The following is a 57,671-nucleotide window of genomic DNA, read 5'->3' as shown; positions in this document are numbered from 1 at the left end:
GACGAGACCGATTTGCATTGGAAAAGTGTGGCCGAATTCAAATCCGTATTCTTTTACAAATCCTTCATAACCGTCGCCTTTCCGTTTCAGCCAAGAGTTGTCGACACCAAGTCTCAAATCATTAACCAATGGTTTCAAATCAGATACTTTTTGAAGATGGTGTTTTTCAGCAAAATCTTTAGAAACGGTAAATGCATAGGAGTTAGCAAATCCATAGGAATCAAACCATGTTTGATTAAAGCGTTTTTGAAATTCCTTTTGAACAATTTTTAATGCTTCTTTAGGATCTTTCACCGGTTCCATTCCTAAAGCTCCCGGTAAGTCTGTTCCGGTATAGCGAACAGAGGAAATGTCCACATCTCCATTTTCCATTGCTTGGTGGAGAACAATGGAAGAGCCTAAATTATTGACGATATCAACTTTTAAATTGGTATAATGTTCAATCATATATTTTTCCATATAGCCTAATATTTGTGATTCTGTCGTTACCATTGATCCGATTTTGATTGTTTTATTAGAAGATGCACTTAAGCCTGGCAAGGAGCATCCGCTAATAAGCAATGAAAATGACAGAACAAGGATCATCATCCATTTGCTTTTTTTCATAACTAGCTCCTTCCTAGACAGCTTCATTTACTTGGCGAATCCCTTTAGGAGTAGCCCATTTTTCCAGTTTTCCTAATAGAAAATCGACTACTAATGCTAAAATCGTAACAGGGACTGCACCAGCGATAATATATTGTGTTTGATATAAGTTAAGTCCGCTGAAAATATAATCTCCCAGTCCTCCTGCTCCGATAAAAGAGGCAAGGGTGGCCCAACCAATTAAGTAAACCGTAGAGAGACGGATTCCTGCCATGATAACTGGTATGGCGAGTGGAATCTCTACATAACGGACCCGTTCCCATCCAGTCATACCCATCCCGCGTCCTGCTTCGAGCAGATTCTGTTCTATTCCTTTTACACCAGTGTAGGTGTTTCTTAGGATGGGTAGGACTGAATAGAAAAATAGAGCAATGACGGCAGGCTTCACTCCAACCCCAAGCAGGGGAATGAAAAAGGCTAATATAGCAAGACTCGGAAAGGTTTGGATAACGCCTGCGATGCCCATGACAATTCCGGCCACTCTCGGCACTCGCGTTAACGCAATCCCGAGGGGAACGGCAACGATAATACCGAGTATGACTGCAATAATAGATATATAGAAATGCTGCCATGTCTTAAATAATAATTCGGTCCAATTGCTATTTAAAAACTGTAGTAAACTATCCATCTGGATTCCTCCTATCCTACATGTTTTTCTTGAAGTTCCTCTTCTGAATCACCCCAAATGGAATCATAAACAATATCAACTAGACTTGCTCTAGTGACAATTCCTACTAAACGCTGTAACTCATCCACAACAGGGACATATTTCATTCCTCTTTTCAATATTTGACGAATAGATTCTCGTACGAGAGAGTCTTTTTGAACCGCAAACACTTCTGTCGCAAGAATATCTCCAACACTTACAGATTTTCTTCGATTTTGATCAATCATTTCTACGTCGATATATCCTTTTAAAATTTGGTACTGATCCACCACTAAAAGGGAATCTACTCGTTGTTCCTTCATGATTTGAATAGCTTCTGATAAGGTTTTATCTTCTGTAATGGTGATTGGTTTAGGATTCATCACTTGTTCAACCGTTTGAATATTAGGTCTTGCCTGCAGCAATCGTTCTTTTCCAATGAATTCTTCAACAAAAGAATCAGCTGGTTCTCGTAAAATTTCATCTGGTGTGCCGATTTGTACCAATTGTCCGTCCCGCATAATGACAATGCGGTCAGCAAGCTTCAATGCTTCATCCATATCATGGGTAACAAACACAATCGTTTTTCCTAATGTTTTTTGCAGTTTTTTGAATTCGTCTTGTAAGGAATCACGTGTAATGGGATCCAAAGCACCAAACGGTTCGTCCATTAGGATCAATGGCTGGTCGGCAGCTAAGGCACGCAATACCCCAATCCGCTGTTGCTGACCGCCGCTTAATTCATGTGGATAACGATCTAAATAATCTTCTGTCATGTTGACGAGTTTCAGTAGCTCTTTGGCCCGGTCCCGGCGTTTTTCTTCCGGCCATTTTAATAGTTTTGGAATGAGTGAAATGTTTTGTTGAATCGTCATGTGGGGGAATAAACCGATTTGTTGAATAACGTAGCCGATTTCCCGTCTTAATTGGACAGGATCTTTTTCTAAAATATTTTTTCCATTAATATAAATACTGCCGCTTGTAGGTTCAATCAGTCGGTTAATCATTTTCATGGTCGTGGTTTTCCCGCAGCCGCTTGGACCAATAAATACAATAAATTCACCGGGCAGAAACTCCATGTTCAAATCCTTAACCGCGGTTTTTCCTCCTTTATACACCTTAGTTACATGATCAAATTTCAGCAAATTAAAGCACCTCCGTAAATCCTATATTTATGGCTATTACTATTTTAGTATATTGTAAAGTTTGTGAAATAAAAAGTTTATAAAATGTACATATTTCATGATTATCATACGAATATAGATTGTATAATGTTCTAATATTGTAATTACCCAACTTTTCTAAAAAATACTCCTGAATACTGCCGTATATCAGATTTTATTTTTATATGGATGTATGTTACAGTGACGTAGTATAATTGGTAGTCGAAAGGAGATTGCTACCGGTGGATGAAAAGCCCTTAGAAATCATTAATCAAGTGAAAGACCAATATATAGAAAAAATTGCTGATAATATGCGTGCATATGGAGTCTCTTCAACAGTAGGGAGAGTGCTTGGGATTATATATATGAACCGCAAACCGATGACACTGGACGAGCTTTCAGCGGAAACTGGCATGAGCAAGACACGAATGAGCCAGGTTGTACGCGAAATGGTCGAAATTAATATTGCGGAAAAAGTCTTCGAAAAAGGGGTTCGCAAAGATATCTACGATGTCGAAGATGATTATTACGAAACCTTTATTACTATTTTTACGTCCAATTGGAGAAAAACCATTAATCGAAATAAAATGTTTGAAAAGAAAGTATTCCGAGAATTAACGGATCTAAAGGAAAATGAGGAACTATCACCTGAACTTGAGGAAAAAGTAAATGAATTGCTAGTCGAAATGAAAAAGTGGGCCGATTATTATAATTGGTTGACTCGCCTAGTTGAGTTTTTTGAAAGCAATGAAATATTTAAACATGTTCCAAAAACATGAGTAATCACTGAATCAAATAAGGAACCCTTCCTGATTAATCATTTGGAAGGGTTATTTTGTTCCATGGGATATCAATACTAGTTGATCTTTAAGATAATCTTGCCAATATTCCGGTTGTCTTCCATATATTGATGCGCTTTTTGCACCATGTCCAGAGGGAATGCCTCATCGATTACAGGCATTATTTCTTTTCGTTCGATATATGGCGCTACCGTTTCCATAAATTCTTTTGTTAAAAGTGCTTTATACTCATCGCTTCTAGGGGTTAGTAAGGTTCCAGTAATTTGAACGCATTTTGACATAAGGCTGAATAAGTTCATCTTTTCTACTTCACTGCCACCTAAGATTCCGATAAGTACCCAACGACCTTCTTTTTTGATGCTCGCTAAATTTTTTTCCCAATAATCGGCACCAATAAAGTCTAAAATTAAATCTGCACCATGACCGTTTGTCGCTTTTAGAACCTCTTCTTCAAATGACTGTTCCTTGTAATTTATTAGTACATCAGCGCCAATCTCTCTGCAAAAGTCAAGCTTTCTTTTTGAGCCAGCAGTAACAATAACTTTGGCATTACTAAGTTTTTTTGCTAATTGAATCGCAGCGGTACCGACGCCGCTTGCACCTGCATGAATTAACACAGTTTCTTGTTCCTGCAATTTTCCAATCCAATACAGTGTTTGATAGGCAGTTAGGAACACCTCAGGAATACCTGTTGCTTCTTCAAACGATAGTGAGTCAGGAATTTTCATCGCACGATCAGCGGGCATGACGGCATATTCAGCATATCCGCCGCCATTAACAAGGCCCATTACTCTGTCACCGATTGAGAAAGTTTCATTTCCATTCGTTTCTACAACAGTGCCAGCAATTTCAACCCCTAAGATTGGATTGAGAGCATAACCAGCTTTTCCCTCACGAGTGACAATATCTGTTCGGTTGATTGCAGCAGTCTGTACTTTTATCAGTAATTCTCCTTTTTTCGGTTTTGGAGTGGGCATTTCAACTATTTCAAGTTGTTCTGGACCTCCTGGTTTTTTTACGATAACAGCCTTCATTTTGAACACTTCCTACTATGAATTATTGTTAAATCACCATTTAATAGGATAACCATGACCAATTAATTTAGTGTTTGGTGAAATTTTATTTTGGTTTTAAGGTCTGCCATTTATCCTAAAGGAACATTTCCCGAGAATCAAATAATATGCAATTGCTTTTTAAAAAGGCTCTTTTCATATACTTTGTTATTTTTGTAAATGAAATTCTGAGTAACAACCTCATTTAGATTAAAAATAACAAAAGATGCCCCGAAACTTAGGATTTATAACCAATGACGACAAGTAACAATTAGTACGAAAACAGCCTTTAAAAAAGGAAATTACATAAAAATGTCTAAATATAAATTATTAGAAACATGGTGATGTGATTCGGGATGTAAAAGTGAGAATTGGTAAATTTGCAGAAATAAATAATGTAAGTATTGATACGATTAGGCATTATATGGATCTTGGTCTGATCGTTCCGGAAAAAAGAGGGGGGCAATATTTTTTTGAGGAGCGCCGTCAAAATGATTTAGAGTTCATTTTCGAATTGAAGGGGAGGGGATTCAGTTTAAACGAGACTAAAATGATTTTTCTTTATCAAACTTTTGCTAAATTTACGGATTATGAAAAAGATACATACTATCAATCTCTATTTATCGAGAAATATGAGAAAATCGAACAGGAAATAAAGTCTTTAATCGAAATAAAGGAGAAGCTGAGGACAAAATTGGATTATTTAACAGCTAAATGGCTGATTCCGCAACATTGTTCGTCGTTTGTTATAAATCCTACGTAGGATTGGTTTCGGGGCAACTTTTCTTACCAAATTTATTCACTTTTTAAACAAATAACATATAAAAGCAACAAAGTTTAAGAAAAGAGCTTTGGTAAAAGGTAGGGTTTGCACTATCTTTTTTATTTTTGCCTAAATTATTCTTTGAAATTACCTATTGATGTCGGGTTCACACGACTTCTTATACTTATAAAAAAGTATAGTGAGGTGCAGAAAATGGATGCAATAAGTTTGAAAATGAACGATGAAAGATATCCAATAGCGAAAAAGAATTTATTACTCTTTTCTACAGGGAAAACTATTTCGATATTTGGTAATGTCATTTTTAATTTTGCTCTAGGGTTATATGTTTTAAAGCTAACAGGATCAGCATTAAGCTGTTCCATGACCCTAATAATTTCACAAAGGTTGGAAATCAACTTTGAGACTGGAAAAATGAGTGTTTAAATTGTTGTAAATTATGGTGTAAGAAGACACTAAAATTCTTCTATCTACTATTTCGATTTTTGTCGGTTTCAAGCCGTTTTTAACAAATTTCATATAAAGAATGGCAGGTAGCTCGCCATTCTTTATATGAATGATTAACCTTAACTATTCCTATTGGCCGATTTCCCTAACGCATCGATAACGTGAGCAGTACAAATCACACCATTTAAGAAGTTTTTGATTTTAATATTTTCGTTAGGGGAGTGGTTTCCCTGATCAAAGTTCGCATACGGAACAATAACAGAGGGAAGTTCCAGTAGTTTTGTCCATACATAATTCGGCAATGACCCACCCATGCCTGGTTGAATGAGAGGTTCAGTTTCATAGGCCTGTTGAACCGCATGGACGACTGTTTGAACTACTTTCAATTCCGCATTGGTTCGCGAAGGCTGCATCGATCCTAAATAGGTAACCTTCACATCCGGAGCATGCTCCGACACATGAGATTTAATTTTATTAAAAATATCCATTGGATCTTGATCTACAACAAGACGAATATCTAATTTTACGCGGGCTGTTGAGGGAATAATCGTTTTTACTCCTTCCCCTGTGTATCCACTTTCGATTCCGCAAATATTAAAAGTAGGTTCCATGATTAACTTTTGATAATAGGTTTCACCGTTCATATGTAATTGCGGATACCCAATTTTTTCTCCTACGCTTTTGGCATCAAAAGGAATTTTCTTTAATAATTCTGTTTCATAGTCGGATAAGGGAAGAATGTTATCGTAGAATCCTTCAATCAATACGTTTCCTTCTTTATCTCTCATCGTCTGCAGAAGGTCTATCAATTTCCAGACAGGGTTCGGAACAATATTTCCTTTATTACCCGAATGGTTATCGCGATCAGCACCTTTTGCTTCCAACTCGATTGCCAGCATTCCTCGAACGCCCAATAAAACGATAGGTGATCCGCTTTCATGTAAGGAACCATCGGAAGTGTATACTAAATCTGCTTTCAATAATTCTTTATGTTTTTCTACGAAAGAAGCTAAATGAATGCTGCCGATTTCTTCTTCTCCTTCAAACACAAATTTTAGATTAATAGGTAATTCTCCAATTGTTTCTAAATATGTTTTCACACCAAGAAGTTGTGCGAGTAGCTGTCCTTTATTGTCACCAGCACCTCGTGCATAGATTCTTCCATCCCGAATCTCTGGTTCAAATGGATTAGATACCCATTTTTCGAGCGGTTCTGGGGGCTGCACATCATAATGACCATAGATTAAGAGGGTAAAGGTATTTTCCGGATTGATGAGTTCCCCATATACAACTGGATGACCATCTGTATCAATGAGCTTCGTTGTGATCCCGATTTCATTCATCATTTCCATAACAAGCTTCGCACATTCTTCTACGCCGTCATTTTGTGCACTAATGCTTTTTTGACGTAAAAGGCTATATAGTTGATCTAAAAATGCAAGCTGATTAGAATTAGAAGCTACAAAATCTTTTACTTTTTCCATGCTCATGTTAAGAACTCCCTTTCAAATGTTGTGATCAGTATTTTTATTATATACAAAATATTCAGTATATGTATAATAATGGACATGATGATTGGGAAAATAGGGGGATACTCGATTAGGGAATATTTATATTTTCTGATTTATATAAAAAATCCGCCAGTATTATGATATATAAATAGTATAACCTACTAAATGGAGGGGAAAAGGAGAGGGGAGTTAGTGGCAACTTCAGAACTGTGTAGAACGCTAATTGTAGATGATGAATTATTAATCCGGCAAGGGATTAAGCATTATATCGATTGGGAAAAAGAAGGATTTCAAATTGTCGGGGAAGCTTCGAATGGGCAAGAAGCGTTGGAACTAATTGAAAAAGTGGCCCCGCACATCGTGATGACGGATATTATGATGCCTATTATGGATGGTGAGGAATTAACGAGAATAGTAAAAGAAAAATACCCTCAAATGGAAATCATCATTCTTAGCAGCTTTAGCGAATATGATTATGTTCGGTCTACCTTTCAAAATGGAGTGGTGGATTATATTTTGAAGCCAAAGCTTGATGCAGAAGGGCTCTTAACAGTGTTAAGAACTGCTGCGAAACGAATACCGCAGTTTCAAGATACAGTAAAACAAATAAACGAAAACCTTTCAATAGAACAAAAGCTAGGAAGGTTGGTTTGTGGATATGACGTTTGTTTGGAAGAAGAGGAAATGGTTAAAGAGTTTCCATATAGTCACTTTTATTTATTAGGTGCTGCATTAAAGAATTCTCGATCCAATAATATTCATTTAGTAAAAAAGGAATTAGAAAATGAATTCAATAAAAGCTTTAGCTCTGGTACATATTATCAACTAAGTACGGATCAGTCTTGCATTCTCTTTGTTCTTAATATAAAGCCATGCAGTGATCATAGAGTGATAGAATTTGCCCAATCTTTAGCTAGATTAATGGGGGAAGCAAAATTTGCTGTTAGTAATGTATTTGAGGATATTTATCAAATAGAAGAAATATACAAAGAATTATTAAAACTATTTCAATATCATTTTTATATAGTTGGGAAGTCCGTGTTAACGGAAAAAACCCTCCCTGAACTTCCAAGTCAACGTGATCCATTTAATCTGGAATGGTTTACCAATGAATTCAAACACAGGAAATTTGAATCAGCATTTTCCTATTTAACATCTTATGCTTCTGCATTATCCAAGTGTTATACAATGGATATTTTTGAATATAAGTCATTTTTGGGAAACAGTATCTTTAATATTATTATCCTGCTCGGCAATATGGATTTAGATGTGAAGGAACTTGATAAGGAGAAGTATACTTATTTTAAATGGATCGAGGAAGCGTCTTCCGCTGAAGACACATTACAGATTTTAAACCGCTTTATCAAATTGGCTAATCATTGTATAACAGCAGCGCATAATCAACCAGATAATTTTAATATAAAAAAGATGTTGGAATATATAAAGAATCATTACAATGAGCCGCTTTCCTTAACAGAAGTGGCAAAACAATTTCATTTTAGCCCATCCTATCTTTCCAGTTATTTTTCCTTACATAATAAAGAAGGGTTTAATGAATATTTGAATCGAATTCGCATAGAAGAAGCATCTAAACTGCTCATTCAGAATGCGGCCAGCATATCGCAAATTAGTGCAATGGTAGGGTACTCCGATCATAGTTATTTTTGTAAGGTCTTTAAAAAAGTGCAAGGCATGTCTCCCAGTCAATACAAACGAAAAAAGATGATCGATAAGAGATGGAAGAGATGAGAGTTATTCCTAACCGATTTAAACACAGCGGGTTATTTATCAATATGTTTCTTATTACCGTCATTATCATAATTATTGTATCCGTCACGATTGCTTGGACCACTGTAAGAATGGCAGAGAAATTTTTCTTTGGGAAATTCAGCATCATGAATGCAACGGTGATGAGCCAGGTCATCGATAGCTTTGAAACATTTAATTATTCTATTGTCCAAGCATCTAACAGCATTCTCGCGAGCGGCACGATTAAGTCTGTGCTGAGCGAAAAACAAACAAATAAGCAAAAAATGTCTTCCTTTTATAACATGGGGCAGCAAATGAAGCGGATACAATCTAACTTCGTACCTTATGACATGGATATTGTGGTTATGGGGATCAATGGGGTTAGTTTTTCGACGTATCAAAACTATTGGCCAATATCTGATCATGTACTTGAGAACAGTTCACTTCGGAAAAATACATTAGACCAACCAAAAAAGCTGATGTATCAATTCAATCGTCTCGAAAGTTCTTCCTCAACAACGAAAACTAAACAGTACATTGTTGCAACAAGAGCGTTAATGGATCGGATTACAGATAAAATTTATGGTTCTATGTATTTTGCCATATCAGAAAAAGAGATTAGGAAGTTTTATTCCAGTTATACAAGCCCAGGGAATAATGTCTATCTAGTAGATAAGTCTGGGTACATCGCTTCAAGTAATCAGACGAAATTAATTGGAAATAAGTCAAATGATTTGTTGACCTATGCAGCAAAGTTAAAAAACACTCCCCGTGAGTATATTGTCGGAAAGTTTATGGGGAAGGACCAAATTATCTTAATGAATTATCTTCCTTCCTTTGATATGTACCTATTTAATATTATTGATAAACAAACAGCGTTTGGCGATTTAATCGATACGAGGGAAATCACACTGATTACAATAGGGATTGTCCTGCTGGCTTTACTCATTGTATTTTTTGCATCAAGAAAGTTAACCAATTCCCTATCCAATTTAGTGAAGCAAATCAGCAACGTCTCCAAAAACAATTTCGATCAATATGTAGCGGTTACCGGTACATATGAAACGATGCAAATAGGAAATGCTTTCAATTCTATGCTGGATGAATTGCATGAATATGTGGACCAATTAATCCTTTCGCAAAAACAACAGCGACATGCAGAGCTTGCCGCTTTGCAACAACAAATAAACCCGCATTTTCTGTACAATACTTTAGCTTCGATTAAATTTTTGGTGAGGCAGGGCGGAAAAGAAGATTCGGAAGCCATTATTAATGCTTTAATTTCCTTATTACAAAATACGATTGGAAATGTAAACGAAACGATCACGATTGAACAGGAATTAGAGAATCTAAGAAACTATGTGTTAATAAATCAAATGCGCTACGGGAATCGAATAAAAGTTCATTATTTCGTAGGACCTGATTGTATGAATCTACCAATACCAAAACTAATTTTACAGCCATTTATCGAAAATTCCTTTTTTCATGGATTTAATCGAAAGCAGGAAGGGACCATTAATGTTTTGATTTGGCGTGAAGGCGACAATCTTAAATGTGAAGTGACGGATAATGGAGATGGAATGAATCAGATAGACATGAAGCTCCCAAAAACAAAGCGAAAACAGCAGCTGTTCTCCGGAATAGGGGTTCGGAATGTTCATGAACGGATACAGCTAATCTACGGGGAAGCATATGGTGTTACGATTACGAGTGAGCCTGATGTGGGTACGAAGGTCCTTATTATTATGCCGGCACAACCATCATAAAAAAATACCAAAATCTAAAAATAGTTCAAACTTTAAATGTAAACGGATTCAAACGGATAAAATATTACCATTTTTCAAGAAAATCCTCCTAACCATTTTTTATATTCAGATGTTACCATAATTCTTACAAGAAGATAACGCTTTCATAAATCATAATGGGGGAATGGAAATGAAAAAAGTACTTGCACTCTTTTTGGTATGTATGCTGATGTTGACTGCATGTTCTTCCGGATCCAGCCAAAAATCATCTGGCGAAGGAAAAAACACTAAGGAAATTACTGTTTGGGCATGGGATCCTAACTTTAATATTAAAGCGATGAATATCGCAAAAGAAGTATATAGTAAAGTGGATCCGAAGCTAAAGATAAAAGTAGTAGAGATGGCACAAGATGATATCGTTCAAAAACTGAATACCACCCTTAGCTCTGGAACAACAAAAGGACTTCCTAATATTGTCTTGATTGAAGACTATCGTTCGCAAGGTTTCTTAAAATCCTATCCAGATATGTTTCAGGATTTAACAGGTTCTTATAAGACAGATGATTTTGCTTCCTATAAGATAGCTGCCAATACTTTAGATGGAAAAAATTACGGTGTGCCCTTTGATACTGGCGTAACAGGTTTATATGTACGGACTGACTATTTACAAAAAGCGGGATACTCTGTAAATGACTTGCAAAATATGGATTGGGACAAATACATTGAAATCGGAAAGAAAATCAAAGAAGCTACAGGAAAACAAATGCTGACACAGGATCCAAAAGATCTTGGCCTTATTCGAATGATGATTCAGTCAAGTGGCTCATGGTATGTGAAGAGAGACGGACAAACACCTGATATCGTTGATAATGCCGCCTTAAAGGAAGCATTTCAAACGTATAAGAAAATCATTGATGCGGATATTGTGAAACCAACCTCGGATTGGAGCCAGTTTGTTGCTGGTTTTAATAGTGGATCTGTTGCCAGTGTTCCAACAGGTAATTGGATTACTCCTTCTATAAAAGCCGAAAGCTCTCAATCTGGTAAATGGGCAGTCGTACCTTTTCCGAAACTTTCTGGAACCGCTAATTCTGTTAATGCCTCAAACTTAGGCGGAAGCTCATGGTATGTACTAAATGTACCCGGGAAAGAAAAAGCAGCCGATTTCTTAGCGAAGACCTTTGGATCCAATGTCGACTTCTACCAAACATTAGTGAAGGAAATAGGTGCAATCGGAACGTATAAGCCTGCAGCTGATAGTGAAGCTTATAAAGCAAGTGATGACTTCTTTGGTGGACAAAATATCATTTCCGATTTCGCAAGCTGGACGGAGAAAATTCCTCAAGTAAACTACGGGTTGCACACTTATGAAATTGAGGATATTCTTGCTGCCGCAATGCAGGATTATTTAAAAGGAAAAGCCCTGGATAAAGTGCTTCAGGATGCACAAAAACAAGCAGAGGAGCAAATTAAATAGGGATTCTTTTAACATCCAAGCAAGGCAATTTTCATTTTAGAGAATTCGCCTTGGAATCTGTAAGCTTCCTCCGAAAATAGTGATGAAGGGAGCTAAGGTTTCCAAGGCTTTTTGTATAGGAGTGGAAAATATGATACCGGCTAAAGCTAATCAGAATATATATTTAGCAAAAAATTCGAGCAGAAAACTTCGGACGAAAAAAGCGATCATTGGATGGTCTTTCATTACAGTATCAACCATATTAATCTGTCTCTTTTATTTCTATCCAATGATTCAAGCACTTATCATGTCTTTTCATACAGGAAATGGAATGAACCAAACTTTTGTGGGGATCGATAATTATGTTCGTTTATTTAAAGATCCTGTGTTTCTTACGACCGTGAAGAATACGGTGATCTATTTAATTATTCAAGTTCCGCTAATGATCATTCTAGCTTTGTTTCTATCGGTTTTACTTAGTAATAAGAAATTAAAGCTAAAAGGGGTATATCGTACAGCGATATTTTTACCTTGTGTGACTTCCCTTGTTGCCTATTCGGTGATTTTTAAATATTTGTTTGGTCAGGATGGCATTATTAATTTATTTCTCTTAAAACTATCAATCATTTCCGAACCAATACCGTGGTTAACCGATCCATTTTTGGCGAAGATTGCAATCATTATTGCGATTACCTGGAGATGGACGGGGTATAATATGATTTTCTTTTTATCGGCCCTTCAAAATGTGGATGAATCCGTTTATGAAGCGGCAAGAATCGATGGAGCTTCATCCGTGCAACAGTTTTTTAAGATTACCATTCCAATGCTTAAGCCGATTATTTTATTTACTTCTATTACATCCACTATCGGTACACTTCAATTATTCGATGAAGTGATGAATATTACAAAGGGCGGACCGGGAAATGCTACGATGACGATTTCACAATACATTTATAATCTATCTTTTAAATATACGCCTGATTTTGGATATGCGGCAACAGTCTCTTATTCTATTGTGATATTAATTATATTCTTTTCCCTTATCCAATTTAAAGTGGCAGGTGATAAAAATGAATAAAGGGAAATATATTTTCAACTATATTATTTTAACAATCGCTTCCATTATCTCCATCTTTCCGTTTATATGGATGATTGTTAGCGCTACAAATAAGTCCGTAGATGTAACAAAAGGAAGATTCCTTCCTGGTAGTCAGTTGCTGCAAAATTTCCACCACTTACTAGAAAGGGCAGAGCTAGGGACCGCCTTAATGAATTCAGCCAAAATTTCGATTATCACTACAGTACTTGCCTTACTGATTGCCTCTTTAGCGGGATATGGATTTGAAATTTTTAAAAGTAAAATGAAGGATTTGGTGTTTAATATTTTGCTGCTTTCCATGATGATCCCATTTGCGGCTTTGATGGTTCCTCTATTCAAAATGTTTGGATCCATTTCACAAACTGCACCAATGATTGGAATCGATACGCATACAGCAGTCATTTTGCCAACGATTACGACTGCTTTCCTGATTTTCTTTTTTCGGCAAAGTACGAAGATGTTTCCTAAGGATATTCTGGAAGCGGGCAGAATGGATGGATTAACGGAATTTGGAGTATTTTTTCGAATTTATATTCCAACGATGAAAACGAGTTATGCGGCAGCAGCCATCATTACTTTTATGTCTTCTTGGAACAGTTATTTATGGCCACTGGTTATTCTGCAATCTCCTGAGAATCAAACGATTCCGTTATTAATTTCCAACCTGGGGTCCAGTTATTCTCCTGACTATGGAATGATTATGACTGCAATCGTTATTGCAACCCTCCCAGCAGCCTTGATCTTTTTTATCATGCAAAAGCATTTCGTGGCAGGAATGATGGGATCGGTTAAATAAAATTTTATACAAAGAGGTGTAATGATTATGATGACAAAACCAGATATAAACTGGCTTTCAGATGTAAATGTATTTGCTGTTAATCGTCTTAAAGCGCATTCAGACCATTCTTACTATGAGTCGCTGGAGGAAGCGAAAAATGCTAATCCAATGCCAATGCGTTGTGGGTTAAATGGAAATTGGAAGTTCTATTATTCCAACAATCCGGAAACTCGACCGGAAAAATTTTACCAATTAGATTTTAATTGTACGAGTTGGGGCGATATTCAAGTTCCCGGACATATCCAGTTGCAGGGCTATGGCAACCCTCAATATGTAAATACGATGTATCCTTGGGATGGACTTCAGTCTATTCGGCCGCCGGAAGTACCAACGGATTTTAATCCGGTTGGAAGTTATGTGAGGTATTTTGATGTACCGGAAAATATGCAGGATCGACCTGTTTTTATTTCATTTCAGGGAGTAGAATCGGCTTTTTTCGTTTGGGTGAATGGGGAATTTGTTGGTTACAGCGAGGATTCCTTTACACCAGCGGAATTTGATTTAACACCATATCTGAGAGATTACGAGAATAAATTGGCTGTAGAGGTTTATCAACGAAGCACCGGAAGCTGGCTGGAAGACCAGGATTTTTGGCGGTTTTCTGGAATTTTCCGAGATGTTTACCTTTATACAATTCCTGAAATCCATGTATCAGATATCCGGGTCGAGACCGATTTGAATTCGACTTTTACGAAAGGAACCCTCTCATTAGATTTAGCATTATTCACTTCAGGTCATCTTGGTAAAATAGTTGGCGAATTATACGATGCTGCTGGAACTCTAATAGCAACAACAACTGAAAAGGAAGGTGCTAATGGAAAACGATCCCTTACCTGTTCAGTAGAGTCACCAAAGCTGTGGAGTGCAGAAAATCCTTATTTATATAAACTCTATATTCAAGTTTTTAATAAGGATGGCAGATTAGTAGAGGTTGTCCCTCAATCAATAGGGTTTCGGAAATTCGAGATCGTGGATAAGGTAATGAAACTAAATGGAGAACGGATTGTGTTCAAAGGCGTAAATCGGCACGAATTCCATTGTCGAAGAGGGCGCGCCATTACAAAAGAAGATATGTTATGGGATATAAAAACGATGAAGCAGCATAATATTAACGCCGTTCGGACCTCCCATTACCCTAATCAAAGCGAATGGTACGAGTTATGTGACCGATACGGAATATATGTTATCGATGAAATGAACTTAGAAACGCATGGTTCATGGCAAAAGATGGGGGCGGTTGATCCTTCTTGGAACATACCTGGAAACAAGCCAGAATGGCAAGATATTGTGTTGGACCGAGCGATTTCTATGTATGAACGGGACAAGAATCATCCTTCCATATTGATATGGTCCTGTGGGAATGAATCATATGCAGGTGAGGTAATTTTAAATGTTTCTCGTTATTTTAAATCTGTTGATTCATCACGTCTCGTCCATTATGAAGGGGTGTTTCATAACCGTGATTATGATGATACAAGCGATATGGAAAGCCGTATGTATGCAAAACCTGCCGATATTGAAAAGTATTTAGCTGAAAACCCTAATAAGCCTTATATAAGCTGTGAATACATGCATGCAATGGGAAACTCCCTTGGAGGAATGAAAAAATATACAGATCTCGAGCGAAAATACCCAATGTATCAGGGTGGATTTATCTGGGATTTTATCGATCAGGCGCTCGTGAAAAAAGACCGTTATGGGAAAGAGTACTTAGCGTATGGCGGCGATTTCGATGATCGTCCTACCGATTACGGTTTTTGCACCAATGGTATTGTATATGCTAATCGAAAGCTATCACCTAAGATGCAGGAAGTAAAATATTTATATCAAAACCTGAAATTACTCCCGGATCGCACTGGCATTACAATACGGAATGATAATCTATTTTCAGATACATCGGATTATGATCTCGAAATTATTCTTTATCATGAAGGAGAGGAATTGTTCCGAGATTATCTTCAAGTGAATATAGCACCTTTGAGTGAGGGAAGGGCAGAGATTAAGTTGCCAGCTCATATTTTTAGTGAAAAAGGCGAATATTGTATTCATGCCTCCTTTACATTAAAGGAAGATACTCTTTGGGCCGAAGCAGGGTATGAAATAGCGTTTGGGCAGTATGTTTTTAAAGGAAAAGGGGAAGAGGAAACACATATTCCACAAGGGAAACTTAAGGTGGTCCACGGTGATGTGAATTTCGGGATTCATGGAAAAGATTTTTCTATTCTTTTTTCAAAACAGGCAGGGAGTCTTGTATCCTTAAATTATTTTGGCAAAGAAATGCTCTCTACACCGATTGCCCCATTATTCTGGCGAGCAACCACCGACAATGATCGAGGTTTTTCCCAAGGATATCATTCAGGGCTTTGGTATGCTGCTAGCTTGGCTCGGAAATGTGAAAAGATTGAAGTGAAAGAAGAACAGGATGTTATTCGCATAGCATTTACTTATAAGTTTTCTATTCATCAGAAAATAGAAGTAAAACATATCTATACTGTGTACCCAGACGGGAGTATTTCTATAAAATCCATTTATAATGGGGCAGACAATCTTCCACAGCTGCCTATATTCGCACTAACATTTAAAGTTCCCGCTGATTATCATCTGCTGGAATGGTATGCAATGGGTCCGGAGGAAAACTATTTGGACCGAAATAATGGGGCAAGGTTATGCATATTTAAAAACAATGTTTCAACTAACTTGTCCGATTATGTCATGCCGCAGGAATCAGGCAATAGAACAGGAGTTAGGCGGGTAAGTTTGCAAAATAGTGATGGATTTGGGATTAAGATAGTAGCAGTTTCTGAACCATTAGAATGTAATTTTTCTCCATATACCGCGTTTGAACTCGAAAATGCGATGCATCATTATGAATTGCCAAATATACACTATACGGTTGTAACAGTTGGAATGCAAATGGGTGTTGGGGGAGATGACAGCTGGGGAGCGCCCGTTCATGATGAATACCTTATTCATTCGAATCAGAAATTGGAATTTGACTTTATCATTAAACCGATTCATTCCAATTCCAATTGATTCTAGCAAAGTCGTGTTTACACACAAAAAATTCAAAGGACGAATGAAGAAAGGGTTTACCATATCGAATCTTCCTACTATTAATATTTATAAAATGATTACAACTTCTAATAAATATATTGTTGAATTTTGATCCTTATTATAGACTTATGAGGTCAAAAAATTATCCTTGTATAATATCAGTTGAATGGTCTGATAGTTTCTACCCGGCAGCCATAATTGTCGGACTACAGGGAAGTATGAATAAACTTAGAAATAAACATGCAGACTATTTCCTTAGATACGGTTTATTAGATACTGTATCAGGTTAATAGGGTTTCCGCGTTCTATTATTCATACTTCAGTCTGTGGCTGGGGGAATAGAGGTACAGGGAATCCTATGTAAGGAGTTGTTAGCATGTTTTTTTTATTGAATATAGTAGGGATCCTAGTCGTTTTTGGTTTGGTATTCCTTTGTTCGCCTAATAAGAAAAGGATAAAATGGCGGTCCATTCTTAGTTTAATCGTAGTGGAACTCCTTATAACGTGGTTTATGCTTGGAACCCAAATTGGGATATGGGTGATAAATAAAATTGCATCGTTTTTTACTTTTCTCATATCCTGTGCAAATCAGGGAATTTCCTTTGCCTTCCCATCCGTAATGGCGAATCCTACGGTTGATTTTTTCTTTAGTGCCTTAATGCCAATTATTTTTATCATTACCTTCTTTGATATCCTAAGTTACTTCGGTATTTTAACATGGATTATTGATAAAGTCGGCTGGGTCATTTCAAAAGTTTCAGGGTTACCTAAGCTTGAAAGCTTCTTTTCCTTGCAAATGATGTTCCTCGGAAATACGGAGGCATTGGCCGTTATCCGCCAGCAACTTTCCGTATTGAAGGAAAACCGTCTGCTTACATTTGGAATTATGAGCATGAGCAGTATTAGCGGCTCTATTATAGGAGCATATCTAAGCATGGTTCCGGGAGAGTATGTATTTGCTGCAATTCCATTAAACTGTTTAAACGCCTTATTGTTTGCAAGTGTTTTAAATCCCATTGAAGTTACCAAAGAAGAAGATGTAGTCTACGTTCCATCCAAAAAGGAACGAAAAGATTTCTTCTCTACGATTTCGAATAGTATGCTTGTCGGTATAAAAATGGTTATTGTCATTTTGGCTATGGTTGTCGGTTATGTTGCTTTAACAGCCTGTTTAAATGGAATTTTAGGATTTTTTATACACGGACTAACGGTCCAAAAGATTTTCTCCATTATTTTTAGTCCTTTTGCCTTTCTTCTTGGATTGTCCGGCCATGATGCCCTGTACGTTGCTCGTCTAATGGGAATCAAGCTTGCTACCAATGAATTTGTCGCGATGATGGATTTAAAAAATCAAATACATTCGCTGCCGCCTCATACGGTAGCCGTTGCGACAACCTTTTTAACTTCTTTTGCCAATTTCAGTACGGTTGGCATGATTTATGGGGCTATTAGCTCTATCATAGGCGATGAGAAGTCCAGAATCATTGGGAAAAATGTTTGGAAGCTTTTAGTGAGCGGTATTGCTGTTTCACTCTTGAGTGCAATGTTTGTTGGATTGTTTGTTTGGTAATTCACAAAAATGCGCAATTTTGTTCAGAAACCCCCTCGAGTCATTTATGTGTATGTCTTCAAAAAGAAAGAGGAACCATATAGAAGATGCGTTTGCTTTACAACCTAAATTTTAAAAACGGGGGTTTCTATGAGTAAAGATCATTTGAATGAAAAGGAAAAGATGAATGAGGGTTTAAGTGATCATTCGAAGGAAGTATTGGAAATAAGCTCAACTGGATACGGTTTGGAATCTGTTCAAGAAGAAACTGATTCCAAACGAATGAAAAATAATCCATCCTCTTGCGGCGGGTTATAGAATACAGACTAACCCAGTTACTACTGAATTACTCATTGGCACAGAACTTATCTGTGCCATTTTTATTTTAGCCGCTGTTGTTGGTATCTTTTTTCTTTGTCCAGGAAAGAAAAAGTGTTTTATGATGTAAATTACTATTGACTTTATGTATAGTATATTTTACATTATGTAATAAATACTTTACTTTGTGTAAATGGAATGTGCAAAAAAAGGGGGGGAGAGTATGACATATCAAGAAAAGAAAAGCGTTGTATCTATTATCAGTGCAATTGTCATTTTTGGTGTGTTTTGCTTGTTTATGTATCCAAGGCATCCGCAAGGGGGACTGGAGTCGATGGAAACCTTTCGATATTGGGGAACCTTTGTGCTCATCTTGACTTTGATTTCAATAGTCGCGCATATCATTATTAGTATCATTTTTAACATTATTTTTCGAATGACGACTGGAGAAAAGGAGCCAAAATTTGCGGATGAACTCGATAAGTTAATTGACTTAAAGGCAGCTCGAAATTCTTTTGTGGTGTTTATCCTTGGTTTTCTTCTTGCAATGGGATCGCTTATTGTCTTTCAACCGTCACAGCTGATGTTCATTATCCTCATTACTTCAGGATTTATTTCCGATGTGACCGGTTCCATTACGAAACTTTATCACTATAGGAGAGGAGTTTAATATGGGAAAAATTCTTGTCGGCAATCACATACGAAAATTACGCTTTCATCACGATGAAATGACTCAGCAGCAATTGGCTGACAAGGTAGGCGTCACGAGACAAACCATCGTAGCTCTTGAAAAGGGAAACTATTCTCCATCTTTAGAATTGGCTTTTAGAATAGCACGCGCCTTTAACTTACCATTGGAAGAGGTTTTCTTTTATGAAGACGATATTAAGTGATTAGGGAAATAATTGTTTAAGATTTACTGTTTTTGAATTTATTTATATAAGGGGAGAGTAAAATGAATTCAAACAAAAAAGCTGCAAAAATGGTGGGGATATTTTTTATATTGGCTGCCGTAACGGCGATCATCGGTCTCAAATTATACGATCCTATCTTAAACGGTCACGATTATCTCATTAAAGGTTCCGAACACGCAAATTTGGTGATAATTGGGGCTATTATGGAGTTAATTCTTGTCGCATCTGCCATTGGCACCTCAACTACCATGTTTCCATTTTTAAGAAAGTATAATGAAACGATAGCTCTATGGCATGTTTTCTTCCGATTTCTTGAAGCGGTTATTATTACGGTTGGAGTAATTAGCGTTCTATCCCTATTAACCTTAAGCAAGGAATTTGTTGCAACAGGAACGACTAATATCGCCGCTTTTCAAGCATCAGGAACATTATTAAAAGCAGTTCATGATTGGACATTTTTGCTTGGCCCCAATTTCATGCTCGGGATAAACACTATGATGTACAGTTATATCTTTTATAATTCCAAGCTTGTTCCAAGATTTATACCAATCATAGGCATGACAGGGGCAATTCTGGTTTTTGTTGCTGCGATATTAGAAATGTTTGGTGTCTTTTCACAAATTTCTATTTGGGGTGGAATCATGTCTCTGCCAGTAGCAGCAAATGAAATGATCTTAGCTGTTTGGCTTATCGTGAGAGGATTCAATGAATCTGCACTTGCTTCTTTATCTTTAAAAAGGAAAGCAGTTTACTAGAAAAAACCTATTTTAAATGAAACCTATTTTTAGTCCACAAACGAAATAGTCTTTGCTACTGATAATTAGATCAGTAGTTTTTTTACATAACGGAGTGTACTATTATTTCGGATATTTAGCTATAGTCAATGAACCACGTAAAGATAAAAATGAAAAAATTCCTTCGTGGAAACAAAATGATCACAAAAGACGTATGGTTAAATAGTTTTATAATCAAAACACTTTATATTCGTATTCTTGAACTATTCATCTAAAAAATTTTCAACAAATTAGGGTTTAAAAATAGTATAATATTTCGTATTCCTAAATTACGTAATTATATATTCTTTCTTATTCATTCAAAAAGGATGTGAGTTTTGTTTGGCTAGTTTAAGTGGTTCGATTCTGAGACAGCCATCTTTCGCAAATTATTGGGTTTCACGAATTTTAACTTCTATATCATTTCAGATGTTGTCTGTTGCGATAGGATGGCAGATGTATGCGTTAACCCATGATGCTTTCAGTCTAGGGTTAGTGGGTCTTGCCCAGTTTGTACCGATGGTGCTTTTGACATTAGTGGTAGGGCAGGTTGCAGACCGCTTTGATCGCAGAAGAATTGTGAACGTGTGTCAAATTATTGAGGCTCTTACTGCTGGATTGCTTTTATATGGAAGTGTCGCCGGCTGGTTATCCAAAGAGAATATTTTGGTGGCGGCAGCCATTCTTGGAGCATGTCGTTCTTTTGAAGGGCCGGCTTCTTCAGCGTTACTGCCTCAACTTGTACCAAAGAAAATTTTGCAACAAGCAATAGCATGGACTACTTCAGCGGGACAAACGGCGCAAATAGTTGGTCCATCTCTTGGCGGGGTGCTTTATGCATTGGGCCCGGCATCCGTTTACATAACCGTTACCATAGCGTTATTGGTTTCTACTATTCTTACATTCTTTATACGCTTAGAAAGGACATTCCAGAGGTCATCGGAACCTGTCACCTTGCGTTCGATGCTGATGGGACTAGTGTTTGTTTATCGTCACAAGGTTATTTTAGGTACGATTTCACTGGATCTTTTTGCCGTATTACTTGGTGGTGCAACAGCGCTATTACCGATATTTGCCCAAGATATTTTACACACAGGTCCTTTAGGGCTTGGGTTAATGCGGACTGCTCCAGCCGTTGGGGCATTAATCATGTCGATGGTACTGGCATATTATCCTCTTAAAAAAGCATTTGGGCCTATTCTTTTTGGAGCATTGGGAGTTTTCGGACTGGCCACCATGTTATTTGCTTTATCAACGAATCTAATTATTTCTTTAGTAGCTTTATTAATTATCGGAGCTTCTGATGTGGTAAGTGTTGTGATTCGATCCTCTCTCGTTCAACTACAAACTCCGGATGAGATGAGAGGACGGGTGAATGCGGTCAATTCTTTATTTATCGGTACTTCGAACCAGCTTGGCGAGTTTGAATCGGGTACATTGGCTGGACTTATTGGTACTGTGCCTGCCGCGTTCATTGGTGGAGTAGGTACGATTGTAGTTGCAGGCCTATGGATGCTATTATTTCCATCGCTTAGGCGTATACGATCTTTATCGGAAAGTTAACATATCGACCAATTTTTGCTATACTATTTTTGAAAAACGTACTGATTCATTAGTAGTATTTTTGTTCGAAAGGAAATCTCTTTATGGTTAAAGATAAAAGCATCGAAGTAACGGGAATCATTGAAAAAAAAGAAGAAAAAGGTTCTGCAGTGTTGAAAATCAATGATACTCCCATCGCAAAGGTTTTTGAAACGCTAAATGACCAATATGTTTCTATAAAGATTTTTGTACATCAATCGGAAAGTAAGCAATTAATTCGAACTTATGAAGGACATGCCGAAATTTATTACTTTGAAGGAAAGCAATTATTTTTTAGCGGAACAAAGTATGTAAATGATTTTTTTATTGATGATGAGGATGTCATTGAAACATTGGAAGAATTCATTAATAGGCATGTAACGATAACCATTGACATATTAGACTCAAACATAAAAATAAAGAAAAAAACACTTCCTCCATCGTATTTAGTATGATGCAGGAAGTGTTTTTATTTTGTTATTATTGTTCCGCCAACCAAATGACATAAAACCCACGCTAATACATTTTCGGAAAACAAAAAGCCGATTTTCCTAAGCTAAGGAATTTTGGAATGTATATATTATCTTCGAAGTGTTCGTAACAATTCTAAAGTAGTTGCTTGCTTAAATTAATACTTATACTCTCTAAGGAAGTCGATATGTTCCCAATCAAGGGGTGAAATATGATGTAAAAGTTCTTTCCGCAACACACCTTTCTATTTTTTATATTTTATTCCTTCTGCTTAGCGAATAAAATATACGTTTTGTCGGCAGTTGTATCCCATATAAAAAGTCGGTTCTGTAGCGTACGGGAATCCGACTTTTTTTTGTTGAAATTATCCTTTGCGTACAAAATTTCCGAAATGTTGGCGATATCCCTTGGATAAATTTTCGAACTAGATTGGTATAAAAGTTCACGGAATAATCTAACTTCCATGAAAGTGCTTATATTGTAAACAACTGGTATAAAAAAAGTGAAATTTATATGAATAGGTATAAAAAAGATTGAATATGTATTAATTGGTATTAAAAACACAGAAATTATTGAGTTTGGAAGAAGGGGACAACATGTTAAAAAAGGAACAGATTGCTGCAATGAGTGTGCAGTATGTCCAGTACTCATTGGACTATACGATTGACTCTTTTGCTTAAATGCGGAGTTAAAAACATTGAATTTTGGGGTGCTGAGCCCCATTATTTCAGATTAAATTATCTTACAAGATATGAGGCTAGCAATAAGCTTAGAAAGATCAGCAAGCAATTGGAGGAAAGTGGAATAAAGGTTGTCATGTACACCCCGGAAACTCTTGCATATCCTTACAGCTTTTCTAGCCCGGAGGAGAGTGTAAGAAATCGGACGGTTGAATTCTTTGATATGGCTTGTAATGATGCATTGGAGTTAGGATGTCATCGGATTTTTATGAATACAGGTTGTGGACTTCGAGATGTTGAACGAAATATTAGCTGGAATTATACAGTGGAAAGTTATCAAAGAATTTGTGATATAGCAAAACGCTATGGTGTGGAATTAGTGCTGGAACAGTTACAACCATATGAAAGTAACCTCGTAACGTCTTTGAAGGATGTAAAGAATATGCTTCGCGATGTCCAGCGTGAAAATCTCAAAGTCTGTTTGGACGTAGTGGCAATGGAAGTAGCTGGTGATACGATACATGACTTTTTTAGTCAATTAGGAAATAACATCGTACATATTCATCTATCTGATGAAAACCATGAAATCTTAGGTAGTGGCAATTATTCTATTAATGGGTATTTAGACTACCTTTCAAATGTTGAATATAATCAATATGTTTCATTGGAAATTAATGATTCCATCTACTGGAAGGATCCCCACACTTCTCTGAAACAATCTGTGGACTATCTTAATGATAAATATTTCTGTGGAGGTGTAGCGAAAAAATGAAAAGTGTTGCGGTAATTGGTGATAATTGCGTGGACTTCTACTCACATTTAAATCGCTACTATCTCACAGGTAATATCGTCGATACTGGAATGAACCTTGCGCAACTTGGAGTCCCTACATCCATTCTTACTACTGTTGCTGATGATGAATATGGCAAGGAAATGCTTCAATGCTTTAAAGAGCAAGGTCTCAATATCTCTCATGTAAAGGTTGCCCATGGGGATACTGCCATAACCTATATGCAACTGATTGAGAAAGAGAGAATTCATGGGGATTATTTAGAAGGTGTTCTGGAGGATATGGTTTTTGATTCAGAGGATGTTCATTTTGCCGCTTCTCATAACGTTGTTCACTCCGCTTATTGGGGGAAGGCAGAAGGTGTTTTACAAGACATAAAAAAGGCTAATCCGGAATGTTTCATTAGTTTTGATTTTGCTGATCGGCTTGAGAGCCATTTGGTTAAGGAATTAGATGGTATTGTGGATATTGGTTTTTTCTCCTATCGAGAGAAAGATGAAAAAATAATGGATTTTTTAAAGGAACGAATGAAGAATGGAATGAAAGTTGCTGTAGCTACTTTCGGTGAAAATGGTTCTCTAGCTTTAAGCGAGAATCAAGTGTATGAAGCCGGAATTGTAAAGACTGAGGTGGTAAATACGGTAGGTGCTGGAGATAGTTTTATTGCAGGCTTCCTCTCGTGTTACATAAAAAGCGGAAATATTGAAAGATCATTGCAAGAGGGAGCGAAATTAGCAGCATATATTATATCCATTTTCGAACCTTGGGAGAACAAGAGATAGGCAGAATATGAATAGGGAGAATTATTATGTTATCTATTGATAAAAACAGTGTTGATTTTCTCATTACAGATACTATGGTAGATGAGGTAAAGTTTTTGTTAAATGAAAAGGTAAGTGAGATTGACCATATTGTTCAGGAAATGAAATCTCGTGAGATTAATAGAGTCTATTTTGTCGCATGCGGATCACCGTTATGCGCATGTCAAACGGCTCAAATTCTTTTTGATAGGTATTCAAAAATTATCTCTAAGTCCTACAGTGGCTATGATTTTTTAGATCAAACTCCGTATACCATTGATAAGCATACGCTTGTAATTGGGGTAAGTGATTCAGGAACGACGGAAGAAGTTTATCAGAGTATTGACCTCGCAAGACAAAAGGGCGCGATGACTTTAGGAATCTCGAAGGATGGGAAGGGTGTGCCTCTTATTGATCATTCTGAGTATGCAATTGGTTATCAAGGACACGCGATTTGGCAAATGCATCTCTATTTAACCTATCTTATTACGTGCAAATACATTCAGAAAGTAGAAGGTGAAAAAAAGGAGCTTACTGAGATTTTGAAACAGCTTCATGAGTTGCCGGATATTTTAAAAAAATTGGTTCAAAATCAGGAAGAACATGCTAAGGAATTAGGTATTAAGGCAAGTAAGCACGCATTTCTGTACACGGTTTCAGCCGGAAATCTACTACCTTTATCCTATAAAGAAGGTATTATCACCATGCTGGAATTTACGAGAACCCATGGATGTCAACTAAATGCTGCTGAATTTCGTCATGGACCTTTAGAAATGGTGGAGGAAGGCGTACCATACGTATTTTTGTTGGGAAATGATGAATCGAGGCATACGGTAGAACGCGCCTTAAATTTTGTAAAGAGATTCACTAAAGATGTGATTGTCTTTGATGTAAATGATTTAGGAGTGGATGTTCATCCAATGATTACTCCGCTAGTTTTATTCGTTCCTTTAGAGTACTTCTACTATTATCTGTCCATTGCAAAGGATCATCATCCAGACGACAGAAGATATTATGGTGGAAAGGTGAAATATTAAAAGGGGGGAAAAGCAATGGAGTTTGGAATGTTTACTTCCGGTTATCAAAGAAATCCAATTGAGAATGTTTTTGCAGATGCCAAGCGCTTTGGTTATGATTACGTAGAGTTATGGGGTGGTAGACCTCACGCCTACCCTTTTGACTTAAAGCAATACGGTGCCTGTGAAATAAAGAACCTAATGGAAAAGTATGAGATGCCAGTAAGAATCTTCACCCCTGAAATGAATGCCTACCCATATAATATGATGTGCGGCACAGAGCAAATGAGGGTTGATTCGGTGGAGTATACAAAAGCTGCTATGGATGTGGCCAAGGACATTGGAGCGGAATATACGTTAATTTCAGCAGGGCATGCAGGGTATCAAGCCACTCAAAGGGAAATTGATGAAAAACTAGATAAGAGTTTAAGAGAATTGATCGACCATGCGGAAAAAATTGATCATAAAATTATTTATGAGCCATTAACGACCTTTGAATCCAATGTGACAACGAATGCAAACCAAATGAAAGAAGTATTAGATCGGAATCATTCCCCCTATTTAGTGGGAATGGTGGACATTGTGGTTCCTTATATTCAAGGAGAGAGTATCATGGCTTACTTTGATAAACTTCAAGACAAGATGGTGCATATGCACATCATTGATAGTGATGGCCATAGTGAAAACCATATCGTTCCAGGGGAAGGAAACCTGCCTCTTTCGGAATTAATGCATGAACTTCAAAGTGTAGGGTACGACAAGACCATAACAATAGAGCTGGTAACTAATTATCTCAATGAACCAAGATTCTATGCAAAAAGAGCGCTCCATAATCTGAAGAGAATGCTAGATTAGGGGGAAGGCCATGTTTATTGATATACACGTTCATCCCAATTTTTATGAAGGAATTGATCGGGGAAAGGATATTTTTGCTTTGAGACAAGAGGGCCTCAATATTCACAAGAATTCTATCGCAACGATTCAACATGTGAAAAATCAGATGAAATGTGCAGGACTAGATAAGCTCTGTCTGCTTGCACAGGATGAATCCTCTATTTATGGTCAGCCTTTAGTGTCTAATCAGGAAGTGGCAGATTTAATCAATCAAGCACCAGAATTATTTTTTGGATTTGCCAGTGTAGATCCTTTAACCGACAAATGGGAAGAAGAACTATACTTTGCATTTCGAGAATTGAAATTAAATGGATTAAGCCTAAATCTTTCAAAATTAAAGATTTACCCAACAGATCCTTCACTAAGAAAATTATATGAAATTTGTCTGGAGGAAAACAAACCAATCCTCTTCCATAGCGGATGCAGCTATGAAAAGAATACCATCAGCAAATATTCACACCCATTGGAGTTTGAGGAAATAGCCGCTAACTATTCAAAGCTTCGTATAGGCCTTGAACATTTTGGTTGGCCATGGGTGAAAGATACAGCCATGTTACTGTTAAAGTATCAAAATGTGTATGCAGATACAGCTGCACTATTTTTTGACAGTGCATCAGAGTTTTATCAATCTCTTTTTACAAAGGAGCTTGAACTGACCTGGGTAGAAAGAAGTTTAAGACATCAGATTATGTTTGGGAGTGATAATCCCCGTTTTGAGCAGATCCGAATGGCCCACGCATTAGAAAAACTTGGTTTATCAGAGGAAACTTTAAAACTTATTAAAGGGGAGAATGCCATGGCATTCATGGGGATGACACATGACTAAACAAGTTTTCCGTAAAACCATTTGGACAGATAAGTATTTGCAGATGGTTAATATAACAAAGCAAATTGAAGAGGTGGTACAGTCAAGTGGAGTGCAAAATGGCTTCATTACTGTTCAGTCCATGCACACGACTGCCGGAATTACCGTCAATGAAGGGCTTGAATGTTTGGAACAGGATATTCATGAGTTCTTAAATAAACTAGTACCTGAAAACGCTTCCTATCATCACGCTAGGCTTTTGCCCGACTACGGATCGACTGCTGGCAATGCAACTGGCCATCTCAAGGCGATGCTCGTCGGAAACCATTGTCATTTTCTGATTCAAAATGGAAAGCTGGAAAAGGGATCTGCACAGGATGTCTATTTATACGAGTTCGACGGTCCATCGAAACGAACATATTGTATTATCCTAGAGGAGTTTTTGGAAGGGGACTTATAAAACTTATCTAGTGGAGGGAGTCATATTGCCGAAGAAAAAAACCTTTAATCCCAAAAATGAAATAGTCGAAATGGTGGAAGCGTTTATGGAAGAAAATCAATTAAAAGAACATGAAAAACTTCCTTCTGAAAGATTCTTATGTGAAAAATGGAATATTAACAGAACGACTCTCCGAAGTGCTTTAGCGAGACTTATAAAAGAGGGGAAAGTTTATTCGGTTTCTGGAATTGGTTATTTTGTTGCAGAGAAGAAGCTTATTAGAAACCTTCAGGATTTGCGGCCATTAATGGAGATTGCGAAAGAACAAGGGAAGGGGCTAAAAACCGAGGTCTTAAGCAGTCAGGTAGTGAAAGCAGATAAAAGTATTGCAAGAAATTTAGAAATTGAAATGGGTGATGAAGTAATGGAGTTAATTCGTCTCCGTCACCTTAAAGGAATTCCTGCTCTACTTGAGTATAGTTATATTAATCTATCGGTAGCAAAAGGTATTGATGATTACGATTTCAACACCCATTCACTCTATGACATGTTAGAAACAGTCTTTCATATTAAACCTTCTGCTGGTACACAAAGAGTGTCCATTAGTTATGCAACAAAAAATGAATCCCAGTTGCTACAAATTCCAGAAGAAACGCCCGTTTTCTTTTTGAAAGGTATTACGTATAACGAGGGACAGAAAGCCCCTTTTGAGTACTTTAAATCGATTATTCGTTCTGATCATGTGACGTTTTTCTCAACGTTGAGAAGAAAGGAAGAACAGGGATGAAATTGGTTTCAGTTGGGGATAATGGTTCAATTTTTAGGAAAAAACTGTGCAGGCATACTCAGGCGGTAATGCTGTTAACGCAGCTGTATATTTCCGGAGGCTAGCTACGGGGATCATGAAAGTGAGTGTATTATATGTATAAATTTAAGCAGCAGTATCCTATTTATGTACAATTGCGTGATATTTTGAGAGATCAAATAGAAAATGGTGTGTATTTGCCTGGAACAGCAATCCCATCTGAAAAAGAACTGAGTGAGAAATATGGTGTCAACCGACTGACTGTTCGAACAGCAATTGAACAGTTGATGAAGGAAGGGGTTGTCAAACCAATTCAAGGTAAGGGTGTTTATGTGATGGGAGAGCGAATGAACAGAGATCTTGACACACTGTCTGGTTTTTCTCGCACCATTCTTGAAAAAAATAGTAAACCCAGGATTCATGTTCTTAATAAAAAACTTCGAAACGCAGGGTTAAAATTCAGTAAAATTTTTGAAATGGACGAAGAGGATGAAATTCATTACATCAAAAGGGTGTGTTTTGCTGATGAGGAACCAATGTCCATTGATGAAATCTTTGTTCCCAAAGTGATTTTGCCTAATTTGAATGAGCTTAATGTATCTGATTTTTCCATTTACGATCTCTATGATTTCTACCATATAAATGTAACAAATGCTCATCAAACTCTTGATATTGTCACATTGGATCAAAATGAATCCAGACTGCTTAACATCGATACTTCACAGGCTGTATATTTGTTTACAAGCATTACTTATGCAGATGAGAAGATTCCAATTGAATATGCAAAAACTTATGTCCGTGCGGATCTCTGTCAATTTACTGTTAAGTTTAGTAACTAAAAGAATGTCGTATATGTTTTTATGAAATGAAAACTTAGACCTTTCTGAAAGCGATTACAATAGCGGGTTATTCGAGTAACGAAAACATTGGGGAAAAGGGACAAAAATACTCTTTGATGTCAGAAATTTGGCAATATTTCTCTCTAAGGGGGTGAGACCATCTAGAAAAACTCTTATTTGAGGGTTGGAAAAAATGTTTATTTGAAAGCTATTCCATAACACATTGTTGGGATTGACCGTGTGGTTGTCGAGACTCTAGTTTAACTTAAGGAGGAGTTCTTAATGAAGGTTGCTGTTTTAGGTTCGGGACTGATGGGCAAAGAGGTAGCACGGGATTTAGTGAATAGCCCAAATGTTCAAGAAGTGGTCTTGGCGGATGTTGATCTAGACAAGGCTGAAAGCGTATGCAGTCACCTAGATAGTAATAAATTAAAAGCTGCCTATGTAAATGCTTCAGACGGGGAGCAATTGGGTGATTTTATGAAGGGGTTTGATGTAGTTGTCAATGCCTTATACCTGACCTTCAGTGAATTTGTGGCAAAGAACGCAATAAGGGTTGGAGTCAATATTGTTGACTTAGGATGTTCAAATATTGAAAGAACCCTTTCCCTTGATGAGGAAGCAAAAAGGGCAGGCATTACCTACATATCCGAGCTTGGTGTTGCACCGGGTATGGTAAATATCTTGGCTGGATATGGAGCCAGTAAATTGGATACGGTAGAATCGATTGAACTTTTTGTCGGAGGTATACCACTTAAACCTGAACCGCCTTTTGAATATAATGAGGTTTTCACCATGCGAGGGGTTTTCCAGGAATACACTAAGCCATCAACCATAATACGTGATGGGAAGGTAGTACAGGTTCCCTCTTTATCAGGTATTGAAAAAGTGCATTTTGAAAAATTTGGTCCACTTGAAGCCTTTTACACTCCTGGGACGTCTACCTTGCCATTAACCTTTCCAGATGTAAAACATCTGAGTTATAAAACGATTCGGTATCCGGGGCATGCTGAGAAGTTTCAACTATTAGTGGATCTAAACTTAACACGTGAGGATTATGAAATTGAATATAAAGGCCAGAAAATAAATCCATCGGAAGTACTATTAAAGGTATTAGAACCAATCGTTGATCTTCGCGACAAAGAGGATGTCTGTTTATTGAGAGTACGCGTAGGGGGTGTATTAAACAATAACGATGCGGTAGCTGAATACGAAATGGTCACCTATTTTGACAGAAAAAATAAAGTCACGGCAATGGCACGTTCAACAGCTTACAGTATCTCGGTTGTCGCACAAATGATTGGAAATGGCTTAATTGATAAACCAGGTGTTTTTGCACCAGAACAAATCGTTCCAGGGGATGTTTTTATGAAAGAAATGGAAAAACGCGGGGTTGTCATTAAAGAGAAAGAACCTGAAATTACTAATAATCTTGTAAAAAACTAATTTAAAACATACACAGCTTCATCTAAATACTGGACATAAGACTGCTGGGAATTATTCATTTACGGGCATGATCACTTAAGAAGTTAATCGTGTCCGTAATACGAAATGGATTAAAATACGCGTTTAAAAATTAAATTAATAGGTGAGGGGAAATGCGTAATGGTAAAACCAGCTCAGTCACTTCCATCAGAAGAAACATCTTCCACAGGGCAGCTTAAGAAAGGACTTAAGTCACGTCATATGGTGATGATCTCCATTGGCGGGGCAATTGGAACAGGCTTATTTCTGGCAAGTGGTGCAACGATTCATACGGCAGGTCCGGGTGGAGCACTCTTGGCGTATCTTATTATAGGTGCCATGATCTATTTCGTTATGACATCATTAGGAGAACTGGCAGCATTTATGCCAACGAGTGGTTCTTATAGTACGTATGCAACACGCTTTGTGGACCCTTCTCTAGGCTTCGGTTTGGGGTGGATCGCTTGGTATGGTGCAGCAATAACCTTGCCAGCAGAGCTTTCCGCGGCAACACTTATTATGAAATTTTGGTTTCCACACAGCCCATCAATATTGTGGAGTGCATTATTTCTTTTACTTATCTTTTTAATCAATTATCTTTCTGTTAAAGGTTTCGGCGAAAGCGAGTATTGGTTTTCCATCATTAAGGTAGGGACAGTTATTATTTTCATTGTTATCGGTCTTCTAATGATTTTAGGCATAATGGGTGGTGAAGCGGTAGGTTTTAAAAATTTTACAGTCGGTGATGCACCGTTTCATGGGGGCTTTCTGGCAATTTTCGGTGTTTTTGTGGTGGCTGCCTATTCTTTTCAAGGAACAGAAATAGTAGGAAACTCTGCAGGGGAGAGTGAGAACCCAAGAAGAGATGTTCCAAAAGCGATTCGAAGTATATTTTGGCGAATTCTATTATTCTACGTACTTGCAATCGCAGTAATTGGCTTACTTATTCCATATACCAGTGATCGATTACTTAGTGAAGACGTCTTGGTAAGTCCGTTTACTCTTGTTTTCGAAAAGGCTGGTTTGGCCATTGCGGCATCAGTTATGAATGCAGTTATACTAACTTCCGTTTTATCCGCTGGAAATTCATTTCTTTATGTTGGTACTCGTATGCTCTTTGCATTAGCGAAATTAAAGCAAGCACCTAGATTTTTAGCGAAAGTGGATCGACGTGGTGTACCGATTTGGTCACTTCTTGTCACGACCCTTTTTGGCGTATTGGTATTTTTCTCGTCAACATTTGGAGATGGGAAGGTTTATTACTGGTTGCTAAATGCATCTGCCATTTCAGGATTCATCGTCTGGATTTTTATTGGAGTTTGCCATTATCGCTTTCGGAAAGCATATATCGCAAAGGGCTATTCACTCGACGCATTACCTTACCGGGCAAGATGGTTTCCCTTGGGCCCGATATATACCATCGTTATATGTGCTATAGTCGTTTTGGGACAAAATTATGAGTCCATTCTTTCTGGACATATTGATTGGGTGGGCATGCTGGCTACGTATCTTAGTGTTCCGTTATTTCTTCTAGCTTGGTTTATTTATAAATTTGTGAAGAAAACAAAGTTCATTCCACTTGATAAAATAGAATTAGAAGAAAAGTAAACACGAAACCACTTAGGTTCTATTGTACCATCTTCTCTCGGGAAGGATGTAGAGCACAGCATAGCTTTTGATGTAACCTCCTGGGAGAAGAGATTAATCATTCACCGTTGTTAAAACATGGAGGAATACGGATTGAGACAGTTTAAATGGTCATTGTATACGACATATTTTCTTTGTGGTCACGCCCTTGTTGTATTTGGATCGGTTATGCCGCAAATAATAGAACACTATCACCTATCATATACAGAAGGCGGCTTTTTTGTTTTCCTTGGAACTGGTGGTTTCTTGCTTGGGGTTGTCTTTTCATCATTTCTGACAAAACATTATGCTTATAAAAAAGTAATCTCTGTAGCCTCCGTTTTTCTTGCGATTGTACAATGTCTGATGGTGCTCGTTCCACCAATTGGTGTAGTCTATTTATTGAACCTTCTTAATGGAGTTTTGCTTTCCATTCTACAAATCATCGTAGCTACTATTATAATGGATGTATTTGTCGGTAAACGAGCAGTGATGATGAGTCGTACAGAGGTTTCATTTGGACTAGGGGCATTGTGTATGCCCATTATTTCTAGTATTCTAATAGCCATAGCCGAATGGAGGTATTCATTTCTTGTACCTAGTATTCTAGGTATTTTAGTGGCGTCTATTTGGCAAAGTGTTTCCGTTCCTTTGATAGATAGAGAGCGAATAGAGTACCTTGAAGCGCAGAATGCCCCACCACGAATCATGACTAGTCAGTTGAAATGGATCTTATTGTGTCTATTTTTATTAATGATTTTCATCTACGATGGCATTGAAACCAGTCTAAACAATTTTCTTCCATCCATTTTTATAAACTACTCTAAAGTAGGTGTATCTTATGCCACATTAAGTGTTAGTATATTTTGGCTGGCAATGGTGATTGGCAGAGCTTTAACAGGGTGGATAGTGAAGAAAGTGACATATCATCGTTTTCTATTATGGAGCATTGTTGGAACGATTTGTTTTTTTGGCTGCTTTACCTTATGGAGAAGTATCATTATTTGTTACGCAATCCTATTTTTAATAGGTCTGACCATGTCTGGTATCTATTCCGTTACCATGGTTTTTGCCAATCATACCTTTCCAGGAATGACAGGCTTTGTAACAAGTTTGGTAACAGGATTTGCTGGTATTGGCAGTGCAGTGTTCCCAGCCTTCTTCGGGTATACAATGGATCACACCAATACTTTTGCATCGTTATGGATTTTAACAAGCTATGCTTGTTTGTTTTTATTATTATTGTTGGTCTTGATATCTTTGCTATTTCGCAAGAAGGAGTCGAAGTGGAAAGAGTTACAGCTACAGAATAATAGCGAATAATTTTTCACTTTTACCAGGAGGTAATTATAGAATGGAAACCATGATGACGAATGTTTATGAGCAGGAACAAACATGTTTGAGGATGTTAAACCAATTCGAACAAGAATTACATGATTTCAAAAATTTCATTAAATCAAGGAAGCCAAAAAATTGGCTTATATTGGCTACAGGTTCTAGTGCAAATGCAATTATAAGCGCAAAATATTACATAGAAAAGATCGCAGGTGTATTTATAGAAATAAAAGAACCATTTAACTTTACGCATTATGAAAAAGTAAATGACTATACAGATTTTGTGCTGGCAGTGTCACAAAGTGGAAAAAGTCATTCAACGATCGAAGCTTTAAAAAAAATTCAGTCTAGTAGTGAAATACCAACTGCAGTCTTAACATCTCGTTTGGATAGTCCAATTACCGATTATGCCGACATGGTCATTGATATTGGATGCGGCATTGAAAAAGTAGGTTTTGTAACAAAAGGATTCACTGCTACCATGTTAAAGTCGATGTTAATGGGTGTAATCGCTGGACGGAAGCTTCATCATATAAATGAAAAAACGACCGAGTTGGAAATTAAAAAGTTTTATGAGATAGTCAATCGAATCCCATCAATTATTAAAAAGACGGAGGATTTTTACAAAAGACACGCCCAAGAGATTCATTCTATTCCGCGTTTTGCAGCAATTGGATACGGGCCTGCCGTAGGAACAGCAAAAGAATGTGAAACAAAATTTACTGAAACCATAAGGGTACCTACACATGGATTTGAGTTAGAAGCATTTATGCATGGCCCTTATCTGGAAATAAATGAAAACTATGGTCTGTTTTTTATTCAAACCGAAAGCATTCTTTCCAAAAGGGCTAAAAAACTTAAAGATTATTTTTCTCGTTATACAGATCATTGTTTTACTATTGAATGTGGGAACAACGAAGAAGAAGAGAAAACACTTTCCCTTGGAACAGATATCGATGAACTCCTTTGCCCACTTGTCATGTCTATTCCATTTCAAATATTAGCCTACAGAATTGCCGCTGGAAGAGGGATTGATTTAAATACGCCCATTTTCCATGACTTTGATCAATTTTTAAAATGTAAAGTTTAAGGTAATTGTGGCAGTAGTTTTGTGTCTGCTTTTACACTACCAAAAACTGTCTTAACATGGTTGTTACCTCAAAATGTTGGTGGTACTCCTTTTTTAAATAAATAGTAAAAGAGTGATTGAGATGATAAGTGGACAAATCATTGATGTACCTGGAATTAAAGTAGGGAATATGCAAGATATGGAGGCATTGACGGGCTGTACGGTAATTTTAACAGAAAAAGGTGCAACTGGGGGTGTAGATGTTCGCGGATCTGCACCAGGAACTAGGGAAACGGATTTATTAAGTCCGATTAATTTAGTCGATAAGGTTCACGGTATTGTGTTGAGCGGGGGGAGTGCCTTCGGTTTAGATACAGCTTCTGGAGTCATGCAATACTTAGAAGAAAGAAATATCGGACATGATACCGGTGTGGCAAAGGTGCCCATTGTGCCAGCTGCTATTCTTTTTGATTTAGCAAACGGAAATCCAAAGATAAGACCAGATAAAAAGATGGGATATGAGGCAGCAAAAATTGCTAGCAGTAAACCATTTCCAACAGGGAATATTGGAGCAGGCTGCGGTGCTACTGTCGGAAAATTCCTTGGTTTTGAACATTGCATGAAAGGCGGACTGGGAACTGCATCGATTCGTTTGAACGAGGAAATCGTTATTGGGGCAGTGGTAGCTGTGAACCCTTTAGGGGAAATCCGCGATCCTTCCAACGGGAAAATAGTAGCAGGTGCATATAGTCGTGAGAAGAATCAGGTTGTAGATTTTATGGATTTTCTCCAACAAAATAAAGAAATGATGATCAAAGCTGGTACAAATACAACCATCGGTGTGATTGCCGTAAATGCAGCACTAACGAAGGCGGAAGCGACGAAGATTTCACAAATGGCTCAGGACGGTTATGCGAGGACGATTTATCCAGCACACACTATGCATGACGGTGATACGATTTTCACTTTAGCTACTGGAAACAAAAAGGTTTCGATTGATTTGCTTGGACCAATGGCCGCAAAAGTAATGGAAAATGCGATATTAAACGCAATTTATAGTACAGAAAGTATTGCTGGGATTCCGGCGCATCGAGAAATTTTTCGAGCATAAACCCTCCAAATGAATAATTGTGTACAAAAAGAAAATTTTTTATGTACATTTTGTGAATTGTTTGTTACAATTTAGAAAACGATGACAGTTTCTTATTGCAACAAAGGGAAAAGGGAGAGGTTATTATGGTTAAAGCGATGATCGGTTTTTACATTATGGTGATTCTTTATTCGGTCTTTGGAACCGCTTATAGTGTAGCAACAGGACATTTTGAGCTTGTAACTCTAAACTTATTTGTTGGTTTAATCGGTGCCGGATTACTTGCACTTGTAAATATGGAAAGAAAAAAATTAAAAAGTACAAATTAGCCGGAAAAAGGAATGTGGATACGTTCCTTTTTTTTGATGTTTCTTCAATAGTTAAGGGGGCCAAATCACATATGATCTGGTCTTTTATTACATTTGGATGCTTAATATGAGTTTGGAGGACTTCAGTACCGTTATATGTGACAAAATAGGTTATTTTCAAATATTTGCGGACAGAGGTTCCGTTATACGGTATAAAAACAGTGAATCCCAAGTGTTTTTTCGTAATTAACGGATCCTGTGTCCGCTAAGCCTATAAATTAGGGGCATTTGTTCAAAATAACGGAATCTGTGTCCGTTTATGACATACGATGATATTTTTTATTTATACAACGATGGCTCGAAATTTTGATTTTTGTCCTATTGAAAGTCATATTATAAATAAGGAATACGATACATTCAGGAGTGGTTATTTACATGAATTCCAACATGCTAGATACTTGTACCAATTTTATTCGAGATGCAAGGAAGATAGTGGTTTTAACAGGAGCAGGGATTAGTACAGAATCTGGAATCAAGGATTTTCGTTCCAGGACCGGAATTTACTCTTTGGCACCTGAATACATTCTTTCCCTTGACTATTTTTATCAGCATCCAATAGAGTTTTATCAATTTGCGGTAGAAAATCTCTATCATCCGAATGCTCTTCCTAATAAAGGGCATGAAATTCTGGCTAAGTGGGAACACGAAGGAAAAATTGCCACGATTATTACTCAGAATATTGATGGCCTCCATCAAAAAGCAGGGAGCAAAAATGTCATTGAATTTCATGGGACGATGAAGACTGCTACATGTTTAAACTGTGGGAAAAAGTATGTCACAGAGGAAATGGTTCGTCGCATAGAAACAATGGAAGATTTTTATGTGTGTAATCACTGTGATTCGAAAGATAAAGAGGATCGATATATTAAACCGGATGTTGTTTTATTTGGGGATACCGGTAATTGGTTTTCAACGAAAGGGATAAATACAATTATTCAATACATGAATGAAGCAGATTTTGTTTTAGTGTTAGGAACAAGTCTACTTGTCGCACCTTTCTCCATCTTTCCGCAATACAGAAAAAAAGGTGTACCTCTATGCATTATTAATAAAGGAGAAACACCATATGATTTTGGAGCGGATACATATGTTATACATGAATCAATAGGAAAGGCGATGACACAAATAGATAATTGGTTAAATAATAGAAAGGAGTATTAATTTTAATATTAGTAAGGGGGATGGGGTGTTGGAGAAGTTGATAAAAGAAATCCAAGCATTTATGAATACTACAGGTGGAACATGGGGAATTTATCTGGAGGATCTGGATAAGAATGAAACTTGGTCATGGAATGAAAATGAAGTATTCTATGCAGCTAGTATTATTAAGGTACCGATCATGGCTGCCGTTTTTTCGGCATTTGATGAGGGGCTTTTTAAATTAAGCGATACGATTGTCTTAAAAAGGGAAGAATTAGTTGAAGGCGGTGTTCTTCAACATTTGACACCTGGAATCCGTCTTACCATCTATGATTATCTCACGCTCATGATTATTCAAAGTGATAATACGGCTACGAATGTATTAATAGACTTAGTTGGAGTTGAAAAAATACAAGAAATGATGGCGGAGATTGGAATGAGGAATAGTTGCTTTTACAATAAGCTTAATACTGTTCCAGTTAAAACAAATGGGAGAAATATGATCACAGCAAGGGATATGGCGGTCCTTCTCAAAAAGTTAACTTCAGGTATGATCATTTCCCAATATGCATGCGAACAAATGATTGACATTATGAAAAAACAACAGTTCCGTGACTGTTTACCTTACAAATTTCCTGAAATCAAATCTAATATTATCGGAACGAAGCAGGAATGGGAATTTGCGAATAAAACTGGCTGGGTAACAGGTATTCGTCATGATATCGGGGTTTTATATGTCGGCAGGCGAACGATGAATATAGTTGTACTTTCAAAGGATGTAGAGGATAAGCTTGCTAAACAAACAATGGCTCAAATCGGAGAGTGCATTTTTAATTATTTAAAAGAGTGATTGCTGAGTATAAAAAGGCACCTGAATAAACCATCCTATTCATTGGAGGTGAATAGAATGGAAAAAGGAAATTCTTTTGAGTATACAGGCGAGGTGTTAGATCAAAGAAATGATCTTACTGGTCCTGATGACTCGAACAAAGCATCATATCCAAAAAGACCGAAAAATGTTTCCATACAGGGATCAAAAGAAAAAAAGGGGAAGTGAACGATTGTAATTAGTAAATTCGGACTGTCATTTTGACAGTCTTTTTCAATTAATTTTTTTCAATCGTTGTCCAGTCAATATTTGTACTTATAGAGATATCAAAAGGACATTTCAAAGAAAAAGAAAGTCAAAAGGATTCTTCTCGGATGAATCAATATTTCATGTCTATTTTGCATTAATTCGGTTTGTTCCTATTGTATACAATCCCAAGCAAATAAGTTGGTTTTATGATTGCCAATTGTTACTATAGTATTAATCTACAATTTGAAAGGAAAATAGAGGATGACAAATATTCATATACCTGTATCCGTATTAAATTTAGCTCCAATCCGAGAAGGGCAGACTACAAAAGAGGCAATTGACTCTATGGTAGACCTTGCTCAAGCAGTGGAAAAGATGGGGTATACACGATACTGGATTGCAGAACATCATAATACATCAACGCTTGTCAGTTCAGCGACATCGATTTTAATAAAACATACATTAGAACATACCAGCAAAATTAAAGTAGGCTCTGGCGGGGTTATGCTGCCAAATCATTCACCATTAGTTGTGGCAGAGCAATTCGGGACAATGGCTACAATATATCCTGGTCGTGTGGATTTAGGGCTTGGCCGCGCTCCTGGTACAGATATGGAAACAGCAAGTGCTTTAAGACGCTCACAGGTTGATTCCGTGTATACATTTCCTGATGATATTCAATCACTTTTAACTTATTTCGGACCAGAAGAAGAACAGGGCAGTGTAAAAGCTTATCCCGGAGTAGGTACGAATATTCCTATTTATGTATTAGGTTCTTCTACGGATTCCGCTCATTTAGCAGCGCGATTAGGATTGCCATATGTATTTGCGTCCCATTTTGCTCCAAGATATATGGAAGAGGCGATTTCAATTTATCGTATGGAATTTAAGCCGTCGCAATATCTAGATAAACCATATATGATGGTATGCTTAAATGTAATTGCAGCTGAAACAGATGAAGAAGCAAAGAATTTATCCACTACTATGAAACAATTTTTCCTAAATGTCGTAAGAGGATCTAGAATAAAACTGCAACCGCCAGTGGAGACAATGGATTATCTTTGGACGCCGATGGAAGCGGAAATGGCCGAATCTATGTCCAGAATGTCTTTCATGGGGAGCAAAGAGAGTATTCGTCAACAGTTAACGAATTTCCAAAGTTATTTCAACGTAAATGAAATTATGGCAGTTTCGTATATATATGATGCAGATAAACAGAAGCGGTCTTATGAAATATTAAAAGAAGTGGTGGAAGGGAGATAATAAGCATAGTAACATATGCTTTTTTGTATAAAAATAGTTAGGTGGCACCTTTTCGTTCTTGTCTTGTGATCATGTCACGGCAAGAAAGGAGGTGCCTATAATAACAATCTTCGAGGCACTGGTTCTAATGATCGGTTTTGCAACTATTGCACAGGTGAAATTTGAAGGCAGAGAAATCTTCATAAAAAATATGTCTGAGAATGCCTTCCGAATTTTTAAAAGTATTGGATATTAACATAAGGCTAAAGAGATAAAAGAGTGACTCCATTTCTATATACAAAAAAAATAAATAACTCCTCAAAAGCACCATAATATCGGCGGTTTTGGGGAGTTTTTGCTTCTAAAACTGTAAAAGACGGAAAAAAAATCTTACTTCTTCTAATTGTCGTTGGATCTGATTCCGTTATACCAACAGAAACAGCAATTAACGAAGCAGCCACCATAGTAAATTACCCATATCTTTTCACCTCCCCTCGAAATTAATAAGGTGTAACAATTTAAATTATTCTATAACATACCTTACAATCCTCCTATTTTTTAGAAAATTTTAAACTCAATCATTTTTTGTGTTTAAAAAGTCAAGAAATAAAGTGTATTTTAACCCCGTCTTAAATTTAGAATGAGGTTAAGCATAATTTACACTACACTTAAATCCTATCAAGATCCTTAAATGGTAGGAGAGTACAGAGCTATGAGAAAGCTAAATGAAAATCAAGTCGAAACAAATGCTTATTTCAGCGATTCGAAAATCCAATTATGCAACGTTGAAATGTTTTAAAGTGTATAAAAAAGACCCTATATAAAGGGGACAGACTCATAGATATTTATTGAATTTATTATTAAGTTGAATGTTGGGGTTCTCTTTTCGTAACTCACTTATAAATGCTTGTAGGTCTATAGGGGAAATTTGAATTGACCCATACTTTCCGTAATATATTTCAATGCGATTAAAGGAAAGGGATGGTGCGGTAAAGATATTTTTTGTTTTCCGTATTGATGTGATTTCTTTTATATCAATAGACTTTTTAAATGGTCCAAATGATACTTTAAGGTTATTGTTTTCTATTTTATAACAAGTGTTGAACCAAATCATTCCCAAAAAGTAAATTAATACAACCATTGCGATGATGCCCAATAAATCAAGTTGAACAAATATTGAACGATATAAAACCCACAGAAAAAATACAATTGTAGTCCAAACCACAATTCCCATCCATACATCTTTCCTTGATGGAAACACCATTGTATCACCTCCATAATTCTTATACGGACAACACCCATAATTGGTTTCAGAAGTAATAGATTTTGAGAATTTTCATATATTTAGTTGCAGTTTTTTCCCTAAAACAAAACCATTAATTTATTAAAATCCTTCCCTTCCTAGGAGTTCATTAAATTGATTTTAAAAAGAGCGATAGGTATATTAAAATTTGTACAATAAAAATATTCTTTTTTAATTGAGAGAAATAAAAAAATATTTTTAATAGGAGTGAAGGGTGTTGAATCAATTCATCGACTTAATCCAAAATCATCGTTCTATCCGTCATTTTGAGGATCGCCGTTTAACGGATGAACAAATAAAGGCTATTGTGGAAAGTGCTCAATCTGCAGCAACCTCAAGCTTTGTTCAAGCCTATACGATTATTGGGGTAAAGGATAAAGAGAAAAAGAAGAAGCTTGCTGAATGCTCTGGTAATCAGCATGTTGAAAATAATGGACATCTCCTAGTTTTTTGTGCGGATCTTCACCGTCATGAACTTATTGCGGAAATGGAAAAAGTGGATATTTATCCAGCATTAGAAACAACTGAAACCTTTATGGTTGCGATCATCGATGCTGCTTTAGCTGCGCAAAATGCCGCATTGGCAGCAGAAGCATTAGGACTAGGAATCTGCTATATCGGGGGACTTCGCAACAACCTGGAAGAAGTATCAAAAGTACTTAATATTCCAAAGTTCGTCATCCCGTTGTTTGGGATGACAATTGGCTATCCATTGAATCAATCATCACAAAAACCGCGGTTGCCATTTGAACATATTTATCATGAGGATGAATATCAATCTGACGCTGCTGTATTGAAAAAACAACTAGAGGATTATAATAAAACGATTCAGCAATATTATATGGAGCGAACAAATGGAAAAAGGGATGATACGTGGACTTCTCAAATGGCAGTGAAATTTAAAGTGCCTACTAGAACTTATATGAAAGATTTCGTTGAAAAGCAGGGCTTTAATAAAAAATAAAGGTTGTCAGGCACTATCCATTTTGGTGCCTGACACTCTATTTTTTTCCCGACCTAAAAATGGAGAATAGTAACCATAATAACATTAAAACAGCTATAGTAAAGCCAATTTCTTGTGCTGGGATATTCCATAACAGCGTCGATTGGTTACTTAATGCAGATCCAATTATAAGTCCAACCATAATGATACTAAAAGAAAGTAAAATAATACTGAATGACAAGCGGCTGCTGATTCGGTCCAGCTTTTTTAAAAACTGCTCAAGCTCGGGAACCGTAATCTCCATTCGTAATTTACCTTTTTTGATTGTGGAGGTTAATTCTTGAATATGCTTTGGTAATTGGGAAAGGATTTCTCCATATTCAAATAAATAACTAGCCGCATTTTCCGCTACCTTTTTCGGGTGAAGTCGCTCCTTAAGAAGTTTGCGCCCGAATGGTTCGGCTATATTCATAATACTGAGCTCAGGATCCAGCATTTCCACCGTACCTTCCATTGTAAGCAGCGTTTTCCCTAATAAAGTCAGATCCGCAGGAATCTGAATATGATGTTTAAATGCAATGGAAAAAAGATCGTTTATGGACTCTCCAAGGCTTACCTGACTTAAAGGGACATCCAAATATTTTTCTTTTAACTCATCTACATCCTTCGTTAATTTCTGCATATCGATATCATCTGGAATTAACCCCATCTTGGTGATTGCTTTTATCACACCATTTGTATTTTTGCGCATCATCGCAATAATGAGGGCGGCAATATAGGTTTTCATTTCTAAGGTGAGGCGTCCGACCATACCAAAATCCAAAAATACAATGACTTCTCCGGGCCCGGCCAATATATTACCAGGGTGGGGATCACCATGGAAAAATCCTTCTATAAGAATTTGCTGGAAGATGGAGTGGACAAATCGTTCCGCTAGGATTTTGCGATTATATCCTAATTCATCCAGCTTCCGCATATCATTTAGCTTAATGCCTTCTGCAAATTCCAACGTCAATATTTTTTGAGTGGATAAATCCCAGTATACATTTGGAATATGGATGTTTGAGTCTTTTTCAAATTGTTTCGAAACTCTCTCTGTGTTACGAGCCTCAATCGTGTAGTTCAATTCCTCTCGAAGTGATTTTGAGAACTCTTCCACAATTTCAGGAAGCTGATATCGTGAAGCCCATTCTAATCGTTGTGAAGCTAACTGTACCAAGTCCTGCAAAATTTCTAAGTCCGTTTGGATTATTTTACTAATATTAGGCCGTTGGATTTTGACTGCTACACGTTCATTCGACTTCAATACTGCAAAATGAACTTGTCCGATGGAAGCAGCTGCAATGGGAACTTCCTGGAATTCTTTAAACAAAGTGTCGATTGTACTGCCGAGTTCCTCTTGGACAATGCGCTCCACTTCTTCAAATGGAAAGGGTGGGACATGATCCTGTAATTTTTCCAGCTCTTTAAGAATTTCTTCAGGTATTATATCTGGCCGGGTACTAGCAATCTGCCCCATTTTAATAAACGTTGGGCCTAATTCCTCCAATATTAGTCGGACACGTTCCCCGATGGACTTGGAATTCATCTGCTGATGACCATCTATAAATAAGCGTTTCGGTAAGGCAAGTACTTCAAAAAGCCCTAGATCCTTGACAAGAAAACCGAAACCATTGCGGGTAAAGGCAGCAACAATATCTCGGTAACGCCCGAGGTGACGAACTCTTTTTTCTAAAATAGGAATTCACTCCTTTATCGCAGGCAACCATTGTATTACTATTATTCGGCCGGGTTTATTTTTTGGTCAATCTGGTCTATGCGCTGTTCCAATCGCCTGATATCCTCTTTGGTTGCTACATTTAATTTTGCCACCAGTTCTTGCGCTTTTTTCGTAATCAATTGATCTAGCTGCATTTGTGTTTCTATACCCTTTTGAAATAGTTTTTCAACAAATTCTACTGACTCGTCCCTGCTTAGTTCTCCTTTTTTTACCATCTCATCTACGAGTTTCTGTGCCTGTTCTTTGCTTGTTATCGCTAGCCCCAACCCTAATGTTACACCTTTGTTAAGTATTTTTTTCAATGTTCATAGCCCCCTTATATATTTTATTTCCGCAACGAACTTGTATATAACCGGATAAAATTATTATTTACATGATAAAGGACTCAATACATTTATTAAATCAAGCTCGTTAAGGGGAATCATTCCTTCTTAAGTTTTATTTAAGTGTAAAATAGTATATTTTATTTATCCGATTGATCACCGAAGGATTCAGTTGACTTCGCATGATCATCAACCTCAAATCACAATTAGTAGAAGAGAGGGGATTTCGATGAAGAAAAGACTTGATTGGTTAGATGCTGGAAAAGGATTGGGGATGCTCCTTGTTATGATGGGGCATGCGGACATTCCGGAATATCTTAAAACGTATATTTATACCTTCCATATGCCACTGTTTTTCTTTTTATCAGGTTATTTATTCAAAATAGAAAAATACCCTAATTTAAAGGTGTTTTTAATAAAAAGGACAAAATCATTAGTCCTTCCATATCTTTGTTTCTCATTGGTAGCTTACTTATGGTTTTTAGTTGTCTATTATTATGGAAAAGTAGATTATCATGATAATTTATTCACTCCATTGATTGGAACTTTTATCGATATAAGAAAATCGAATTGGACAGTTCATAGCGGTGCGTTATGGTTTGTAGCTTGTTTATTTTGCACCGAATTATTCTTTTATTTGATTTCAAAAATTGGGCGAACAAATAAGAAGATAAGCTTCTTGTTAATTTTATTATCTGTTATCGGATGTATTTACAATAAAATGGGCGGACAACCATTGCCTTGGAGTATCGATGTGGCGATGATCAGTGTTGGATTTTATGGTATTGGTTACTTCTATAAGGAATATCGTGAGAAATTAGAGCGGTTTATTAATTTTAAAACATTTATTTTTTTCTTGTTGGTTAATACCGCTGCAGGATATTTCAATTATGTTTTAACTGGAGATAGGGTCGACTTCTACAATAGCAGTTTAGGGAATATCCTATTATTTTACATGGCTGCGTTTTCAGGAATAGGCGCTTTTATGATAGGAATTAAGCGAATAAAGAGAAGTCAGGCACTCCAGTATATCGGAAAAAATTCAATCATCTATTTAGCACTGCATCAGAAGATTATTTTCTTTTTAATCAGTTTAGTGATGCAAAAATATGTGTTAGATAACGTGGATTTAGTCGATATCCCTGTAATAAAAGGATTACTGTATACTTTTACCGCTGCATTTGTCTTAGTGCCTGCTGTATATATTATTAATCACTATTTGCCTTTCATGTTGGGGAAAATAGGCAGGGAGAAGTCGAGGGATGTGCATATGAATATATCCTAAAAGGATTACAAATCATTTGAAGAATTTTTTTCCATATCCTATACTCAAGTTATGTTTGTTTTTTGCAAAGGAGAAGATGACACATGGAATTAATGGATTTAATCAAATCGCGTCGCTCAATCGGTGCTGTAGAGGAAAAAGATGTGCCTGACCAAGTAATCAATGAGTTACTGGAAGCAGCAACTTGGGCACCTAACCATAAAAAGACAGAACCGTGGAAATTTCGGGTTGTAAAAGGGGAAGGCCGTGTAAAATTAGGGAATGAAATGGCCAGAATCATGGAAGAGAAAACGAAGGGGCTAGGTGAAGAAGAGGCGCAGAAAAAGATTGAAAAAGCAAGAAAAGGGCCATTGAGAGCACCTGTAATCATTATCATGGCGGCAAGTCCAACTGGTAAAGTTCCGGAAATAGAAGAAATCGTTGCAGCTGGTTGCGCAATGCAAAACTTATTGCTGCTTGCAACAGAAAAAGGTTTAGCAACCATCGCGAGAACAGGTGATATTGCATACGAACCTGAATTAAATAAATATCTCCATTTAGAGGAAAACGATAAAATTGTAGGACTTGTATATGTTGGCTATCCAAAGCAGGATTTTCATATAAAAGCGGAGCGGGTACCGGCTGAAGAAAAGACGATTTGGTTTAAATAAATAGATGATTGCCCTTTATTTTCGATTGAAAAAAGAGGGCTTTTTTTTTGAAGTTTTTAGTTACTTGAGTAAGTAATCAGAGACAAAAGTTTATACATCCGTCGTACCAGGTTTTCTTTGTACTATAGCTATATTTATAGAAATATTTCTAAATACATTATTTAAGCGACTTGTTCACAAGGCATGTATCTCAGAATCAAATAATCAAATCGTGATGTTTTCTCATCCAGACCTATAAAAAGTACCATCACCAGATAACTCCGAAAGCTTCAAATAAAAATCAAACTACATTAATGCAAAAATAAGCCCCTTATTCTATGATTTTGAACAAGGGGCTTACTGCATTATCCATGAATTTAATCTTCATTTCTAACAAGCAACGCAACACATTCCACATGTACCGTATGCGGAAATAAATCTACCGGTTGCACTGCTTTCAGTGTATAACCAAATGGTTCAAGTTCTTTAATATCCGTAGCAAATGTATCTGGATTACAAGATACATAGACAATACGTTCCGGCTTGGAACGGCCAATTTTTCTCATGACTTTACCACCTGCACCAGAGCGAGGAGGGTCAAGCATTAGCAGTTCAGGGTGACCGAAGCTTTCAAGAACCTGATCAATTCCCATTCTTGCATCTTTTGCTAAAAAGTAGGTGTTGGTAATTTCGTTGTCTTGTGCATTACGTTTCGCAGATTCGATGGAAGTTTCCACAATCTCAATCCCAGCCAGTTCAGCAACTCGGCTTGCAAATGGCAGTGAGAAGGTACCCACACCACAGAATAGGTCTATCATTTTTTCCGTTTTTTTCGGCTGACCCATTTCTAATGCAATTTCTACTAATTTTTGTGCTTGAGTAGGGTTTGTTTGGAAGAATGTATCGAACCAAAGACGATATCGGTATCCAGCCATTTCATCATAAATAAAATCCCGACCTGCCAACACATGACTTTTTTCTGATTGAGTACGGTCCGCCCAATCTGTATTTTCAAGCCACAATAAGCTTTTTACTTGCGAAAATTTCCGTTCAATCCGATCTTTTAAATCTTGAACGGCTTCCTCAAGATCACCGTCAGGAGCTTCCGTAGCAAACAGTGCAAGCATCATTTCACCAGTAGCAAAGGACTGACGTACCATTAAATGGCGGAGTAAACCTTCATGGGCGTCTTTATCATACCCTTTTAATTGATATGCTTTTACCCAGTTCGCTATTTCCATAGCTGCTTCGACCATTTCCTTACCCGCAATTAAACAAGTTTCAAGAGAAATAATTTTCCGGAAGTTACCTTGCTCATGCAAGCCTAATGAACCATCTGGCGCGAAAGTAAATTCCATTTTATTTCGGTATCTCCAAGGATCGTCCATTCCAATCGTTTCACGAACGAGTTTGGGATCAAATCCTTGTGCTTCGACTGCATGTTTAACATGATTTGTTTTTTGTTGCAGCTGTCCAGAATATTGCCAATGCTGCCAAACACAACCGCCACAAAGGTCAAAATGCGGACATGCTGGTTGTAGTCGTTCTGGATGTGCTTCTAGGATTTCGTCTGGCATTGCTTTTCTTCTTCTTCGCTCAGGTTGGTCGACCGTTACACGGACCTTTTCACCTGGCAATGTTTGTGGGATCGTTAGCTTTAATTTTTTTGGATTTCCTAGCTCATTTTCCCGCCAAACCACAGCTTGTCCCGATCCTTTTTCATCCAAATGATTAATTTCTGTGACAAACGTTTTTTCATTAGTAACAGTCAATAAATGTTCCTCCTCTAATTTTTTAATCTATTTGTAAAAGCCTTTCGTTCAGCTTTTTAATCGCTAAATTTTATACATACTTACTTATTATAACGAATCAAAAACTATTTGGAAATAATTCATTTACAGTTGCTATTAGAAAATAACATGTTGAAAGATGAAATCTATCATGCTATGATTATTAACAAATATATTACCTTTAATCTGGTCCTGTGAGGCCAAAAAGGGCGGCAACTTAATGATTACTTTTTTGTATGTTCATGCCCTTTTGTCCTCTTGGATGGAAGGGCATTTATTATTATTTGAACTCTTTTAAATAAAGTCCTGTGAGGCTTGAAAGGAGAAAGAAAAATGAATTATCGCAATAAAACAGTTGTAGCTTCTGTAGCAGGTTTAACACTAGAGGGCATGGATATTATGTTTATCTCTTTTGCCATGTCATTAATCGTTGCAAATTTCCATATTAGTTTAGCGACAGGAGGACTTATTTCTTCCATTACAAATATTGGAATGTTAGTAGGAGGAACGATTTTCGGGATCTTAGCAGATAAATTCGGCAGGGTGAAGATTTTTACGTATACTATCTTTTTGTTCGCTATCGGTACTGCACTAACAGGATTAGCTGCAAATATTGAGCAAGTGTATGTGTTTCGATTTATCGCCGGATTAGGCGCCGGCGGAGAGTACGGAATCGGGATGGCATTAGTGGCGGAAGCTTGGCCAAAGAATAAGCAGGGGAGAGCATCCTCTTATGTTAGTATCGGAGCGCAGTTCGGAGTTATACTTGCTGCACTTCTTAGTGCGATGATCCTCCCAATGTTTGGGTGGAGAGGGTTGTTTTTTGTCGGAATAATCCCGGTAATCTTTGCCTTTATCGTAAGAAGAAACTTGAATGAATCACCGGAATGGTTAGCGGTACAAAAGGAAAAGCCAGCGGTGAAAAAACAAGGGAAATTGATTCAATTATTTAATTCTCCAAGAACTGCTTTTACAACAATCACTTTAGCGATTATGGCTACTGTGCAGATTGCTGGTTATAACGGCTTAATGATTTGGCTGCCATCTATGCTGCAAAAATCACAAGGTCTATCCGTTTCAAGCTCAGCACTATGGACAATCAGTACAGCTGTTGGAATGATTGCGGGGATGCTGACATTTGGTCAAATCATTGACCGAATCGGGTTAAAGCTTTCCTATGGAATCTTCCTTCTTGCCTCTGCTGCCGCCGTTTTCATGTATTCTTTTGCAAGTGGAAGTGTAGGAATCCTAATTGGCGGTGCAATCGTAGGTTTCTTTTCAAATGGAATGTTTGCAGGATACGGTGCTCTTATTAGTAGATATTATCATGTAGATATACGAAGCACTGCGACAAACTCCATCTTTAACTTCGGTAGAGCGCTTGGTGGGTTTTCACCAATTTTGGTAGGGTATATCTTACAACATGCAAATATGTCCGTTGCGATGACTTATCTTGCAGCCCTTTATTGTCTATCTTTCGCAGTTATGCTTAGTCTTAAAAAAGGAAAATCGAAGAGCAGTGAAAATGAAACTGTTAGCGGTATTGTTTCAGAAGCTGTTTGATATTAAATGTAGTCTCTCTTTCGAATAAGGGAGGCTATATTTTTTATTTCTTATGTATAATGGTAGTATCTGTTCGAGTTTAGGGGTGGACAAAAATGCACAAAGTCAATAATATTCTTGAAGAGATTGAAATCTGCCCGCTTTGCGGCAACAGCAATCAATGCTGTAATTCAAAAAATTCAAGTTCCAAAAAATGCTGGTGTACAGAAGAAACTTTTCCAAACGCGATATTTGATCTTGTTCCTCCAGAACAAAGGAGGAAGACGTGTATTTGTAAAAGTTGTTTGGAAAAGTATAAGCTTGAGGGTGCAAGGTGAAAAATAAGATAAATGTCTTTTATCAGTTTTAAAAAAAAGAGAATGAAAGTGTCATTTTATAAGGTTTGTTAAGAACGGTCTAGGTAAAAAGTAAAAGTGAAGTGACTTTAATAAAGCTTCTAAAGGACATTCTGCGTCAAAATGCTAAAGCAATTGTCCTTTAGAAGGTCTCTAAAGGACAATCGGATAAAAAATATTCAAATGAAAAGGAAAACCACATAAAACATCAAGAAGTAACTCAATCCGAAACATGAGCCAATTTTTCCGAAACCCGAATTTTACTCCACATCAATAACCACGCAACAAGCATCAATAAAACGAATCCCGCACAAAGGAAAATTACCTTCGCATCGACCTTATCAAATAATGTGCCAAAAATCAGTGATCCAATCGGTCCCATTCCAACAGATAGTGTTTCAATAATACCAAACACTCGGCCGCGGTATTCATCATCGATGGAACGTTGAATGACTACTCCCATCGGTGTGTTTGCACCGACACTCAGTGCGGAAAATAAAAACATCACAGCCATATAAAAAATAAAGGAATAGAAACCGTTAAATGCTAAAAATAAAGGTAAAGAAATGAAAGCAAGCATTCCGCACATACTAAACGAGGAGCGCCTCACAAAAGTAAGAGGGTTTTTTAAATCATTATGTAGAGATAAATATAAGGAAGCAATTAGCATTCCCATTGCGCCTGCTCCTTCGATAAAGCCTACTTGTGATGAAGGAATCGAGAGCTTTTGAACTAGGACGAATACCAGACCGACACTTACGGCCGAAGAAAAAAAATTAATCCAAAGTGTTGTCATCAATAAGGTTTGAACAAATGGCTTTGTCCGTAAATAACGAAATCCTTCCTTCATGCTTTGCGTAACCGATTCTTGTTTCTTTTTCACTCTCACTTCAAATAATTCGAAATCCATCGTTGCTTCCAAGCAAAGGGCAATAAAGTAAGCAATCATCATAGAAATTAAAAAAACTTTCATCGAAACAAAGCCGAACATCATCCCGCCGATTGCTGGTCCGCCGATTCCGCCAATGGAATAGGATACTTGGTTAAAGGACAATGCCTTTTGCAAACGTTCTTTCCCCACTAAATTCGGGATGGAGCTCGAAAATGCAACACCATTAAAAGCACCAATGATGGAAAATATGGTTGTAATCGTATAGATAGCCGGAACCGACATACCAAAAATCAGTGTATAAACAATTAAAGCAGCTACTGATAATGTTATTCCCGCCATACTCATGACAACAATGCGTTTTTTCGGAAAACGGTCAGCCACATATCCTGCCAATGGTGCAGCAAGTGCACGTGGCAACACATTAAACATAATATTCGTTGCAAAACTTAGAGCTGATCCTGTTGCAGATAGAATATATAGACTAATCCCAAAGTTAAAAACACCAAACCCCAGTGACGTCAACATTTTACTTACAAGAAAGGTATATAGATTCCGCTGTGCCTTCCTAATCTTCTGTCCTTCCAAAACTATTACCTTCTTACTCTATTAATTTAATCTCATAAATATATATAATAAGATGTCGGATTATAATTGTCAAAGTAATCTAAGTATTTTTGGGAGAAACTATAGAAGAACGGAGGGAAAAAATGTTTGATCCTACTGCATACGAAAATATGAAAGTCGTGATAGAAGGCACTGCATATGATTTAGATTTGGAAGGACAAATTAAGGTAGTAGATAGAAAAGACATTGTCGATTTAGCAACCCTTACAAGAAAGTACGAAATAACTTTTTGTTTAAAACAATCTTCCGCTATTTTAGCGAAATTAACACTGGAGGCAAAACTAAACCAATTGGCTGCAGAGATTTTACAAAAAGGAGATCCGAAGCACATTGGTGCATTTGTAAATATTTCGTTTACATGGAATGATACCGGCAAAAAGTACATCGACAGGATTAAAGAACACTGGGGTCCAGAACATAATTATGAAGAAAGAAAAATATATTCCTCTTTAAATGGTGTGAAGGAAGAAATCATCATCAATTTTTCACGTTTAATAACGGAGGATATGATCGACGATCTTGTGGAGATGTTTCATTATTCTGTTCAGACACTTAAAAAATCGATAAATCTAAGCCGTATGTAAGGTTAACGGGTTTACTTTAGACGGTGCTAATATTATAAACTACATTGCGAAACGCACTTAAATTCACAGTGCTTTTTTATTGATTTATCAACATTATGCAAATTTAAATTGCTTACCGTTTCTTCTTTCACTGTGAATTTTTTGTGATTTGGTGCGTGGATTATTGTTGATTTGATTTTAAAGGGTGACTTTTACGGGAACGTAGACACCTTCAGGATTAGTGGGGGAAAGAGACAGACCCCACAGATTTAACAACGAGAAGGCTCCCAGCGACGCATCTAAATGAGGTAACTTGTTTTTTTAGAAACATAAGAACTCATATCCTTAAAGGTTAAAATAAGCGGAGATTTTCCGATTAGACTGCAGAATAGAAGCCGGTTCGGGATATATAAGCGGAAATTTTCCGATTAAGCAAAGCAAAATTATCTATTTTCCCCTTTTTCAAGGCAATAGTCGGAATCTTTCCGTCTATTTAAGCTTTTTTCAGTGCTATTTCCTCATTAGGAGAAAATTTTCCGCTTATTTAGTAACTAATGAACTTGTACAACTTACGGGTGGTTCGTGAAAAAAAGGCTTGGAGATTCCCTTTGAGATTCAGTATGAAAAAGCTCAATATACACATACTTCCAATAGAAGGATTATAAAAATGTGGTTAGGAGTCATGAAAATGCATTGGTATGAGAAGTTGAATCAATATTTTCCAATAGAAGAAATGAAATCAAGAGAACATATGGAAACGCTGCTGGAAGAACGGTCCGATATTTATCATAAAGATGAAGGTCCAAATCATGTGCTAATGTATGCGGAGCTCGAAAATTTTATCTTTATAGATTATCTTTTTGTTTCCAAAAATACACGCGGTCAAGGGCTTGGTCATAAGTTAATCGAAAAAATGAAACAGAAAAGGAAACCAATCATACTAGAAGTGGAGCCGATTAATTATGAAGACAGCGACACTGAAAAGAGACTTCGTTTTTATAAGCGAGAAGGCTTCCATCACGCACAGTCCATTGGCTATAAAAGAAGATCGCTAACAACTAAAGAAATCAATGAGATGGAGATTCTTTACTGGGCTCCTAATGGCGAATCAGAAAAAGACATTTTTGATGCCATGAAAAAAACGTATGATTTAATCCATACCTATAAAGATGCACAGTTTTACGGTGAATCCTACGATCCAGCTAAAGAAGTTTTGACTTTTGATCATGAGTCTGATAATAAAAATATATTAGAAAATCTATGAGAGAATGACACCCTGTTTAAGGGTGTATTTAAATTCCATTTTAAAAAGCTCCTCAAAGTAAAACTCTTCAAGCTTCTTATTCAAAATTGTTCTTTAAGTAGCGGCATTCCTTTAATGAGGGATGCTATTTTCTTTTTGAAAGTAAAGGGTTAGCTGAAGAAGAAACTAATATAAACTTATAGAATTTGTTAATAGATGGTAATAATATGACTCATATAAGCGGTATGATTAGGATTAAAGAATCACGAAACACAATCAACCAAACAATTTAAGACTGATGTAAACGATGAAAAGCTATATACCCCCATAGAAGATCTGCAAAGAATTGAAGCTGGCGAAGTATACAACAGAAATAGTTTTGATACAAGCAAGTTTCCAAAGAGGATTAGATATTTAGGATATTTTTATTTTGTGTTTTGCCCTTATGCTTATTGCAGGGATAATAATAGGCTTAATTTAAAATTAGGTACTGGACCAATTTAGTGAAGTTGAAAAAAGATTTCAGCTTTTGTATAGATAAAAATCTTTAATGGGCTGTTAAAACTCTATGTGAAATAGGAGACGTACTGTTTTCGAACTCTAAGATAAGAACTATTGATTATTTTTATCCGTATTTTTGTTTATTTTTTTTATCAAGTATTCAGTTTGAACTTGACCAATTATTGCAGCAATAATTACGTTTACGATATTAATAATAATGAACCATTTCAAAATCTTTTTTGTTTCATATTTCATTCATACTCACCTTTATTAGCAGTTTTTTTACTAGTATCATCATAAGTAGAACTATTATTCAACAAGTTAATAAAGACTATATACAGGAAAAACTGAGTGTAATGAACTCCGGACTATAAAATGAATAAACGTTCATCGTTTATATTATAAAAAATTGATATAATCAAACAAAAAACCGTCAATTTGATGAATCTCTGTTCAAAATAACGGTTTTTTATTTGTTGTTGTATAGTGAGAAAAGACTACAACTATTCAAAATGATGTATTTTCCCTGATTTTATATTATTTTTTGCACCACCCTTTCAAGAGTTGTTGCTACCCCAAGATAAAATTTTAAAAAATTCAGGATGAATTTGGGGGAGGTTTGCGATAAAATCAATTCAGTAAATTTATATTTTTCGGACGAAGAAGGGAGATACATATGAGAATACATTACATACAAAATGATCCAATTGTAACTTTAGGATTTATAAACGAATGGATTCATGATAAAAATCATACGTTAACTTGTACCAAAATGTATGAAAACGAAACTCTTCCACAATTGAATAGCTTTGATTTACTTATTATTCTTGGCGGAAGAATGGGGGCATATGATGAAGAGGAGTTTCCATGGCTAATAACAGAAAAAAAGTTTATTCGTGAGGCTATTGATTCCCATAAATGGGTCCTGGGTATTTGCTTGGGGGTTCAATTATTAGCTAATGTGCTTGGAAGCAAGGTATATCCGCATTCCCATCAAGAAATCGGATGGTGGCCAATTTCATTAACAGAAGAGGCATTGTCTTCTCCGTTATTGGAGGGTCTTCCGAAAGAAATAGAGGCATTTGAGCATCATGGGGATACCTTTGATCTTCCAGAAGGTGCTGTTCGACTCGCTACAAGCGGTGGTTGCACGAATCAGGCATTTTCTTATGGGGATCGAGTGATAGGAATCCAATTTCATCCAGAATTTACAAATGAAATGATTCATGGATATAAAAAGGATGCAGAGGGCCAAGTGTTTGCAGGAATATACTGTCAAGACCCAAGTGAGTGGATTGATAAGCATTCTAATTTAAATGGGGCAAAAACATTATTATTTACCATACTCAGTAATATAGAGGAGGCTATTATGAAACTAGAAGTTTGATTCTGATTAAAAACCAGTGCAATGGCAATATTGCACTGGTTTTCGTCTAGCTTTCCCAATTGATGAATGGTTCTTTTATTAACTGCGGATTTAAACCGAGCTCTTTAGACGCGGCAATAATAAATTCTTTTCGAAAGAAATAGCTTCGGTGATACACGATTTGATTATTTTCTACTTCCTGATACTGAATATCATGGACTACCGGACCTTTTTCGGAGTCTGCAAGAACAACAATAACTGCTTTTCCCCATAAAATATATTCCTTTGCTTTATGGCCAGGTAATCCATGTTGCATCGAACCGTTCTTAATTTCATCCTTCGTTACTTCGATAAAGCCCAGAGAAGCTTCATAATGTACATGCTCACTTAATAACGCAAGAATTCCTTCTATATTCCCATCATTCAATGCTTTTAAATATGCTTGTATTACTTCATTTTTATTAGGTTCCGTTTTTTTCTCAGGTCTGGAAACAGCACTTCGGTTCTTTAGTTTTGTTCTCATTCTGCGGATTGTTGCATACACTGCGCCTGGTGTTGTTTTTACCATACTGGCGACCTCGTCAGCTTGAAACTGAAATACCTCCCTAAGTAAAAATACCGCTGTTTGCCTTGGTGTAAATAGATGAAAAAGCTCTTCTAATGCCTCTTCAGCATCTAGATGGTCTGTAAATTCCTCGCTAAGTTCATGTTCTTCTAATAAGCTGCCGACATTTCGTTTCTCTCTGCGGCAATAATCAATCCATGTGTTTGTAGCGATACGATATAAATAGGATTTAAGATTGGTAGGGTGCCATCTTTGATATAGGCCTCCCAAAACCTTGAGCATTGTTTCCTGATAAAGATCTTCGCCGTCCCAAGGAGAGCCTGTTAAATAACGGCAATAGTTCCATAAACCTTCTCCAAATTCACCAATCACATGATCGAATTTTTGATGAAGCTCACGAGCTGGTTCATAAAAATTAGTTATAAGTTTCTCCGTCAAAAATTTATCCTCCTTTAATGATTATTCTTATGTATAACGAATGGAAGTAAGATAATTATACTCTGAATTTAAAAATATTATAAAAAATTTAGAGGAAATATTAGTTCATAGTCTATTAATAAAAAATTGGCAGTAATTTTAAAGGAATTACAAGATAAATACAGTATTTATATATGTGGAAGTAATTAAAAATGCACGTTTTTATAGGAACTTGTACAATCACTTACGATCTTTCAAGAATGTAATATGTAAAACAGTTAGTGAGTGGATCGAATGATAGCAAGCAAAATTATAAAAACAGGATATTCCTTTATTGGGGTTCCTTATGTATTTAATGCTCCTTCATATAGAACGGATATGTTTGACTGCAGTTCATTTATTCAACATATTTTTATGGTTCATGGAATTTCCTTACCAAGAAATTCCCGTCAACAATCATTAATTGGAACACGCATTTCACCAAAGCAATTACAAAAAGGTGATTTGTTGTTTTTTACCACAAGTAAAAGAAAACATAAACTTGGAATATCAAAAATCGGACATGTTGCCCTATATATTGGAAAAGGCAGAATGCTGCATACGTTTCGCCCGGAAAACAAAGTGACCATTACAGAAATTGATAAAGCGTGGAGTTCTAAGTTTGTACTTGCAAGAAGAATAATATAAAAAATCATTTGGAGGAGGAATATCAATGGATGAAAAATATCCAATAGGAACATTTCAATATGATGGTGAGTTAGACCAATCGGGGATCAATAACTGGATAAAAGAGATAGAAGACTTACCACAGCAATTACATGAGGCAGTTAAAGAATTAAATGATAATCAGTTAGATACACCTTATCGGGAAGGTGGATGGACCGTTCGGCAAGTTGTGCATCATATTGCAGATAGCCATTTGAATGCTTATGTCCGAATGAAATTAGCGCTAACGGAGGAAAAACCTACCATAAAACCTTATGAAGAAGGAAAATGGGCGGAGCTAACAGATTATTCTCTGCCTGCAGAAATTTCCCTACATTTATTGGAATCTTTGCATCAACGGTGGGCATATCTATTAAGAAATTTAAACAAGGACGATCTTGCAAGAACATTTATCCATCCAGAATTAGGTGAAGTATCTATTGAAAAAAATATAGGACTTTATGCTTGGCATGGTAAGCATCACCTCGCACATATTACCTCATTATGCAGGAGAATGGGTTGGTAAGATAATTTAATAAATTTACTTTGTGCCAGTTCAGGAATTAGGGAATACATGAAGTTTCGCGCATGGATTTTGCCATTGGAAAAATGGACTGGATAAACAAGTTTGTAAGTATCATAGCTTTGATTTAGATAAAGATGAAGGGAAGAGAAAAGTATATGGATACGGCTTTACCAAACGGATTAACCATAAAACTTGCATCCGATTCAGATTCAAACCAAATTAGCAGCTTACTGAAAGAAGTCGCAC

At 36.8% G+C, this 57,671-nt stretch carries 54 protein-coding genes, 2 pseudogenes and 1 riboswitch (2 of these 57 running past the window's edge); of the genes and pseudogenes, 45 read left to right on the top strand and 11 right to left on the bottom strand.

All coding sequences use genetic code 11. From position 1 onward, the window contains the following. The 3 genes in view from AN964_RS11915 to AN964_RS11905 are tightly spaced (at most 13 nt apart) and all read right to left on the bottom strand, a layout consistent with a single transcriptional unit that may run on beyond the window. A protein-coding gene (locus tag AN964_RS11915) for an osmoprotectant ABC transporter substrate-binding protein (protein ID WP_055739889.1) crosses the window boundary here: on the bottom strand, nt 1–606 show its 5' portion. It extends 306 nt beyond the left edge of the window; 606 of the gene's 912 nt are visible here — the first part of the coding sequence; the start codon lies at nt 604–606; its stop codon lies off the left edge, out of view. A gap of 13 nt (nt 607–619) precedes the next feature. Next, nucleotides 620–1,273 carry an ABC transporter permease gene (locus AN964_RS11910; protein ID WP_055739888.1) on the bottom strand — a complete coding sequence of 218 codons (654 nt, stop codon included), beginning with the start codon at nt 1,271–1,273 and terminating at the stop codon, nt 620–622. 11 nt (nt 1,274–1,284) lie between these two features. Then, complete coding sequence (locus AN964_RS11905; protein ID WP_055739887.1) at nt 1,285–2,436, bottom strand: betaine/proline/choline family ABC transporter ATP-binding protein; 1,152 nt, start codon at nt 2,434–2,436, stop codon at nt 1,285–1,287. A 260-nt stretch (nt 2,437–2,696) separates the two neighbouring features. Between AN964_RS11905 and AN964_RS11900 the strand changes: the two genes are divergently transcribed. Further along, entirely contained in the window at nt 2,697–3,233 is a 537-nt protein-coding gene (locus AN964_RS11900) for a GbsR/MarR family transcriptional regulator (RefSeq protein WP_055739886.1), read from the top strand. Nucleotides 3,234–3,310: 77 nt separating this feature from the next. Here AN964_RS11900 and AN964_RS11895 read toward each other — a convergent pair whose 3' ends face one another. Further along, the gene (locus AN964_RS11895) at nt 3,311–4,288 is read right to left on the bottom strand and encodes an NAD(P)H-quinone oxidoreductase (RefSeq protein WP_055739885.1); all 978 of its coding nucleotides are present in this window, start codon (nt 4,286–4,288) and stop codon (nt 3,311–3,313) included. Between the two features lie 382 nt (nt 4,289–4,670). Here AN964_RS11895 and AN964_RS11890 point away from each other — a divergent pair. Together AN964_RS11890 and AN964_RS11885 are read left to right on the top strand one after the other, a co-directional pair. Beyond that, nucleotides 4,671–5,015: pseudogene (locus tag AN964_RS11890) on the top strand (MerR family transcriptional regulator); the annotation flags it as partial. Between the two features lie 288 nt (nt 5,016–5,303). After that, nucleotides 5,304–5,465: pseudogene (locus tag AN964_RS11885) on the top strand (MFS transporter); the annotation flags it as partial. A 188-nt stretch (nt 5,466–5,653) separates the two neighbouring features. Here AN964_RS11885 and AN964_RS11880 read toward each other — a convergent pair. Further along, nucleotides 5,654–7,024 (bottom strand): M20/M25/M40 family metallo-hydrolase, encoded by a 1,371-nt coding sequence (locus tag AN964_RS11880; RefSeq protein ID WP_055739882.1) that lies wholly within the window; start codon nt 7,022–7,024, stop codon nt 5,654–5,656. A 213-nt stretch (nt 7,025–7,237) separates the two neighbouring features. Between AN964_RS11880 and AN964_RS11875 the strand changes: the two genes are divergently transcribed. The 31 genes from AN964_RS11875 (at nt 7,238) to AN964_RS11735 (ending at nt 40,093) form a co-directional block, all read left to right on the top strand. Further along, complete coding sequence (locus AN964_RS11875; protein WP_055739881.1) at nt 7,238–8,794, top strand: response regulator transcription factor; 1,557 nt, start codon at nt 7,238–7,240, stop codon at nt 8,792–8,794. After that, a complete protein-coding gene (locus AN964_RS11870; protein WP_055739880.1) occupies nt 8,791–10,560 on the top strand; it encodes a sensor histidine kinase in 1,770 nt (589 codons plus the stop codon). The genes AN964_RS11875 and AN964_RS11870 overlap by 4 nt, the downstream gene beginning before the upstream one ends. Before the next feature lie 169 nt (nt 10,561–10,729). Further along, nucleotides 10,730–12,016, top strand: coding sequence for an ABC transporter substrate-binding protein (locus AN964_RS11865; RefSeq protein WP_055739879.1), 1,287 nt, complete (start codon nt 10,730–10,732; stop codon nt 12,014–12,016). Between the two features lie 130 nt (nt 12,017–12,146). Continuing rightward, complete coding sequence (locus AN964_RS11860; protein ID WP_055739878.1) at nt 12,147–13,073, top strand: carbohydrate ABC transporter permease; 927 nt, start codon at nt 12,147–12,149, stop codon at nt 13,071–13,073. Further along, complete coding sequence (locus AN964_RS11855) at nt 13,066–13,890, top strand: carbohydrate ABC transporter permease (protein WP_055739877.1); 825 nt, start codon at nt 13,066–13,068, stop codon at nt 13,888–13,890. Before AN964_RS11860 ends, AN964_RS11855 begins: the two co-directional genes overlap by 8 nt. Nucleotides 13,891–13,917: 27 nt before the next feature. Continuing rightward, nucleotides 13,918–16,965: a beta-galactosidase, LacZ type gene (gene lacZ / locus AN964_RS11850; RefSeq protein ID WP_055739876.1), complete on the top strand. Its 3,048-nt coding sequence runs from the start codon at nt 13,918–13,920 to the stop codon at nt 16,963–16,965. 149 nt (nt 16,966–17,114) lie between these two features. Beyond that, nucleotides 17,115–17,215: riboswitch (purine riboswitch) on the top strand. 147 nt (nt 17,216–17,362) lie between these two features. Next, nucleotides 17,363–18,556, top strand: coding sequence for a nucleoside transporter C-terminal domain-containing protein (locus AN964_RS11845; protein WP_055739875.1), 1,194 nt, complete (start codon nt 17,363–17,365; stop codon nt 18,554–18,556). 129 nt (nt 18,557–18,685) lie between these two features. After that, nucleotides 18,686–18,853, top strand: coding sequence for a hypothetical protein (locus AN964_RS26355; RefSeq protein WP_161809238.1), 168 nt, complete (start codon nt 18,686–18,688; stop codon nt 18,851–18,853). Nucleotides 18,854–19,076: 223 nt separating this feature from the next. Then, complete coding sequence (locus AN964_RS11840; protein ID WP_055739874.1) at nt 19,077–19,523, top strand: hypothetical protein; 447 nt, start codon at nt 19,077–19,079, stop codon at nt 19,521–19,523. A 1-nt stretch (nt 19,524) separates the two neighbouring features. Next, the gene (locus AN964_RS11835; RefSeq protein ID WP_055739873.1) at nt 19,525–19,746 is read left to right on the top strand and encodes a helix-turn-helix transcriptional regulator; all 222 of its coding nucleotides are present in this window, start codon (nt 19,525–19,527) and stop codon (nt 19,744–19,746) included. A gap of 62 nt (nt 19,747–19,808) precedes the next feature. Next, entirely contained in the window at nt 19,809–20,522 is a 714-nt protein-coding gene (locus tag AN964_RS11830) for a DUF4386 domain-containing protein (protein ID WP_055739872.1), read from the top strand. Nucleotides 20,523–20,882: 360 nt separating this feature from the next. Then, nucleotides 20,883–22,103 carry an MFS transporter gene (locus AN964_RS11825; protein WP_055739871.1) on the top strand — a complete coding sequence of 407 codons (1,221 nt, stop codon included), beginning with the start codon at nt 20,883–20,885 and terminating at the stop codon, nt 22,101–22,103. Between the two features lie 83 nt (nt 22,104–22,186). Continuing rightward, nucleotides 22,187–22,576, top strand: coding sequence for a hypothetical protein (locus AN964_RS11820; RefSeq protein WP_055739870.1), 390 nt, complete (start codon nt 22,187–22,189; stop codon nt 22,574–22,576). 652 nt (nt 22,577–23,228) lie between these two features. Then, complete coding sequence (locus AN964_RS11815; RefSeq protein ID WP_200915578.1) at nt 23,229–24,044, top strand: sugar phosphate isomerase/epimerase family protein; 816 nt, start codon at nt 23,229–23,231, stop codon at nt 24,042–24,044. Continuing rightward, the gene (frlD, locus tag AN964_RS11810) at nt 24,041–24,844 is read left to right on the top strand and encodes a fructoselysine 6-kinase (protein ID WP_055739869.1); all 804 of its coding nucleotides are present in this window, start codon (nt 24,041–24,043) and stop codon (nt 24,842–24,844) included. Before AN964_RS11815 ends, frlD begins: the two co-directional genes overlap by 4 nt. Nucleotides 24,845–24,870: 26 nt before the next feature. Beyond that, nucleotides 24,871–25,899, top strand: a complete 1,029-nt coding sequence (locus AN964_RS11805; protein ID WP_055739868.1) for an SIS domain-containing protein — start codon at nt 24,871–24,873, stop codon at nt 25,897–25,899. A 15-nt stretch (nt 25,900–25,914) separates the two neighbouring features. After that, nucleotides 25,915–26,733, top strand: a complete 819-nt coding sequence (frlC, locus tag AN964_RS11800) for a fructoselysine 3-epimerase (RefSeq protein ID WP_055739867.1) — start codon at nt 25,915–25,917, stop codon at nt 26,731–26,733. 10 nt (nt 26,734–26,743) lie between these two features. Continuing rightward, a complete protein-coding gene (locus AN964_RS11795) occupies nt 26,744–27,598 on the top strand; it encodes an amidohydrolase family protein (RefSeq protein WP_055739866.1) in 855 nt (284 codons plus the stop codon). Next, entirely contained in the window at nt 27,591–28,037 is a 447-nt protein-coding gene (locus AN964_RS11790; RefSeq protein WP_055739865.1) for a secondary thiamine-phosphate synthase enzyme YjbQ, read from the top strand. The genes AN964_RS11795 and AN964_RS11790 overlap by 8 nt, the downstream gene beginning before the upstream one ends. Before the next feature lie 25 nt (nt 28,038–28,062). Continuing rightward, nucleotides 28,063–28,803, top strand: a complete 741-nt coding sequence (locus tag AN964_RS11785) for a GntR family transcriptional regulator (RefSeq protein ID WP_055739864.1) — start codon at nt 28,063–28,065, stop codon at nt 28,801–28,803. 134 nt (nt 28,804–28,937) lie between these two features. Next, the gene (locus AN964_RS11780; protein ID WP_055739863.1) at nt 28,938–29,660 is read left to right on the top strand and encodes a GntR family transcriptional regulator; all 723 of its coding nucleotides are present in this window, start codon (nt 28,938–28,940) and stop codon (nt 29,658–29,660) included. A 282-nt stretch (nt 29,661–29,942) separates the two neighbouring features. Next, a complete protein-coding gene (locus AN964_RS11775; RefSeq protein ID WP_055739862.1) occupies nt 29,943–31,106 on the top strand; it encodes a saccharopine dehydrogenase family protein in 1,164 nt (387 codons plus the stop codon). Nucleotides 31,107–31,265: 159 nt separating this feature from the next. Next, complete coding sequence (locus AN964_RS11770; protein ID WP_055739861.1) at nt 31,266–32,732, top strand: amino acid permease; 1,467 nt, start codon at nt 31,266–31,268, stop codon at nt 32,730–32,732. A 132-nt stretch (nt 32,733–32,864) separates the two neighbouring features. Then, nucleotides 32,865–34,073, top strand: coding sequence for an MFS transporter (locus tag AN964_RS11765; RefSeq protein WP_055739860.1), 1,209 nt, complete (start codon nt 32,865–32,867; stop codon nt 34,071–34,073). Nucleotides 34,074–34,104: 31 nt separating this feature from the next. Next, entirely contained in the window at nt 34,105–35,175 is a 1,071-nt protein-coding gene (locus AN964_RS11760) for an SIS domain-containing protein (protein WP_055739859.1), read from the top strand. A 121-nt stretch (nt 35,176–35,296) separates the two neighbouring features. Beyond that, complete coding sequence (locus AN964_RS11755) at nt 35,297–36,265, top strand: P1 family peptidase (protein ID WP_055739858.1); 969 nt, start codon at nt 35,297–35,299, stop codon at nt 36,263–36,265. A gap of 125 nt (nt 36,266–36,390) precedes the next feature. After that, the gene (locus tag AN964_RS11750) at nt 36,391–36,573 is read left to right on the top strand and encodes a hypothetical protein (protein WP_055739857.1); all 183 of its coding nucleotides are present in this window, start codon (nt 36,391–36,393) and stop codon (nt 36,571–36,573) included. Nucleotides 36,574–36,987: 414 nt separating this feature from the next. Continuing rightward, nucleotides 36,988–37,773, top strand: a complete 786-nt coding sequence (locus AN964_RS11745; protein ID WP_055739856.1) for an NAD-dependent protein deacylase — start codon at nt 36,988–36,990, stop codon at nt 37,771–37,773. Between the two features lie 25 nt (nt 37,774–37,798). Beyond that, on the top strand, nt 37,799–38,602 hold the full coding sequence (locus AN964_RS11740) for a serine hydrolase (RefSeq protein WP_437177102.1): 804 nt from the start codon (nt 37,799–37,801) through the stop codon (nt 38,600–38,602). Nucleotides 38,603–38,659: 57 nt separating this feature from the next. Then, nucleotides 38,660–38,809, top strand: a complete 150-nt coding sequence (locus AN964_RS26350) for a hypothetical protein (protein WP_161809237.1) — start codon at nt 38,660–38,662, stop codon at nt 38,807–38,809. A gap of 282 nt (nt 38,810–39,091) precedes the next feature. Then, a complete protein-coding gene (locus tag AN964_RS11735; protein ID WP_055739855.1) occupies nt 39,092–40,093 on the top strand; it encodes an LLM class flavin-dependent oxidoreductase in 1,002 nt (333 codons plus the stop codon). Nucleotides 40,094–40,907: 814 nt separating this feature from the next. Here AN964_RS11735 and AN964_RS11725 read toward each other — a convergent pair. Continuing rightward, complete coding sequence (locus AN964_RS11725) at nt 40,908–41,336, bottom strand: PH domain-containing protein (RefSeq protein WP_055739853.1); 429 nt, start codon at nt 41,334–41,336, stop codon at nt 40,908–40,910. 256 nt (nt 41,337–41,592) lie between these two features. Between AN964_RS11725 and nfsA the strand changes: the two genes are divergently transcribed. Next, on the top strand, nt 41,593–42,339 hold the full coding sequence (nfsA, locus tag AN964_RS11720) for an oxygen-insensitive NADPH nitroreductase (protein ID WP_055739852.1): 747 nt from the start codon (nt 41,593–41,595) through the stop codon (nt 42,337–42,339). 37 nt (nt 42,340–42,376) lie between these two features. On the opposite strand, the gene AN964_RS11715 is transcribed toward nfsA, so the two are convergent. Next, nucleotides 42,377–44,056: an ABC1 kinase family protein gene (locus tag AN964_RS11715; RefSeq protein ID WP_055739851.1), complete on the bottom strand. Its 1,680-nt coding sequence runs from the start codon at nt 44,054–44,056 to the stop codon at nt 42,377–42,379. A gap of 41 nt (nt 44,057–44,097) precedes the next feature. Further along, the gene (locus AN964_RS11710; RefSeq protein WP_055739850.1) at nt 44,098–44,400 is read right to left on the bottom strand and encodes a phasin family protein; all 303 of its coding nucleotides are present in this window, start codon (nt 44,398–44,400) and stop codon (nt 44,098–44,100) included. A gap of 250 nt (nt 44,401–44,650) precedes the next feature. On the opposite strand from AN964_RS11710, the gene AN964_RS11705 reads away from it, so the two are divergent. Both AN964_RS11705 and AN964_RS11700 read left to right on the top strand, forming a co-directional pair. Beyond that, the gene (locus AN964_RS11705) at nt 44,651–45,706 is read left to right on the top strand and encodes an acyltransferase family protein (protein ID WP_055739849.1); all 1,056 of its coding nucleotides are present in this window, start codon (nt 44,651–44,653) and stop codon (nt 45,704–45,706) included. Nucleotides 45,707–45,789: 83 nt separating this feature from the next. Continuing rightward, complete coding sequence (locus AN964_RS11700) at nt 45,790–46,356, top strand: nitroreductase family protein (RefSeq protein WP_055739848.1); 567 nt, start codon at nt 45,790–45,792, stop codon at nt 46,354–46,356. A 356-nt stretch (nt 46,357–46,712) separates the two neighbouring features. Here the strand turns inward: AN964_RS11700 and rlmD are convergent, their stop codons facing one another. Beyond that, the gene (rlmD, locus tag AN964_RS11695) at nt 46,713–48,107 is read right to left on the bottom strand and encodes a 23S rRNA (uracil(1939)-C(5))-methyltransferase RlmD (RefSeq protein ID WP_055739847.1); all 1,395 of its coding nucleotides are present in this window, start codon (nt 48,105–48,107) and stop codon (nt 46,713–46,715) included. A 351-nt stretch (nt 48,108–48,458) separates the two neighbouring features. Here rlmD and AN964_RS11690 point away from each other — a divergent pair, with 351 nt between their 5' ends. Both AN964_RS11690 and AN964_RS11685 read left to right on the top strand, forming a co-directional pair. After that, the gene (locus tag AN964_RS11690) at nt 48,459–49,688 is read left to right on the top strand and encodes an MFS transporter (RefSeq protein WP_055739846.1); all 1,230 of its coding nucleotides are present in this window, start codon (nt 48,459–48,461) and stop codon (nt 49,686–49,688) included. A gap of 95 nt (nt 49,689–49,783) precedes the next feature. Further along, complete coding sequence (locus AN964_RS11685; protein ID WP_152982375.1) at nt 49,784–50,005, top strand: cysteine-rich CWC family protein; 222 nt, start codon at nt 49,784–49,786, stop codon at nt 50,003–50,005. 238 nt (nt 50,006–50,243) lie between these two features. On the opposite strand, the gene AN964_RS11680 is transcribed toward AN964_RS11685, so the two are convergent. After that, nucleotides 50,244–51,500, bottom strand: a complete 1,257-nt coding sequence (locus AN964_RS11680) for an MFS transporter (RefSeq protein ID WP_083489325.1) — start codon at nt 51,498–51,500, stop codon at nt 50,244–50,246. A 122-nt stretch (nt 51,501–51,622) separates the two neighbouring features. Here AN964_RS11680 and AN964_RS11675 point away from each other — a divergent pair, with 122 nt between their 5' ends. From AN964_RS11675 to AN964_RS11665, 3 genes are all read left to right on the top strand, one after another. Then, entirely contained in the window at nt 51,623–52,123 is a 501-nt protein-coding gene (locus tag AN964_RS11675; RefSeq protein WP_055739843.1) for a hypothetical protein, read from the top strand. A gap of 667 nt (nt 52,124–52,790) precedes the next feature. Next, nucleotides 52,791–53,366, top strand: coding sequence for a GNAT family N-acetyltransferase (locus AN964_RS11670; protein ID WP_055739842.1), 576 nt, complete (start codon nt 52,791–52,793; stop codon nt 53,364–53,366). A gap of 1,156 nt (nt 53,367–54,522) precedes the next feature. Beyond that, nucleotides 54,523–55,233 carry a type 1 glutamine amidotransferase gene (locus AN964_RS11665; protein WP_055739841.1) on the top strand — a complete coding sequence of 237 codons (711 nt, stop codon included), beginning with the start codon at nt 54,523–54,525 and terminating at the stop codon, nt 55,231–55,233. A gap of 46 nt (nt 55,234–55,279) precedes the next feature. On the opposite strand, the gene AN964_RS11660 is transcribed toward AN964_RS11665, so the two are convergent. Continuing rightward, entirely contained in the window at nt 55,280–56,215 is a 936-nt protein-coding gene (locus tag AN964_RS11660; RefSeq protein WP_055739840.1) for an RNA polymerase sigma factor, read from the bottom strand. 273 nt (nt 56,216–56,488) lie between these two features. Here AN964_RS11660 and AN964_RS11655 point away from each other — a divergent pair, with 273 nt between their 5' ends. The 3 genes from AN964_RS11655 to AN964_RS11645 all read left to right on the top strand — a co-directional run. Next, the gene (locus AN964_RS11655) at nt 56,489–56,881 is read left to right on the top strand and encodes a C40 family peptidase (RefSeq protein ID WP_055739839.1); all 393 of its coding nucleotides are present in this window, start codon (nt 56,489–56,491) and stop codon (nt 56,879–56,881) included. Nucleotides 56,882–56,906: 25 nt separating this feature from the next. Further along, the gene (locus AN964_RS11650; RefSeq protein ID WP_055739838.1) at nt 56,907–57,425 is read left to right on the top strand and encodes a YfiT family bacillithiol transferase; all 519 of its coding nucleotides are present in this window, start codon (nt 56,907–56,909) and stop codon (nt 57,423–57,425) included. Nucleotides 57,426–57,580: 155 nt separating this feature from the next. Beyond that, a protein-coding gene (locus AN964_RS11645) for a GNAT family N-acetyltransferase (RefSeq protein WP_055739837.1) crosses the window boundary here: on the top strand, nt 57,581–57,671 show its 5' portion. 425 nt of this gene lie beyond the right edge of the window; the window shows 91 of its 516 coding nt (coding positions 1–91); its start codon is at nt 57,581–57,583; the stop codon falls past the right edge of the window.

It is taken from the genome of Heyndrickxia shackletonii (assembly GCF_001420715.1).
Lineage (GTDB): Bacteria > Bacillota > Bacilli > Bacillales > Bacillaceae_C > Margalitia > Margalitia shackletonii.
This window is presented reverse-complemented; position numbering and strand designations above follow the sequence as displayed.

Bases quoted from the DNA above. Each gene is read 5' to 3' on its own strand.
- AN964_RS11820 (WP_055739870.1), top strand. From the start codon at position 22,187: ATGGTTAAAGATAAAAGCATCGAAGTAACGGGAATCATTGAAAAAAAA.
- AN964_RS11735 (WP_055739855.1), top strand. From the start codon at position 39,092: ATGACAAATATTCATATACCTGTATCCGTATTAAATTTAGCTCCAATC.
- AN964_RS11880 (WP_055739882.1), bottom strand. From the start codon at position 7,024: ATGAGCATGGAAAAAGTAAAAGATTTTGTAGCTTCTAATTCTAATCAG.
- AN964_RS11780 (WP_055739863.1), top strand. From the start codon at position 28,938: ATGTATAAATTTAAGCAGCAGTATCCTATTTATGTACAATTGCGTGAT.
- AN964_RS11840 (WP_055739874.1), top strand. From the start codon at position 19,077: ATGACATATCAAGAAAAGAAAAGCGTTGTATCTATTATCAGTGCAATT.
- AN964_RS26350 (WP_161809237.1), top strand. From the start codon at position 38,660: ATGGAAAAAGGAAATTCTTTTGAGTATACAGGCGAGGTGTTAGATCAA.
- AN964_RS11795 (WP_055739866.1), top strand. From the start codon at position 26,744: ATGTTTATTGATATACACGTTCATCCCAATTTTTATGAAGGAATTGAT.
- AN964_RS11655 (WP_055739839.1), top strand. From the start codon at position 56,489: ATGATAGCAAGCAAAATTATAAAAACAGGATATTCCTTTATTGGGGTT.
- lacZ (WP_055739876.1), top strand. From the start codon at position 13,918: ATGATGACAAAACCAGATATAAACTGGCTTTCAGATGTAAATGTATTT.
- AN964_RS11690 (WP_055739846.1), top strand. From the start codon at position 48,459: ATGAATTATCGCAATAAAACAGTTGTAGCTTCTGTAGCAGGTTTAACA.
- AN964_RS11865 (WP_055739879.1), top strand. From the start codon at position 10,730: ATGAAAAAAGTACTTGCACTCTTTTTGGTATGTATGCTGATGTTGACT.
- AN964_RS11870 (WP_055739880.1), top strand. From the start codon at position 8,791: ATGAGAGTTATTCCTAACCGATTTAAACACAGCGGGTTATTTATCAAT.
- AN964_RS11670 (WP_055739842.1), top strand. From the start codon at position 52,791: ATGCATTGGTATGAGAAGTTGAATCAATATTTTCCAATAGAAGAAATG.
- AN964_RS11860 (WP_055739878.1), top strand. From the start codon at position 12,147: ATGATACCGGCTAAAGCTAATCAGAATATATATTTAGCAAAAAATTCG.
- AN964_RS11705 (WP_055739849.1), top strand. From the start codon at position 44,651: ATGAAGAAAAGACTTGATTGGTTAGATGCTGGAAAAGGATTGGGGATG.
- AN964_RS11805 (WP_055739868.1), top strand. From the start codon at position 24,871: ATGTTATCTATTGATAAAAACAGTGTTGATTTTCTCATTACAGATACT.
- AN964_RS11725 (WP_055739853.1), bottom strand. From the start codon at position 41,336: ATGGTGTTTCCATCAAGGAAAGATGTATGGATGGGAATTGTGGTTTGG.
- AN964_RS11760 (WP_055739859.1), top strand. From the start codon at position 34,105: ATGGAAACCATGATGACGAATGTTTATGAGCAGGAACAAACATGTTTG.
- AN964_RS11895 (WP_055739885.1), bottom strand. From the start codon at position 4,288: ATGAAGGCTGTTATCGTAAAAAAACCAGGAGGTCCAGAACAACTTGAA.
- AN964_RS11700 (WP_055739848.1), top strand. From the start codon at position 45,790: ATGGAATTAATGGATTTAATCAAATCGCGTCGCTCAATCGGTGCTGTA.
- frlC (WP_055739867.1), top strand. From the start codon at position 25,915: ATGGAGTTTGGAATGTTTACTTCCGGTTATCAAAGAAATCCAATTGAG.
- AN964_RS11815 (WP_200915578.1), top strand. From the start codon at position 23,229: ATGTCCAGTACTCATTGGACTATACGATTGACTCTTTTGCTTAAATGC.
- AN964_RS11790 (WP_055739865.1), top strand. From the start codon at position 27,591: ATGACTAAACAAGTTTTCCGTAAAACCATTTGGACAGATAAGTATTTG.
- AN964_RS11745 (WP_055739856.1), top strand. From the start codon at position 36,988: ATGAATTCCAACATGCTAGATACTTGTACCAATTTTATTCGAGATGCA.
- AN964_RS11685 (WP_152982375.1), top strand. From the start codon at position 49,784: ATGCACAAAGTCAATAATATTCTTGAAGAGATTGAAATCTGCCCGCTT.
- AN964_RS11830 (WP_055739872.1), top strand. From the start codon at position 19,809: ATGAATTCAAACAAAAAAGCTGCAAAAATGGTGGGGATATTTTTTATA.
- AN964_RS11770 (WP_055739861.1), top strand. From the start codon at position 31,266: ATGGTAAAACCAGCTCAGTCACTTCCATCAGAAGAAACATCTTCCACA.
- AN964_RS11845 (WP_055739875.1), top strand. From the start codon at position 17,363: ATGTTTTTTTTATTGAATATAGTAGGGATCCTAGTCGTTTTTGGTTTG.
- AN964_RS11665 (WP_055739841.1), top strand. From the start codon at position 54,523: ATGAGAATACATTACATACAAAATGATCCAATTGTAACTTTAGGATTT.
- AN964_RS11755 (WP_055739858.1), top strand. From the start codon at position 35,297: ATGATAAGTGGACAAATCATTGATGTACCTGGAATTAAAGTAGGGAAT.
- AN964_RS26355 (WP_161809238.1), top strand. From the start codon at position 18,686: ATGAGTAAAGATCATTTGAATGAAAAGGAAAAGATGAATGAGGGTTTA.
- frlD (WP_055739869.1), top strand. From the start codon at position 24,041: ATGAAAAGTGTTGCGGTAATTGGTGATAATTGCGTGGACTTCTACTCA.
- AN964_RS11650 (WP_055739838.1), top strand. From the start codon at position 56,907: ATGGATGAAAAATATCCAATAGGAACATTTCAATATGATGGTGAGTTA.
- AN964_RS11835 (WP_055739873.1), top strand. From the start codon at position 19,525: ATGGGAAAAATTCTTGTCGGCAATCACATACGAAAATTACGCTTTCAT.
- AN964_RS11910 (WP_055739888.1), bottom strand. From the start codon at position 1,273: ATGGATAGTTTACTACAGTTTTTAAATAGCAATTGGACCGAATTATTA.
- AN964_RS11750 (WP_055739857.1), top strand. From the start codon at position 36,391: ATGGTTAAAGCGATGATCGGTTTTTACATTATGGTGATTCTTTATTCG.
- AN964_RS11855 (WP_055739877.1), top strand. From the start codon at position 13,066: ATGAATAAAGGGAAATATATTTTCAACTATATTATTTTAACAATCGCT.
- AN964_RS11775 (WP_055739862.1), top strand. From the start codon at position 29,943: ATGAAGGTTGCTGTTTTAGGTTCGGGACTGATGGGCAAAGAGGTAGCA.
- AN964_RS11675 (WP_055739843.1), top strand. From the start codon at position 51,623: ATGTTTGATCCTACTGCATACGAAAATATGAAAGTCGTGATAGAAGGC.